Source organism: Flavobacterium hiemivividum (assembly GCF_004349145.1).
Taxonomy (GTDB): domain Bacteria; phylum Bacteroidota; class Bacteroidia; order Flavobacteriales; family Flavobacteriaceae; genus Flavobacterium; species Flavobacterium hiemivividum.
Window position 1 is genome coordinate 230,686 of sequence record NZ_SMFO01000003.1, and the last position, 57,671, is coordinate 288,356.

At 34.7% G+C, this 57,671-nt stretch carries 38 protein-coding genes (2 of these 38 only partly in view); 16 read left to right on the top strand and 22 right to left on the bottom strand.

Annotated features, from left to right (window positions below; genetic code table 11):
* From E0F98_RS07000 to E0F98_RS07040, 9 genes are all read right to left on the bottom strand, one after another.
* A protein-coding gene (locus E0F98_RS07000) for an aminotransferase class III-fold pyridoxal phosphate-dependent enzyme (RefSeq protein WP_132109889.1) crosses the window boundary here: on the bottom strand, nt 1–1,234 show its 5' portion. It extends 1,064 nt beyond the left edge of the window; only the first 1,234 of its 2,298 coding nucleotides appear in the window; the start codon lies at nt 1,232–1,234; the stop codon falls past the left edge of the window.
* A gap of 26 nt (nt 1,235–1,260) precedes the next feature.
* Nucleotides 1,261–3,396 (bottom strand): beta-galactosidase, encoded by a 2,136-nt coding sequence (locus E0F98_RS07005; protein WP_132109891.1) that lies wholly within the window; start codon nt 3,394–3,396, stop codon nt 1,261–1,263.
* A gap of 17 nt (nt 3,397–3,413) precedes the next feature.
* Nucleotides 3,414–5,417: an MGH1-like glycoside hydrolase domain-containing protein gene (locus E0F98_RS07010; protein WP_132109893.1), complete on the bottom strand. Its 2,004-nt coding sequence runs from the start codon at nt 5,415–5,417 to the stop codon at nt 3,414–3,416.
* 204 nt (nt 5,418–5,621) lie between these two features.
* Nucleotides 5,622–7,124, bottom strand: a complete 1,503-nt coding sequence (locus E0F98_RS07015; protein WP_132109895.1) for a RagB/SusD family nutrient uptake outer membrane protein — start codon at nt 7,122–7,124, stop codon at nt 5,622–5,624.
* Between the two features lie 21 nt (nt 7,125–7,145).
* Nucleotides 7,146–10,283, bottom strand: a complete 3,138-nt coding sequence (locus E0F98_RS07020) for a SusC/RagA family TonB-linked outer membrane protein (RefSeq protein ID WP_132109897.1) — start codon at nt 10,281–10,283, stop codon at nt 7,146–7,148.
* 57 nt (nt 10,284–10,340) lie between these two features.
* Nucleotides 10,341–11,897, bottom strand: a complete 1,557-nt coding sequence (gene amaB, locus E0F98_RS07025) for an L-piperidine-6-carboxylate dehydrogenase (protein WP_132109899.1) — start codon at nt 11,895–11,897, stop codon at nt 10,341–10,343.
* Nucleotides 11,898–12,063: 166 nt separating this feature from the next.
* Nucleotides 12,064–12,876, bottom strand: a complete 813-nt coding sequence (locus E0F98_RS07030) for a DUF1338 domain-containing protein (protein WP_132109901.1) — start codon at nt 12,874–12,876, stop codon at nt 12,064–12,066.
* A gap of 698 nt (nt 12,877–13,574) precedes the next feature.
* Complete coding sequence (locus E0F98_RS07035) at nt 13,575–15,269, bottom strand: tetratricopeptide repeat protein (protein WP_132109903.1); 1,695 nt, start codon at nt 15,267–15,269, stop codon at nt 13,575–13,577.
* Nucleotides 15,270–15,856: 587 nt separating this feature from the next.
* On the bottom strand, nt 15,857–16,672 hold the full coding sequence (locus tag E0F98_RS07040) for a DUF1338 domain-containing protein (RefSeq protein ID WP_132109905.1): 816 nt from the start codon (nt 16,670–16,672) through the stop codon (nt 15,857–15,859).
* 186 nt (nt 16,673–16,858) lie between these two features.
* Between E0F98_RS07040 and E0F98_RS07045 the strand changes: the two genes are divergently transcribed.
* Entirely contained in the window at nt 16,859–17,332 is a 474-nt protein-coding gene (locus tag E0F98_RS07045; RefSeq protein ID WP_132109907.1) for an Lrp/AsnC family transcriptional regulator, read from the top strand.
* A gap of 54 nt (nt 17,333–17,386) precedes the next feature.
* Here the strand turns inward: E0F98_RS07045 and nagA are convergent, their stop codons facing one another.
* The 10 genes from nagA to E0F98_RS07095 all read right to left on the bottom strand — a co-directional run bounded on the left by nagA (nt 17,387) and on the right by E0F98_RS07095 (nt 34,596).
* Nucleotides 17,387–18,514, bottom strand: a complete 1,128-nt coding sequence (gene nagA, locus E0F98_RS07050) for an N-acetylglucosamine-6-phosphate deacetylase (protein WP_132109909.1) — start codon at nt 18,512–18,514, stop codon at nt 17,387–17,389.
* A gap of 165 nt (nt 18,515–18,679) precedes the next feature.
* Entirely contained in the window at nt 18,680–21,283 is a 2,604-nt protein-coding gene (locus E0F98_RS07055; RefSeq protein WP_207917087.1) for a family 20 glycosylhydrolase, read from the bottom strand.
* Nucleotides 21,284–21,547: 264 nt separating this feature from the next.
* The gene (locus E0F98_RS07060) at nt 21,548–22,684 is read right to left on the bottom strand and encodes a sialidase family protein (RefSeq protein WP_132109911.1); all 1,137 of its coding nucleotides are present in this window, start codon (nt 22,682–22,684) and stop codon (nt 21,548–21,550) included.
* 109 nt (nt 22,685–22,793) lie between these two features.
* Nucleotides 22,794–23,984, bottom strand: coding sequence for an AGE family epimerase/isomerase (locus E0F98_RS07065; protein ID WP_132109913.1), 1,191 nt, complete (start codon nt 23,982–23,984; stop codon nt 22,794–22,796).
* Between the two features lie 312 nt (nt 23,985–24,296).
* The gene (locus E0F98_RS07070; protein WP_132109915.1) at nt 24,297–25,541 is read right to left on the bottom strand and encodes an MFS transporter; all 1,245 of its coding nucleotides are present in this window, start codon (nt 25,539–25,541) and stop codon (nt 24,297–24,299) included.
* A gap of 70 nt (nt 25,542–25,611) precedes the next feature.
* Nucleotides 25,612–26,745 carry a galactose oxidase gene (locus tag E0F98_RS07075; RefSeq protein WP_243699206.1) on the bottom strand — a complete coding sequence of 378 codons (1,134 nt, stop codon included), beginning with the start codon at nt 26,743–26,745 and terminating at the stop codon, nt 25,612–25,614.
* A 75-nt stretch (nt 26,746–26,820) separates the two neighbouring features.
* A complete protein-coding gene (locus E0F98_RS07080; RefSeq protein ID WP_132109919.1) occupies nt 26,821–27,741 on the bottom strand; it encodes a dihydrodipicolinate synthase family protein in 921 nt (306 codons plus the stop codon).
* A 392-nt stretch (nt 27,742–28,133) separates the two neighbouring features.
* Complete coding sequence (locus tag E0F98_RS07085; RefSeq protein ID WP_132109921.1) at nt 28,134–29,366, bottom strand: ROK family protein; 1,233 nt, start codon at nt 29,364–29,366, stop codon at nt 28,134–28,136.
* Between the two features lie 216 nt (nt 29,367–29,582).
* Nucleotides 29,583–31,157 carry a RagB/SusD family nutrient uptake outer membrane protein gene (locus E0F98_RS07090; protein ID WP_132109923.1) on the bottom strand — a complete coding sequence of 525 codons (1,575 nt, stop codon included), beginning with the start codon at nt 31,155–31,157 and terminating at the stop codon, nt 29,583–29,585.
* A 4-nt stretch (nt 31,158–31,161) separates the two neighbouring features.
* Nucleotides 31,162–34,596, bottom strand: coding sequence for a SusC/RagA family TonB-linked outer membrane protein (locus E0F98_RS07095; RefSeq protein ID WP_132109925.1), 3,435 nt, complete (start codon nt 34,594–34,596; stop codon nt 31,162–31,164).
* 752 nt (nt 34,597–35,348) lie between these two features.
* On the opposite strand from E0F98_RS07095, the gene E0F98_RS07100 reads away from it, so the two are divergent.
* Nucleotides 35,349–36,080: a porin family protein gene (locus E0F98_RS07100; protein ID WP_132109927.1), complete on the top strand. Its 732-nt coding sequence runs from the start codon at nt 35,349–35,351 to the stop codon at nt 36,078–36,080.
* Here the strand turns inward: E0F98_RS07100 and E0F98_RS07105 are convergent.
* Nucleotides 36,075–36,680, bottom strand: coding sequence for a hypothetical protein (locus E0F98_RS07105; protein WP_132109929.1), 606 nt, complete (start codon nt 36,678–36,680; stop codon nt 36,075–36,077). The two genes, E0F98_RS07100 and E0F98_RS07105, sit on opposite strands and share 6 nt — an antisense overlap.
* Nucleotides 36,681–36,936: 256 nt before the next feature.
* On the opposite strand from E0F98_RS07105, the gene E0F98_RS07110 reads away from it, so the two are divergent.
* The 11 genes from E0F98_RS07110 (at nt 36,937) to E0F98_RS07160 (ending at nt 52,101) form a co-directional block, all read left to right on the top strand.
* Complete coding sequence (locus E0F98_RS07110) at nt 36,937–39,381, top strand: bifunctional UDP-N-acetylmuramoyl-tripeptide:D-alanyl-D-alanine ligase/alanine racemase (protein WP_132109931.1); 2,445 nt, start codon at nt 36,937–36,939, stop codon at nt 39,379–39,381.
* A gap of 74 nt (nt 39,382–39,455) precedes the next feature.
* Nucleotides 39,456–39,875 carry a large conductance mechanosensitive channel protein MscL gene (gene mscL, locus E0F98_RS07115; protein ID WP_132109933.1) on the top strand — a complete coding sequence of 140 codons (420 nt, stop codon included), beginning with the start codon at nt 39,456–39,458 and terminating at the stop codon, nt 39,873–39,875.
* A 167-nt stretch (nt 39,876–40,042) separates the two neighbouring features.
* On the top strand, nt 40,043–41,032 hold the full coding sequence (locus tag E0F98_RS07120; RefSeq protein WP_132109935.1) for an aspartate-semialdehyde dehydrogenase: 990 nt from the start codon (nt 40,043–40,045) through the stop codon (nt 41,030–41,032).
* A gap of 159 nt (nt 41,033–41,191) precedes the next feature.
* Nucleotides 41,192–41,542 (top strand): hypothetical protein, encoded by a 351-nt coding sequence (locus E0F98_RS07125; RefSeq protein ID WP_132109937.1) that lies wholly within the window; start codon nt 41,192–41,194, stop codon nt 41,540–41,542.
* 223 nt (nt 41,543–41,765) lie between these two features.
* Nucleotides 41,766–44,021: a TonB-dependent receptor gene (locus E0F98_RS07130; protein ID WP_132109939.1), complete on the top strand. Its 2,256-nt coding sequence runs from the start codon at nt 41,766–41,768 to the stop codon at nt 44,019–44,021.
* 392 nt (nt 44,022–44,413) lie between these two features.
* Nucleotides 44,414–45,967: a cryptochrome/deoxyribodipyrimidine photo-lyase family protein gene (locus E0F98_RS07135; protein WP_243699207.1), complete on the top strand. Its 1,554-nt coding sequence runs from the start codon at nt 44,414–44,416 to the stop codon at nt 45,965–45,967.
* Nucleotides 45,967–46,701 (top strand): YqjF family protein, encoded by a 735-nt coding sequence (locus E0F98_RS07140; RefSeq protein WP_132109941.1) that lies wholly within the window; start codon nt 45,967–45,969, stop codon nt 46,699–46,701. Before E0F98_RS07135 ends, E0F98_RS07140 begins: the two co-directional genes overlap by 1 nt.
* Complete coding sequence (locus E0F98_RS07145) at nt 46,688–46,825, top strand: DUF2256 domain-containing protein (RefSeq protein ID WP_132109943.1); 138 nt, start codon at nt 46,688–46,690, stop codon at nt 46,823–46,825. The genes E0F98_RS07140 and E0F98_RS07145 overlap by 14 nt, the downstream gene beginning before the upstream one ends.
* A 1-nt stretch (nt 46,826) precedes the next feature.
* Entirely contained in the window at nt 46,827–48,362 is a 1,536-nt protein-coding gene (locus E0F98_RS07150) for a cryptochrome/photolyase family protein (protein WP_165929291.1), read from the top strand.
* The gene (locus tag E0F98_RS07155; RefSeq protein WP_165929292.1) at nt 48,359–49,648 is read left to right on the top strand and encodes a DASH family cryptochrome; all 1,290 of its coding nucleotides are present in this window, start codon (nt 48,359–48,361) and stop codon (nt 49,646–49,648) included. Before E0F98_RS07150 ends, E0F98_RS07155 begins: the two co-directional genes overlap by 4 nt.
* Before the next feature lie 362 nt (nt 49,649–50,010).
* A complete protein-coding gene (locus E0F98_RS07160) occupies nt 50,011–52,101 on the top strand; it encodes a prolyl oligopeptidase family serine peptidase (protein ID WP_243699208.1) in 2,091 nt (696 codons plus the stop codon).
* Between the two features lie 282 nt (nt 52,102–52,383).
* On the opposite strand, the gene E0F98_RS07165 is transcribed toward E0F98_RS07160, so the two are convergent.
* Together E0F98_RS07165 and E0F98_RS07170 are read right to left on the bottom strand one after the other, a co-directional pair.
* Nucleotides 52,384–53,952: a L,D-transpeptidase family protein gene (locus tag E0F98_RS07165; protein ID WP_132109951.1), complete on the bottom strand. Its 1,569-nt coding sequence runs from the start codon at nt 53,950–53,952 to the stop codon at nt 52,384–52,386.
* A 350-nt stretch (nt 53,953–54,302) separates the two neighbouring features.
* The gene (locus E0F98_RS07170) at nt 54,303–55,907 is read right to left on the bottom strand and encodes a L,D-transpeptidase family protein (RefSeq protein ID WP_132109953.1); all 1,605 of its coding nucleotides are present in this window, start codon (nt 55,905–55,907) and stop codon (nt 54,303–54,305) included.
* Between the two features lie 162 nt (nt 55,908–56,069).
* Here E0F98_RS07170 and E0F98_RS07175 point away from each other — a divergent pair, with 162 nt between their 5' ends.
* The 3 genes from E0F98_RS07175 to E0F98_RS07185 all read left to right on the top strand — a co-directional run.
* On the top strand, nt 56,070–56,579 hold the full coding sequence (locus E0F98_RS07175; RefSeq protein WP_132109955.1) for a nuclear transport factor 2 family protein: 510 nt from the start codon (nt 56,070–56,072) through the stop codon (nt 56,577–56,579).
* A gap of 122 nt (nt 56,580–56,701) precedes the next feature.
* On the top strand, nt 56,702–57,379 hold the full coding sequence (trmB, locus tag E0F98_RS07180) for a tRNA (guanosine(46)-N7)-methyltransferase TrmB (RefSeq protein ID WP_132109957.1): 678 nt from the start codon (nt 56,702–56,704) through the stop codon (nt 57,377–57,379).
* Between the two features lie 53 nt (nt 57,380–57,432).
* Nucleotides 57,433–57,671 carry the start of a LysE family transporter gene (locus tag E0F98_RS07185; protein ID WP_132109959.1) on the top strand. Its footprint extends 397 nt past the window's final position, so only the first 239 of its 636 coding nucleotides appear in the window; the start codon lies at nt 57,433–57,435; its stop codon lies off the right edge, out of view.

A 57,671-nucleotide genomic window follows, 5' to 3' on the forward strand; every position in this document is an offset into this window, starting at 1 on the left:
TATTGGTGTTTAAATTAGCAATTTGTTTTTGCATTCTTCGAACAACAACAGGATGACAATGACCTACATGTGATGGGTTGTTGACACAATCTACAAAAGTTCGTCCTTTATCATCATAAAGATATTGTAGTGCGCCTTTGGTGATTTTTAATTTGTCTTTGTAGCCAATACTTAAATTTCGACCAATGTTTTTCTGACGAGATTCTAATATATCAGCATAGTTTTCATCAGTGATTAATGCTGTGAAACCGCAGGCTTTTCTAAAAGTATCTTGCGCTTTTATTGGATTAATTCGAATAAGTTGGTTCAGCAATTCCCAAGCTGGTTTTTCAGTAAGAAAATGATGCTCGTTGTTACTGTCTAATGATGCGTTGTAAGCAGACTGCGTCACGCTAATACAAAGTCTCGCAGCAATTAGATAATACAATAAATCAACTTCTTGCTCTGTAAGGGCATACGATTTATGGTAACCTTTAACAATTGATGCGGCAGCTGATAATGGGTCTTTTTGATGAAGCATCGCATAAGTACACGCAATCGCTAGATTGTTGATAAGTGCTGTGTAAACCATATCTCCAAAATCAATTAAACCACTAATTTGATTTTCTTGAACTAAGATGTTATAATCGTTTGCATCGTTATGTATGTAGGCATGGCGCAAAGTATGAATTACAGGAAGTACTTCGCTGTCAAATTGCAACAAGAAATAGCCTGCGATTCGTCTTTTTTCATGATCAAGAATGTATTTCAAATTCTCATTTGCCTCGCTAGCACAACTTACATCCCAGGTATAACGACGGTGCATGGCAAGATGAGAAAAGTTGCGAAGTTCGTAATCCATATTTCCTAAAAAGGATCCTAGATTGTGAAACAACTCCTTTGATTTATTTTCTTTTTCTACCCAAAAAGTACCTTCTAGGAAATTAAGGATTCTTACATAATATATTTTAGAATCTGCCTCAATTCTTGTCAAAGCATCACCTTGTTTATTGATGCAAAAATGCTGAAATACATTAGCAAGGCTACTATTTGATAAATGCTGAATGATTTTAACCTGCGCGTCTAAAAACGGTAGAGGATGATCTTCATTAGATATTTTTAGTATATACTTTTCGTTTGTATCAGTAGATAAAAGAAAATTTAACTCGTCATAACCATTTAATGATTTTGCGGTTGTTGTTAGCCCGTAATGTTCTTTCGCTAATTGCTCAATAGTTTCTTCTGAAAAATTCATCAGTAAATTTTTAGTATTCGTTAATTTTATTTCCAAATTATAGCTTGTGCAGGCTGCAAAGGATTTTGTCCAACCAATATTTTACTTCCTTTTGGAATCTCAAGTTCGACAGCATCGTTTGAATAATTAACTCCTACATAGAAGCCGTCTCTCCATTCGACAAAAACACCGCTTGGTAAATTATCAATTGCCACATTTGCTCTTTCATATACGCTGCGTACAATTTGTCTCTCTAAGTTTCCATCAGTACTTTCTACGCCAATGTAAGTTACCGTTCCTTTTCCTAATTTTCTAGTAACTGCGGCAGCTTTACCTTTATAAAATTGATCTTCATAAGTGGCTAAAACTTCAGTTCCTTTTCTAGGAGATAATACATCTGCCCAAGTATTCCATTGAAAGTTATTATTAGCTGCTTTTATATTTCCTTTCATATCTGTAACTAATACATCAAAAAAGTCAACATCAGCTCCAATTAAAGGCACGATTGGTGCGCTCCAGTTGGCTTCAAAAAAATGTCCATTTTTGTCTTTTTGTCCAGTTCTACAACTTAAAATCAAGTTACCACCTTTTTCAACATACTTAGTCCATTTATCCACTAATTTTTGATCAATTAGTTGATATGCTGATGCGACAATAAATGGGTAGTCATCAAAATTATCTTCCTCTTTAAGGAAATCCACTGGCGCTCCAGTAGATTTAATAGCTGAGGAATAAGTATTTCTATGTTTCCAAGTATTCCAATTTTTGGTTTGTTTGTGATTTTCTAAGTCCCAAAGGTTTTCATGACTCCATAAAAAGCCTGTTTTTCTATTCGCAATTTCCTGTGGAAGAACTGCTTTAGGGTTGTACTCTTTACGCAATAGTTTCATGTCTTGAATAGACTGTACAAATTCTTTTCCACCAGTAGAAAGTGTCACTCCATCGTTACCCACAATACCTTCGTGATACATTTCGCTACTTCCTAGTGGGTGTCTGTATCTATAAGTACAAGTAAAAGCGCAACCACCTCCAAAGGCTTGTGAAAGCCACATGTGAACCGTTCCCGGTTGCAATTGAGGATTGATTCCTGCCCAGTTTACTTGTCCAGGTTGTAATTCCATAATCCCTGTAACACCACTGATTGAACGGTAATAATCGTTTGCCTCATGGATTTTACTAGGATGTCCCATTCTAAAATTATCTCCGCCTAAATTATTTTGACCACTTACTGGGTACATTGTATAGGTGATGAAGTCCATTTTATCAGCTCTTCTTGGATCTGAGTCATAAGTTACATTAGTAAAGTTAGTCGTAATCCACTGTTTTGGATCCGTATATTTTCTCAATATTTCGGCTTGGTCGTTTAAGAAACTAGCTTGAGCATCGGCAGTGAATCGCTTGAAATCTAAAATCGTATGTGGACTTAACTTATCTTCAAAATAAACTTCGGTGTTAGGTAATACGATTTGTTCAAAGTTAGAATATCGTGTACTCCAGAAACTACCAACCCATTCCGTATTTAATTTTTCAATGGTTCCGTATTTGGCTTTTAGCCAAGTTTGAAATGCTGTTCTAGCAGAAGGACTAAAATCCTCTGTAGACAAGGGCTCGTTGTCAATTTGCCAACCTATAACATTCTTGTTTTTACCGTATCTTTTTCCTAATTCAGTTACTATTTTCGCTGTGAATTCACGGTATTTTTCATTTGTTACTGAAATATTTGCTCTATTTCCGTGTTGTCTTCGGTTGCCTTTAGAATCAACTAGGTATATTTCAGGATATTTATCACCCATCCAAGCTGGTGGAGTAGGCGTAGGTGTACAAAGAATTACTTTTAAACCTTCTTTTTCGGCTATTGCCATGGCTTCATCCAGCCATTTAAAATCATATTTGCCTTCTTCAGGCTCCATATATGTCCAAGCAAATTCAGCGAAATGTGTGAATTCGAAACCTAACTTTTTTATGTTTTTTAAGTCGCGATCCCATTGTTCTCTTGGCCATTGCTCAGGATAATAATACACCCCAATTTGCATTAAATCAGCTTTGTCAAAAAATCGTTTCGGGTCTTTTTTTTCTGTTGCAGCTGCTTTTTTATTTTGAGCAACTATTGGCGTCGAATGGCAAGTAAATACTACCAAAGCTAGTAATGTGAGCTTAGTTAATAAGGAATTATAAGTTATCATTTCTTAATCGTTTGTTTTTAGTTATTTAATAGTAAAAGTAGAAAATGAGCAGCTGACCAGCTAAAATTTTCAGCTTCTAATCCTTTTCCAGTTGTGGGATGGTAATTCTCTCTAATAGATTTTCCTTTTTCTAAAGCACCTTCGGTGTTATGAATCAGTTTTTTTGTTAGAAGATTGGCTTCTGTTTTGTAACCGTATTTTTCTAGTCCATTAATACCAAAGTAAACTTGATCCAACCATATTGGTCCTCTCCAATATCCATTGGCTGGATTGAATTTCGGATTGTTTTTAGCCAATGTTGGTAAAGGCACAAAAGTATTGAAGGTATCTGGATTAAGTAAATTATTTTTTATCGCCTTAGCTTGTTTTCTAGATGCTACTTCTGCCCAAAGAGGTAAGAAACCTTCGCAACCCATATCTTTTACAAATGTTTTTCCATCCAATGAAGTGTCATAAAACCATCCTGTACTTGGGTCCCAAAACTGTGTCTGAATTTGCTTTTTTAGGGTTTTGCTTTCCCTTTTCCATTTTTTTTCATCTTTAGCTAGTTTTAGAATGCCAGCCATTTGACTCAAATAGTTTTTCTCAGCATAAAGGAAAGAGTTCAAATCCACACTTTCTTGGTCCAGCGAATACGCATTTTCGGCGTTTTTTAGCACTTTGCTGTTGTCAAATCGTACTGCATTATCCATTCCGCTTTCCCATTTTCCAGCCACTAAAGTGCCATCTGTGGAGCCAAATTCACAAATCCCGTCTTGGTCGTGGTCGCGCTCTTTGTACCACCAAGCATGATATTTCTTTAATTTAGGATACATTTCCTTAATGAAATCTACATTTTTGTTTTGTTTGTAAATTTCCCAAACTGCCCAAGCAGCAAGTGGTGATTTAGTATTTCGATAATTATTAGGTTCAATCGAGGTATCTCTATAGATGCAATCCGGTATAAAACCATTAGGCTCTTGAAAGTCGAACATAGCTCGTACTTGGTTTTCGGCTAAAGCAGGGTCCACTTCTGCAATTGCTGTGGCATGCTTCCAGCTGTCCCAAGCCCAGAAACCATGGAACCATTCGTAATGATAGCTAGGGAATATACCTGCGTGTTTTAAACCTTCGGCGGCGATTCGAGTGTTGTTTTGCAAGGTAAGTACTAATTTCGCAAGGAAAACAGAGTACTCAGAACCTCTGTATGTTGGTTTCTTTTTTGCAATTAGTTGTGATAATTGGCTTTCTTTTTCTTGTTGTATTTGTTCTAAAACGGAATCAAATTTCAAACTAGAGATGCTTTCTTTTTCTTTTCTCCAGTCGTATTGAGGGAAAATAAAGGTTTGAGAAACTATAATTTCTTTAGTTTCATTTGGTTTTAATACAAGTTGAGAAGTCTTTGCTGTAAAGCCACTTTTTGCAACTTCTATTTTGCTGTCCTCATTAATAAATTGCACATAACCAATAGCATTACTTTTTGATGAAACTATTTTTAAAGACTTTTCTACAACTAATAGCTCCAAGTTATCTAGATAGATATCTGATTTGAAAGTAGGCGTAAGTGTTATGTTTTTTGAAGAAGTATTTGTTATACTAGTTTTTTGAATCGCAGTATGTCCAGATGAAAAAACCAGTTCTTGTTTGATCCTTAATTTTTCATTTGAAAACTCCTGTTCTAAATGACTATTGTAACTGTTCTGACTTTTTAAAGCCGTTTTCCAATTGATCATTTCTTGTTGCTTGTCATCGATTAGATGCAAAGAAAGAAAGGAAGAACTCAACCAAACTCCATTTTGTTCTGTCATTAAAAAAGGACCAGAAAATCCACCTTGAATACTTGAAGGCTCTAGCAATCCAAAAGCAAACCAAGCGCCCTTGTCAGAAAAAGCCAATGATTTTCTATCCTTCGCATTTTCAGGGCTTCCTTTATAGTTTAGGTTGTTTTTACTTAATTCTAAGTTGCTAAATTTACTTTGGGCAAAACTAGCTTGTAATTGTAAAAAGAATAGAAGTATATAAAATGTTTCTTTTTTGTACATGATTATTTAATTTGTTAATATAGAAAAGTACAACTCAGTTGTCATTATAATATGCATTTGGTGCGAGCACACAATATTTGCTAATATAGATTCTCTCATAATAACTCTATTGTGTAACTTAAAAAATGTATTTTTTTTAAAATAAGAAGAATAGCCCAAATATTATTCGAACTATTCTTTTTATTTGAATTTATTTTATTGTTTTTAATTATTTTGTATTTCAGTTAAAGGCACTGGATAGAAATTATTTTTTGCAGCGTCAAATCCAGTACGACCCACTGCGTCAAGAGCCGCTTTAGTTTTTCCCCAACGACGTAGATCATAGAAACGGAAGTTCTCTAAAGGGAATTCAATGATTCTTTCATGCTCGATTTGCGCTTTTACTGCATTATAAGTTATGCCTATCATCGCCGGCATATCAGCACGAGCTCTTACAAGATTGATATGAGGGATTGCTTCAGCTGAACGTTGTAATTCGTTTAAAGCTTCTGCCTTCATCAAAAGCACATTTGAATATCGCATTAAAGGTACATTAAGTCCTAAAAATTCGGTGTCCATTTGCTCTTGAGTAGGAGGTAAGTACTTACGGAAAACAGGTTTGTTAGCAGTTCCAAATTTCTCGTCATAAGTAGCTCCAAAAATTCTAGGATTTGAGGCGTCATTAAAATAAGGATCTTTAAAGAAAATGTTACCATAAAGACGGCTGTCATAATTTCCTGTAGTGGCTATTTTACCTTCTTTTTTGAACTCATTCATCAACATATCTGTTGGTAGAATTTCGTCCCAACCGCCTAATTCACTCGCAGCCATCCAGAAATGAAGTGCAGTACGATAGAATGCTCCGTTAGATGTGTTTTCACTAAATTGAAGTTCAAAAATAGATTCTTTTGAGTTTTTGTTTGTTCCATTAAATAAACTCACATAGTCCTTTACTAGTTCGTATCCTTGAACTTTATCAAGAGCTTTAACTGATTCAGTAAGATGCGTTTGTTTGTCTGCAGTTTCCTCATACGCTCTAGTTAAATACGCAAAACCAAGGTAACTATTAGCAGCTCCACTTGTTGCACGGCCGGCTTTATCAGCAGTCTGAGCTGCAGGAAGCACTTCAGCAACTGCTTTTAATTCACTAACAATAAAGTTCCAAGTTTCTGCACGTTCAGCAAGAGGAAGGCTTATTTCATTCTGATTTGTAATATATTTAGTTCTTAATTTAATTTTTTCCCAATTAAGAATTAATTTCAAATGATAGTAAGCTCTTAAAAATCGTGCTTCTGCAATAATTTGGTTTTTATCAGCATCACTAATAGCAGTTGCAGGCATTTCTCCCACTTTAGTAATAACTTGGTTAGCATTACTAATACCACGATAATTTAATTTCCAGTAGGCTGTTAATTGGCTATTACCATTTGTGTACGTAAAATCGGCAAGTTCCACCCAGTTTTGGTAATTTAAGGCATCGCTACCCAGTTTGCAAATGTCTTCGCGATAGGCTTCAACGGGCCATTTTACTTCGGCAAAGGCATATTCTTCAACTGATCCTTCTAAGTAAGCGTAGGTTGAGGATAATCCAGCCTCGGCATCAGCCTTATTTCTCCAAAAAGTAGAAGAATTAAGTTGGTCTGGAGACTGCTGTTCAAGGAAATCATTACTACATCCTACTAGTGTAAAGATGCATAATACGGTAATAAAATTATATATGTTTTTCATAATTGTTTCTTTATAAATTTCTTAAAATACGTATTGTACACCTACAATAAATGATCTTGTAAATGGATATACAAAACGGTCAACACCAGTATCTAGCAAATTAGTTCTTGAGAATTCTGGATCTGTTCCTGAGTATTTAGTGATGGTGAATACATTTTCAGCACTTACATAAAATCTAAGTTTGTCGATGTTTGCTGCTTCTAATAATGAGCTAGGTAATGAGTACCCTATTTGCAATTGTCTCATTCTTACAAAATTTCCATTTTCAAGGAAACGATCTGACTCTCTACTATTTCCATTAGGATCACCAAGTACAGCACGTGGAATGTTGCTGTTGTTATCTGGAGTCCAAGAATTAAGGGTTGAAGCCAACATATTAGTCCCTGAGCTCATAGACTCATAGAAATAACGGTTACCATTGTATAGTTTGTTTCCAAAACCACTACCAATTAATGTAGTAAAGTCAAATCCTTTGTAGCTAGCTCCTAAAGTTATATTAGCTTCTACTTTTGGTAAACCTGTACCTGCATATTCTTTATCATTTTCATCAATAACACCATCATTATTTAAATCTTTGAATCTAATGTCACCAGGTTTTGCATTTGGCTGTAGTAAATTTCCGTTTGTAGCATGGCTGTCAACTTCGGCTGTAGTTTGAAATATACCATTGGTACGATAAAGATAGAAAGAGCTTATTGGCGTTCCTACTCTTGCTTGAGTTGGGAAATGTTCTGTGTCAAATTTAAGTCCTTGTCCGTTAATAGCTTGGTCTGCATTTGCAAGACTTTCTACCTTGTTTCGAAGAGAACTGATATTAAATCCTACATTATATTTAAAGTCATTACTTTGTTCGCTATAATTAACTTCAAACTCAAGTCCGCTATTGCTTACTTTTCCAACGTTAAGAATTGGGTTGTCGATACCAGCTGAAGGTGCTAATTTCTTGGTAATAAGCAAATCGGCTGTAACATTGCGATAGTAATTTATCGAACCACTAACTTTACCATTTCGAAGAGTATAATCAATACCTATGTTTTTAGAATCCGTAGTTTCCCATTTTAGGTTACGGTTTTCTAATGCAGTTGCAATACTACCAGGCCATGGATTACTTCCTGTTCCTTGTACGTAACCAGAATTTAAGTAATTCCCTGAGTAAATCAAAGAGCTAGAAGTGTAATATCCTAAAGCAGCTTCGTTACCTAAACGTCCCCAGCTCGCACGTAGCTTAGCAGTAGAAACAATGAAATCCTCTGGATAAAAATCTTCTTTATCCATTTTCCAACCTAAAGCCACAGATGGAAATGCTCCCCAACGACTGTCTTTACCAAATTTTGATGATCCATCATAGCGTAAAGTAGCTTGTGCTAAGTAACGATCTTTGTAAGAGTAGTTGATACGACTAAAGTAAGAAAGTCTATTGTATTGGTATTTAGAACCATCAGCTGAGTAAGTTCCTCCTTTTCCTGCTCCAATGGTTTCAAAACCAGAGTCTAAAAATCCTGCAGGACGCTCAGTTGAAACAAGTTGACCGTCTACTACAGATTGGTCAGTCGTTTTACCTTCAACTGTGATGTCATTCCAGTTAGACGATGATGGATTGATGGTACTACCTAATAAAAAGTCAATAGAATGTTCACCAAATTTTTTATCCATCATTATGGTATTTTCGAAAATTTGCTCACTCCAATACGTTCTAACTTCTCTGTGTACCGTATATTTTTCTGGCGCTTGTATGTTTGCGATAAAAGGCGCGTTATGTGCTGTGCGTTGTGAATTTAACTCATGGTGAGAATAGGCAGTTTTAAATTTCAACCAAGGTGCGATATTAGCAGTGATCGAAATATTCGCTGTTAAATCTTGACCTCTTAATTCGCCACTTCTAAAGCGCTCATCAGCTACTGGGTTTGTGTTAAATGGTAATCCATCTTTGTTTGTTAATCCATATCCGTAAGTTTCATTTGAATCCAATACAGGGACTAAAGGAGCTATTGCATACACTTCTTTTAATTGAAAGTTAGGTTGCTCACTTTTAGTCGATAGGTATGAAAGTTTAGTATCTACGTCAAAAATTGATTTCTTAAAACTTACTCTTGCACTTGCATTTTTTTGTCCAAAGTTATTATCGATGATAATTCCTTTTTCTTTAGCATAGTTACCGTATAAAGCAAATTTGATAACACCTTCTCTACCTTGAATACCTAAACCATAGTTTTGTGCTAATCCCGAACGAAAAACTTGGTCTTGCCAGTTCGTGTTCGCTGTTGTCGGAGCGCTTATATATGCTGGCAATGCAACTGGTGTATTCGCATACTTATTGTATTCGTCATACATTCTTTTATGAACGGTTTTGTAGCCTTCAGCATCTAATAATTCTATTCTTTTTGCTGATGAAGTGCTATTTACAAAAGAAGTGAAATCAACTTTTATGCCTTCTTTAAGACCAGATTTAGTGGTAACGATAATTACTCCGTTAGCAGCAACAGATCCGTAAATAGCAGCAGCAGCTCCATCTTTCAGCACTTCTATTGACTCAATATTTGTTGGATTTACAGAGCTTAAAGATCCTTGAAATCCATCAATGATACATAAAGGTTCTGTGTTTCCAAAAGTATTAATTCCTCTAATTTTAATTTTTACAGCAGCACCTGCAGCACCACCACTTTTTTGAACATTTACACCAGCTACTAAACCTTGAATAGCCTCTGAAGCATTGTTTGTAGCTCTGGTTTCAATACTTTCTTTCTTTATCGAAGAAATTGCTCCAGTAACATTTCCTTTTTTTATGGAACCGTATCCAATTACAACTACTTCGTCTAGTTTATTGTTTTCTTCCTGAAGTGTAACGTTTAACTCTTTATTGTTGTTTACATTTATGGTTACTTCATTAAACCCAATATAAGTAAAAGTTAAGCTTGGGTTTTTTAAATCAGCAGGGATTCTTAATGTGTATTTTCCATTTTCATCACTATTTGTACTGATGCTAGTTGTTGCTAATATAATATTTACTCCGGGGAGTGTATTTCCATTAGCGTCAGTTATTTTTCCTGAAACACTTTTTTGCGGTTGATTTTCTTGTGCAAAACTAAAGTGTGGTTGGCACAGAAACATCATAAAGAGAATGAAATTTATCCTCTTAAATAATAGAATTCGTCTTTTCATTTGTAATAAATTTGGTTAATTAAAGTTTTGTATTTGTCTAGTTTTTTGTTACTTGTTTTATTGTAAATCGAATTTTATCCCTTGTGCAAGTGGTAAGCTTGTGGTGTAATTAATCGTATTTGTTTGGCGTCTCATATATATTTTCCATGCATCAGATCCAGATTCTCTTCCACCACCAGTGTCTTTTTCGCCACCAAAAGCGCCACCGATTTCAGCTCCAGAAGTTCCAATGTTCACATTTGCTATTCCACAGTCAGAACCTACAACTGATAAAAATCTTTCAGCTTCACGTAAATTATTAGTCATAATAGCAGATGATAATCCTTGCCCAACTCCGTTTTGATATTCAAGCGCGTTATCAACATCTCCGCTGTATTTTATTAAATATAAAACAGGGGCAAATGTCTCGTGTTGCACAATTTCAAATGAATTTTGAGCTAAAGCAATTGCTGGCTTTACGTAACATCCACTTTCATAACCTTCTCCAGAAAGCACTCCGCCTTCAACTAAAATAGTTCCGCCTTCTTCAACTACTTTATCTAAGGCAGCGGTGTACATTTTGACAGCATCTGTGTCGATAAGTGGACCCACATGATTGTTTTCGTCTAATGGATTTCCTATTTTGAGTTGTTTGTATGCAGAGACAATAGCGTCTTTTACTTTTTCGAATATACTTTCATGAATAATCAAGCGGCGCGTTGAGGTACAACGTTGTCCTGCAGTTCCTACAGCCCCAAAAACTGCCCCAATAACAGTCATTTTTATATCTGCATCAGGAGTTACAATTATGGCATTGTTTCCTCCAAGTTCTAAAAGAGATTTACCTAAACGAGCGGCAACAGCTTGCGCCACTATTTTTCCCATTCTGGTTGATCCTGTAGCCGAAATTAATGGGATTCGAGTATCTGAAGTCATCAATTCACCCAATTTATAATCACCATTAATCAAGCATGAAATTCCTTCGGGTAAATTATTTTCTTTTATAACTTCAGCTATAATATTTTGACAAGCGATTCCACAAAGTGGCGTCTTTTCTGAAGGTTTCCAAATACAAACATCTCCACAAATCCATGCAAGAGCGGTGTTCCAAGCCCAAACGGCAACAGGAAAGTTAAATGCCGAAATAATTCCAACAACTCCCATAGGATGATATTGTTCATACATACGGTGTCCAGGTCTTTCAGAATGCATGGTTAGACCGTGCAATTGACGGGATAAGCCTACGGCGAAATCACAAATGTCAATCATCTCTTGTACTTCTCCGTATCCTTCTTGTAGAGATTTCCCCATTTCATAAGAAACTAATTTGCCTAAAGCTTCTTTGTTTTGGCGTAATTTTTCTCCAAATTGACGAACAATTTCGCCGCGTTGTGGAGCTGGCATTAAACGAAAGGTTTTAAAAGCCTCCGTAGCCGATTGTATTACCTGTTGGTAATCTTGTGATGTAGACATTTTTACAGAACCAATCAATTTTCCATCGACTGGGGAATAACTTTCAAGGATTTCGCCATTTGCAAAATGATGCAATCCTGTAGAGGTACCTTCATTAATATCCTTTACTCCCAGTTGGGTTAAAGCTTCTTTTATTCCAAATTGTGACGTGGTTGTAGTCATGTGTTTTATTTACAATTAAGCATAGTTCCAGCGCTAAAAAACTTGATTTTATCTAGTTTTTAAGGATAGCATTGGATACGCTATAGGGTTTTTAGGTTGTTTTGTAGTCAAGTCAAAATTAGAAGTATTCAAATATTTAGCATTTTGAGTACCGCTTATTAATTATTTAATGATTTTGTAATTTAACGTTCGTACTTTCAAAAATTTTATCTGCTGATGAAGCGATAAAACCTTGATATAATTCTCCATTTGGCATTGGGTAGCGAAGTGCGAATTCGTAATAACAAGATGGAATTTGCATGGTACCTTCATCAAAATTTACGCTATGTAAATCAGCAAGTGTGCTTGATTGTTCTAATAATTGTGCTGGAGTACCTTTGATTTTTCCTCCAGAGGAATTTAATTTCCACCCACTATTTTCTAAAAAAGTATTCAACTCCTCTAAACTATTAAAACCTTTTAAAGCATTTGCGTTGATCGTGAAGTGGTTTGCACGAAATCCATACACATACATCCAAGCAGCGTATTCTGACTCTTCCAAAAGCAAATTGTAAACCGCTAGGGATTTGGTTTTCCATACAGCTCCACTTAATACTAATTCTGGATTATTGAATGTTTCTGCTTCACAATTATCCAAAATCTCCTTGACAGTTGCTTGTAATTTTGGAGAACATTTTTCTAATTCTAATTCTGAGATAAAAATTCTTGGAGCATTTTTATCACTTGAATGTTCATAATGCTTTGCAAATAACTTTTTTGAATCAAAAATATACTCTCCTTTTTGTTCATATCCAACTTCCAGAAAAAGCTTTTCTATCACTTTAATATTAACGCGTTGATCATTAAACGTGCGAATTGCGATATGATCATTTTTTATTTGCTCCCCTTTTTTTTCTAATAAGTCATGAATTTTTGTGGCAGATGGAGTAATTGCAGCATATTGCTCCCACAATTTTGAAAGTAATTGATTTGTTGTCATTTTTAACGTATTTAGTATGATGTAAAAAGTAATTTTCGTTACAATTTTATTTCAATATTATTTTTAATAATTCGACATTTTGAGGTTGCTATGGATGTAACATTTCATGGTTAGTTTTTTGATCTTCTTAATAATTTATTTGCTACTAAAATTATATTTCAATTTTAAGTTTAGGCTCACAAATATTAAATTATTTCGAGATAAAACATCAAAAAGAAACTTTACTTGACCTTTACATGCTTTAATAAAACCATCATTTACAGCGGTCTTACCAGAGAATTGTCAGTGTAACTAGTATATTTTTAATAGGATGGAGATTTTTAAAAAAAAAGGGGGTTTTTTTCATTGTAATATTTTTATCAATATGTAAATTCCATTGTAGAAAGAATAAATGATAGTTTAAACTATGAATATAATGTCGATTACTTTGGTATAACAATACCAAATATGAAGTTATAGGAGAAAAATGCAGTCATAATTCACAATAAAAGAATACCACATGACGCTAATGATTCCTTAACATCTAACGAAATGGAGGAACAGCGTAAAATTAAAATATGCACTTGTAAAGCAAAAAAAAACAGTTGCAAAATTGATTTTGCAACTGTTTAATAATTTCGCATTTTTTGTTTTATAAACTGTATTAATTACGAAGAACGAAGTGTAATATTTAAATACGTCCAAAAAAGATTAAAAGCTTATATGTTTTCCAGAAAAACAATTAGGTTGTCTTTGTTTTCTAATCCTAATTTTTTTCTTAATCTATGCCTTCCAATTTCTACTGAATTAGCAGAGATATTATTAATATTTGCTATTTCTTTAGAACTAAGTTTAAGTTTAACTTGTACCGCTAACTGAATATCTTTATCAGTTAAATTAGGATATTTCTCTTTAAGTCTAAACAAAAAATCACTTTGCAGGGTTTCTACGTTGGCGTGAAATTGCTGAATATCTTCATTTAAGTCAAATTTAAAAGTGTACTCTTTTATAAGTGTATTGATGTCTTGTTTAAGTAAGTTTAAATCGGTAAATTTTAAATTTTTTAATGAATTTGCTAGATCCTTATAAATGTTAGTTCTTTGAGAAATGAATAAAGCTAGATTTGTAAGTTCCTTCGTTCGAAAATCCAATTTGCGTTCTAAATTCTCCTGTAAGAGAAATTGTGATTTTAGTTTTTCCTTCGAAAGTTTATGATTTTGTAGATAAATAGCTTTTTTCTTTTTTATATTATTCCACAACGAAGCTATTACTAGAATTGCTATGATTGCCAATAATATAGAACCAATCAACAAGGATTTTCTTTTCTGTGATTCCAATTGACGCTGTTGCTCTAATAACTTGATTTCAGATTCGCGTCGTTCTGCCTCATATAGAATTCGCATTTCAGCCAACTTTTCACTTTTATTGCTTGAGAAAACTTCAGAGTTTCCATTAGTATATTTCATATAAAAATTGAAAGCCTCCTTATAGTTATTTAATGCTAAATAATAATCGGACATAATTTTATCATTCTCTAAAAGCAGTTCCTTTTTATTACCCAATGCTTTAATAATAGTCTTAGATTCTTCTAACAATGAGTAGCATTGTTCATAAATTTTAAGCTTTAAATACACTACTGCAAGTTCATGAAGAATATAAACCTTTTTGTAGTCATATTTAATTTCACTCTCAAGATCCAGAGCAGACTCTAAGAATTTTTTGGCCAAATTGAGTTCATTTATTTTGCGATAGCAAATGCCCATATTTTTCATGGTTTCTGCGATTCTGTCCTTATTTTTAGAATCTTTTATTAGTTTTAAAGATTTTTTAAAAAAAAACAATGCCAAATTATAATCGCCTTTGCCATCATGAATTATTCCGATACTGTTATAACTGTATGCAATTCGCTGCTTGTCGCCTATTTTTTCATGTATGACTAAAGCTTGGGTATGATATTCTAATGCTTTTTCAAAATACCCAATGTCATAATATAACCAGCCAAGTGTACGTAGAGTAAAGGCGAGATCATAATCGTTTCCAATTACTTTTCGTATTTCTAAGGATCGTAGCCCGTATTGTAAAGCTTTATCATAGATATTATTAAACAAATAACTCTGACACAAATTTATTAGTGCTAACCCTTCTTGGTCTTTATTTTTCAACTCACTTGATAAACGTAAAGCTTCCGAGCCATATTTCATTGTTTTATTAGGATCAATGACCCAATATATTTCGGCAATTCTATTTAATAATGACAGTTTTTTTTCTCCTACAGATTTCGGCAATATTGTTAACAAACTGTCTAATTCAACCTGTGAATCACTTGGGTTTTCATCCCATATATTTTTCTGAGATCTGGCTGTGAAACAGACAAATATAAAACTAATAAGTAGGAGATGAGGGAGTTTTTTCATTGCAAGAAAGTTTTAAAAATAGAGTTATACTCTTTATTATATTGCTTGTAAGGCTTCAAATATCATCATTATTTATGTGTTTAAGTTCAATTGTGTGGACTTAAGATAAGGTGAAAACCCAATGTTTACTATTATGTTCATTGATACTATTGTAGTTATACTTTATAAGTAGTTCATTTCCTGATGTTTTGTCGAGTAATAATGCGGATAAATTTTGTAGAATTTGGTAAAGCGAACTATTGATTTTAAATCTTTTACGATTATAAAAACAAAACAGTAGGATATATCTGCTACATTGATTTGAATACGAGCAGCATTTTTTGTTGTTCCTCAAAAGGTATTGACTTTTTTACTTAGTTAAATGTCTAATTTTATTAAATTAACTTATGGTATTTTTACGATTTTGAGCATGCTTTTAGCAATTAAAAACAAGAATTTATCTAATTTTTAATTGCTGAAAAGGCTATACTTCAAGGGTTAAACTCTATTTTGTAGTCGTGTTAGAATTATTATTTGCTAATTATATTACTAGTTTAATATTATTAGGCGATATTTCTTTTTGACCGTTTTTTTCGAGTTAGACTTATTTATAAATTGTTTTGCAATTTTACATCTGTGCTTTCAAAAATTTTATCTGCTGATGAAGCGATAAAACCTTGATATAATTCTCCATTTGGCATAGGGTAGCGAAGTGCGAATTCGTAATAACAAGATGGAATTTGCATGGTGCCTTCATCAAAATTTACGCTATGTAAATCAGCAAGTGTGCTTGATTGTTCTAATAATTGTGCTGGAGTACCTTTGATTTTTCCTCCAGAAGAATTTAATTTCCACCCACTATTTTCTAAAAAAGTATTCAACTCCTCTAAACTATTAAAACCTTTTAAAGCATTTGCGTTGATCGTGAAGTGGTTTGCACGAAATCCATACACATACATCCAAGCAGCATATTCTGACTCTTCCAAAAGCAAATTGTAAACAACTTGGGATTTGGTTTTCCATATAGCTCCACTTAATACTAATTCTGGATTATTGAATGTTTCTGCATCACAACTATCTAAAATGTCTTTGACAGTTGACTGTAATTTTGGAGAACATTTCTCTAATTCTAATTCTGAGATAAAAATTCTTGGAGCATTTTTATCAGTTGAATGCTCATAATGCTTTGCAAATAATTTTTTTGATTCAAAAATATACTCTCCTTTTTGTTCATATCCAACTTCCAGAAAAAGTCTTTCTAATACATCGATATTAACTCGCTTATCGTTAAATGTGCGAATAGCGACATGGTCATTTTTTATTTCTTCTCCTTTTTTCTCTAATAAATCATGAATTTTTTTAGCGGATGGTGTAATTTCAGCGTATTGCTCCCACAATTTTGAAAGTAGTTGACTCTTGTTCATTTTTAACAGAATTAATATGTTATATCGACACAAATGTAGTGTGATTTGTGTCACAATGGCAACGATACAATATCATTATTAATAATTAGACATTTTGTGTCTTTTTTTATGTAGATTTGACATTAAAAAAAATAAATACCGCTGAGTAGTTGTCAAAATAACAACTTGGGGAAAAATAATTGTAAGATGACAAATACAAAACACAGTGATAGCACGGATTATTTAGATCAAGAGATTGTTAAAAAGCTCGATGAAAATGGTAGAATTCCCTTTTCTGAGATTGCAAAAGAATTAAATATTTCAAATTCCCTAGTTCATTTACGTGTTCGTAAAATGCAAGAATCTGGAATAATCGCTGGTTTTTCTGTTAAATTAAATGCGAAGCAAAGTGGTTTCGAAACCATCACTTACACAGGAATCACCGCCAAAGAAGCGCACTTCTCGTATTCAATTGCTGAACAGTTAAAATTAATTCCAGAGGTTGTAGAATGCCATTGGGTTTCGGGTAAATATGCGCTCTTTATAAAAATTGTAGCAACAAATAATGATGAGCTTCGAAAAATTTTATACGAAAGAATTCATCAAATTGAAGGCGTGGGCGGAACAGACTCTTTCTTTTCATTCGGATCCGCCTTTGAAAAAAATCTGCCTTTAAAATAAGAGGGTTTGTTTTCGAATGAAGGTGTCATTTTGGTATTAAAGCGAGCTATCTATTTAGTTAAAGCTGTTGCAATTCAAAGTTTCGACAATGGATAAATCATCATTAAACTGAACAAAACTCGCTGGAAAACCTAGTTTTATTTTTCCAATTTCATTTTCCATATTTATGGCTGCAGCAACTCGAGAAGTCGCCATTTTTATGGCTTCATCTGCAGAGACATTTAAATGGTTATAAGCATTTTGCACCGCTTCTTGCATCGAAATGCTGGCTCCGGCTAGATTGCCTTCTTCATTTCGATAAAAACCATTTTCTAGATGCGCATCAAAATTCTCCCATTTGAAATTTGAAACTTTCCGACCTAAAAAGGCGGCGTCACTAATCAAGAAAAATTTGTCTTTCTTTAACTTGTACGCCAGTCTTGCTGCTGCGTAATCGCAATGTGCTCCATCTAAAATAACTGGAGCATATACAGCATCATTTGCAAAAGTAGCACCTACTAATCCGGGTTCGCGATGGCCAAATTGAGTCATGGCGTTGAATAGATGCGTAACAAGTTTGATCCCTTTCGAAAAATAATATTGCGCTTGATCGTAAGTCATAGTAGAATGTCCCGCCGAAATCACAATTCCGCTTTCTAAAAGCATGTCTAATTGGTCTTCAGTAAAACATTCTGGGGCAATCGTTATAACTTTTATGACGTCTTTCCCATAACGGATGATTTCTTCTAGTTCAGAATTCGTTGGAGTTCGAACTTGATTCAAGCTATGCGCACCACGTTTTAAAGGGTTTAAAAAAGGTCCTTCTAAATGCATTCCTAATATTCCGTTTTTATGTTTTTCCTTATAATTGCGGATCGCTTCAATTCCTTGAAGTATGGTTTCATTCGAAGAAGAAATTAAACAAGGCAGAGTATGAGTCGTTCCATATTTCAAACTGGAATCATGAATGTCTTGAATCGTGTGCTCATTAGGGAATTGACTAAAATAATACTGCTCGCCACCATTAATTTGAATGTCGATAAAACCAGCAGCAATATGCTTTCCTTTTAAGTCAATTTCTGGAATATCATTTGGAATTTCTTTTTGAATACTGAGAATAATGTCATTTTCGATAATAATAACACCGTTGTCGATTATATCATCTCCAGTATGAATAACTGCATTTATAATTGCTTGTTTCATTTTATAATTCTTTTTTTACGAATTGAATAGATTTTCCTGACTGAAATATAAAAGATTCATTTTGTTTTTTTGAACCATATAAGACATTTAAATTTTACATTCTATGAAGTTATAAATTTATGTATGGCTCTGAAAATTGCTTAATTTATAGTATTGTTTTTATAGTTATTCATTTACAGGTACAAAAGTAAACATGTATTTAACCGGATTTTGCCAATTCATTCCTTTAAATGAGCCAACCGGTAATTTTACATTAACTGTATTCCATCCTTTTTTTAGAGGAATCAATGTTGGTTCCCTAAATTCATAGCCTTCATCAATTAGCGGTATTTCTAAATTTCCTTTTTGCGCAGGGCGTTTCCACAGTGGCGGATTGACCAAATGATTATTTACCCAAACTGTGCTATTTAAATTATTCCAAGTACCAGCTGCAGGCGAATCCGTGTTCATCGAGCGGGATAGATTATTAAAACCGACCCAAAATTCTTGCTCTTTATCTTCATCGCTCCAAATTTTTGTTTGAGCATACCAAGTCGTATTTTCCTTTGGCTCCTTTATAATTCCCGAAATTAGTGGTGCCCACCAATGTCTCATTACTACAGTTCCGCCAATAGCTTTGTACGTTGGTTTTTCTTTGGATGTATTGAATTTTACATTTTCAGGTAAAAAAGTTTTAGTTAAATTACCTTTGTTATCAAAAGGGCCATAAATGTTCCACGCTAAATCAGCTTGCTTTTGATACGTGAAATCTAATTCTTTAAAATATTGTTTTTTGTGATCCAACAAACGATTTTCGAACTCAGAAAAAGCAGTAGCTCTTTCAGTTTCTGGTTCGCCAATAGTTGCTGTCCAACCTTCAGAACCCCCACCTCGCCAGCTGCGTTCTGCAAAAGCCAACATGCCTGGATAAACTGGATTCATTTTCATAACATCATCACCATTTTCTAGCGCTCTATCATTCCACACACATACAATTCCGCCTAAAGCATTTTCATTACCTTCAGTTAAATTACATATTTGACGATTGAAAATAGTCACTACACTTTCTAAGGGATCCATGTGGTTTAAATACAAATGCCTTGAATCTAGATATTTTATATTTTTGTTTCTACTTACATTCGTAGCGCCTTCCATCCATAGTTGGCGAATTACACTATCAGTAAAATTTCCGCCAGGTTCCCAGCCAATCACCTTTTTACCTAGACTTTCTGTTAGGGCAATAACTTCGGGTAGAAAATTCTGATTGGTGATTTTTACTTCATCGGCACCCAAATGCAAATACGGAACATCGTAAGTCGCGCAAAATTCTTTGATTATATTTTTTACAATTTCTAAGCCTTTATCACTTTGCATATCTACGCCCATTGCTCTCTTGAATGCAGCACTGTGACCCGGCATATCAATTTCAGGAATTAAGGTGATGTAACGTTCTTTGCAATATGCTATCAATTCTTTTAAGTCATTTTCTGTGTAATATTCGCCTTTATCGCGAAGCATGAATTCTGGATTTGTTAGCTCCGGATACAACTTACTTTGCAAGCGCCAAGCAATATCTTCGGTAGGATGAAAATGAAAAATATTCATTTTATAAGCTGCCATGACATCAATCTGTTCTTTTAGCAGTTTCATAGATTGGTAATTTCTACCTACATCGACCATAAAGCCACGCCATGCAAATGCAGGCCAGTCTGTGATTTCAGCCGCTTCTACAGCAACATTATCACGCATCAACTGCAGTAAAGTTTGAACTCCGCTATAAATACCGTTAGACGTATTTGCAGTTAGTATAATTTTATCGGAAGTAGTTTTTAGATTATAGGCTTCTGCAGCATTTAAAGCAGCATTTACATTTCCTAATCGAAGGGTAATATAGTTTTCTTTGTTAGGCTTTTTGCTTGTTATTTCGGCGCTTAAACCTTTTTGCTTCATTGCTTTTTGCAATACCAATGCTTCTTTTTGTAAAGTTGCATTTTCGACAAAAATGGTATTGGTAGCCGTTAAAGGGTAATAGCCATTATTCCAAGTTAGTTGTTGTGGTTTGGGCAGTAAAGCCGCTTTGGTTTCTAAATGATATACATAAGGATAAACAAGACGTTTCCATAACAAATAACCTTCGCCATTAAGATGTAATCCGTCATTCGTTAGTTGTTTTGCCATTTTTCCATTCCCATCAGAGAACGCTGTGTATAGGTCAATAAAAGTATAATTGTAATCTTTGGCATTCTGCTTAAGACTAGCATTTAGTGATTTTATTTGTTCTCCTTTACCAGTGTGACCATCAAATTTTTTATAGACATCATTTACAGGCAAAATACTTTGGATGTATATTTTTGTCGAAGGGCTTTCTTGTTTCAGGAATCTAGCAATTTGAATAATGTTTTTAAAAATACTGTCGGTAGCAGTATTTCTTGCCAAATCATTCACTCCAATTAATAAAAAGACCTTCTTTGGTTTACGATTAGTTATTTCGTCTAAACGGTTGAGCACTCCGGCTGTAAAATCACCGCTAATTCCGCGATTTTTTATTTGGTTATCCGCAAATAACTCACTCCATTCTGCACCATCTGATATGCTATTTCCTAAAAAAACAATATCATTTTTCGTCTTAGGCAAAGTCTTAAAATGACTTACCCTTTGATGATAATAAGTCGAAAATAGACTTTCAGGAAAGTTGCTCTTTTTGATTTGAGCTTCGATATTAGCTGTAATGAAAAACAGCACTGTAATAATGACAGAATAAGTCCAATTGTATTTTTTAAAATTGTGCATGATAGACAGTATTAATAGTAGCTGATTACACGTTAAAAGCTAGTGAATTTGTAATTTCGGTTGTTTTCCTGCAAGGTTTTCAAAACCTTGTAGGTATAAATTTCTTCGAACCATACAATAGGGGCTGTTTTTTTTTAATCAAAACTAGTAACAGACAATAGTTACAATTCTTCAAATATAATACCTAAAGGATCAAAAACGACCTTGCAGAATATTTAGAAAAAACCCTCCAAAAATTAAGAATTCTTGGAGGGTTAAAATTAATTATTTCATTTTCTTTTTAGATGCTTTTTTAAACTTATCCTTTCCATCTGTTAACCATTTTAAAGAAAAGCTAACGAATTCATTTTTAGTATGTTCATCTTTTTCGAAAAATACCGCTAGGTCGCCATTTTTTAATACGGTAAGCGACGAATAGGCCGAGCTTCCAGCATAAATGGTTTTTCCTTCTGACCATGTTTTTCCTTCGTCATAACTGATACGAACATTTAAATTCATGCGCCCTTTTTCCATTTTTGCATTCGAGAAAATGATTCTGTCTTTATTATATCCATCCGCTTTTGCAGTGTATCTGATAATACTTCCGTTACAACTTGGATCAATTAATGCTGGCTCTGGTTTACTTGTCCATGATTTTCCTTCATCTGTTGAAGTGTGAACATAACGCATTTTTCCGCCATTAACTCTTGCGTTCACCATCCAAGATCCATCAGCTAATTCGATGATTTTTGATTCATCAGCTGGTTTTATTGGCGTATCAATAAAGTACCAAGTTTTACCGTGGTCATCACTTCCAAAGATGAATAAACCTTTACTTAGATTAACTAAAGTATGTAAAAGTTTTCCATCTCTAGTTTGAATTCCGCGACCTGAGGTGATAAATTTAAAATCTTTATGCCATTCAGGTTTTGCAATCTGCTTTGTAATATCTTCTGGTTTACTCCAAGTTTTTCCGTTGTCCTTACTTTTTACTACGTGTAAATAATAAATATCTCTTTCTTTTTCAAAATCCATGAAATTATAGAAAAGGATAATTTCTTTAGTATCTCTATCTACAATCATCGAAGGATCGGAAGCGGATAGTCCCAATGGAAAATTAACTACAGTTTCAATTCCAGACCATGTTTTGCCATTGTCAGCACTTCGTCTTACAACAATATTAATGTCACCGCTTCGGTTTAGATCACCGCAGTTAGGAACACGCTCATCGATAGCAGCGATAAGATCGCCGTTTGGGGCTGTAACAATTGCTGGAATTCGGAAGCAGTTAACGCCTTCAACCATTGAAGTATTAAATAAGTCCTGATGTGAGATTACACCATCTGCGATTTGGTACTTTTCATTTTGGGCCGAAAGACCTATTACGGTAATCAATAAAAGCGATGTGAAAATTTTTCTCATAATAAAAATTGTTTAATGTTAGTGTGTGTTGTTTGTCTAGTAGGAATATTAAACTAATCTCCAATCTTGTAATTTTCCATCCGACTATCTCCAGAATAGACAGCTGTATTTATAGTTGTTTATCCAAATGTTCTTTCAATATTTCTAAGCAATACCACTCTTGTCTTGGTAAATGGAACGGCCCTTTGAACATGTTTCCTTTGGCAGTTTGAGCGATAGTTCCGTCTTTGTGAAGGTATCCAAACCACTCTCCATTTTCCTTATCGTGAAATTTATTGTACGCATAATCATGAACTAACTTATGCCATTCAGCATATTTTGCGTCGCCAGTCATAGTATATGCAAGAAGCGTTGCAATAATCACTTCGTTATGTGGCCACCAAAATTTCATGTCTTGCCAATATTCTTGCACCGGTTTGTTGTACACATCACGGAAATACAAAATTCCGCCATGCTCTTTGTCCCAACCACGTTCCCACATGTAATCTAGCATTTTGCAACCTAACGCAATTAATCTAGGATCATTATTTCTGTATTTAGCTTCATGTAAAATAAACCAAGCACCTTCAATCGCATGTCCTGGATTTAAAGTACGTCCGTCAATGTGATCAATAATCGATCCATCAGGCGCTACTTGTTCCATCACACATTTTATATCGTCTTTTACAAAATAGGTTTCAATTTCGTTTATCCATGTATCAATCCATTCGTCGCAACGCGGATCCCCAATAGTTTCTCGTAGTTGCTGAGCTGTATTCATCATAATCATGGGTACTCCAATTCCTTTTGAAGGACGAGTCGAGGTGAATTTAGGCGCTAACAATCCAGGAGTTGTGGAGTATTCGATGCATTTCCCAAATAAATAACGCGCTTTTTCGGCAGCCGCTTCGTCACCACTTGCTTTTGCATAAGACGCCATAGCGATAACCGCAAATGTTTCTGAGAAATAATAACGGCGTTTGCGTATCGGTTGTCCTTCGCGGGTTACGTGAAAGAACATTTGACCATCAGTGTCAAAACAATGATTGTTTAAAAAATCAATTCCTGACTTAGCACCATCTAGCCATTCTTGTTTAGGTTCAACCGTATTGTATAGCGTAGATAAAAGCCAAGCAGCACGACCTTGAATCCATACCGCTTTATCATCATCAATTAGACTTCCGTCTTGATCTCGCATTAATAAATAACCGCCAAATTCGGTATCTATCGAGCGTGGAAACCAAAATGGAACCGTGTCATTTAATAATTGATTTTGGTAAAAATCTTTTAAACCCTGTAGATCTGTCGTTGAATAATTCATCTCTTAAAAGTATTTTTAGTTGGATTTGCGTAAATCCATCTGCTTATTTTAATTATTTGAAGCAGCTTTTTAGGCGCTCCATATGTTTTATATTTTATTAAGATATATTTCAAAAGTGCCAAATAGATTTGCTAATTCGACTTATAAAAAAAACCTTTTTAAACCTTGTTAAATCTAATTTTTCGGTTTAAATAGTCTATCGAAAAGTCGAAATATGACATTTCGCCTTAACAGATAGAACTAACCAAAACAAAACTCAGAATATTTTAAATTATATGATGTGTGTCTTTTAACAATTATTCGAATGAAATATTATTCGTCTACAAAGTCATTTACCTTGGGACGTAAGAAACTTATTTGGACGATTAACGCAATCAAAACAACTCCTGCCATAAAAGCGAATCCATTGCCTAATGTTCCACTATCAGAATATTTTCCTAATAGCGAAGTTACTAATGCACCGCATCCAACTCCAGTCATGTTTAGAACGCCATAGGCTGTTGCTCTGTATTTTGAAGAAACAAACTGACAAAGAATAGGCATATTATTAGCGTCAAACATACCGTAACCAATACCGAAACAAAGTGCAGCACCGACAACACTAATTAATGAGCCTCCAAAACCAATAAATAATAATGCAGGGATAGTTAATCCCAGACCTATGGCACTGGTGTAAACTCTTCCTTTAATATTTTTTTCAACCCATTTATCAGATAAAATCCCTCCAAAAATAACACCTATAAATGCAGATACTGATATGGTAATGGTTGCTAAAGGACCAGCTTGTTCCATCGGTATATTTAAGTTTTGAGAGAATAGGGTAGGGAGCCAGTTTTTAGTTGCCCAACCGGGTAAGCTTGGAATAGCAAAATAGAACAGGATAATCCAAAAGGACATATTTGTGAATAAAATACTCAAGCCTTTTAAGACTGACGCTTTTTCTTTTGCAGGTGAATCAGCAGTGGCTTTCGGGGTAGATTCAGGATGTTTAAATTCTACTAATAAAAAGACTAAAACAACTGAATATACGATTCCGATTAAACCAAAATAATGAAAAGTGGTATGCCAAGAAAAAGAAGCTGCGATTGTTGCTCCGAATCCACCAATTGCAGAACCCATATATAGTCCCGTCATGTGAATTCCAATGGCCAGTGATCTTGTTTTTTGTTGGTGGTAATCAGCGATCAAAGACAAACCAGCAGGAATGTATAAGGCTTCACTAACTCCCATTAAGGCTCTTAGCCAATATAATTGATTGTAAGTCGTTGCCAAGCCCATTGCATAAGTTACGGCTGACCAAACAAAAAGGCTGCCTACAATTAACCATTTTCTATTCATCTTGTCGGCGATGATTCCTGATACAGGACTCATTAAAGCATAAATCCACAGGAATATGGCCATTAGTCGGCCAAAATTCTCACCCGAAACTAATTCTGGGATATCGGTTTCCATTGAAGGTCGCATGGTTGCCAGCATTTGTCTGTCCATGTAGTTCAGCAAAGCGACAATCCATAGTAAGGCCACGACAACCCAAGGATAATATTTTGATTGTTTCATATTTAGGTTTTCTTTTTTTGGTTTTTTGGTTGCTGCTTCCGCAAAGAAATAGCTAGGGTAACAAATATTTTTATTTCTTGATTGCACCTAACATCACATTAGGGGTGCGAATTCCAGGTTTAATTTCCCCGTTAGACAGGATTATTTTTTTATCCCATAAAACAGCTGGTGTCGTAACATGTGGTAAAAATGGCAATTCGCCTATTTTAGACCATTGATCCGTAAGGGTATTGTACAATAAGATTCCGTTATAAAATCCTGGGTGATTTGTCACTAAATTATTTTTCTTAGCAATGAGGTCGGCTTTCAACTCAGGGGATTCTGCTTTCGCAATTTGAGATAGATAGGTTTCGATTTGGTGAAAAATCTCACCATTGTCTCCACCAACAATTAATACAGAATTAGTTCCTACGGCAACTCCGGCTCCCGCTGAAAAGTTAGTACTGCTTTTTCCATCAGAAATTGTTGCTGCAGCTTCCCAGCTTTGTTTTTTTAGATCGAAAACAAAAGTAGTATTGTGTAAATCACTTATTCCCGAAGCTGTTTTTGTTCTTCCACCTACAACATAGATGTTAGTGCCGTTTTTTCCTTTTTGAGCAACGGCAACTGAATTGGCTAAAGCCATAGGAAGTTTTGGCAAGGTTTTCCACTGTGAATTTTCCTCATTCAAATCTAGACTTGCAAAGATATCAGATGATTGTGTTGCCTGATCTCCTCCAACTGCATAGACAACATTACCAATGTTAGTAAGCGCTATGTTTGTGATTGCCAAAGGGAAATCCGCTAGTGATTTTGTTTCCACTTCTTTTTTGGTTGCATTCCATTTTAATAAAAACGATTTATTAGAAAGTCCATTTTCATTTTCTCCACCCACATATACCACGCCTAAATCAGTAGAAGTGGTTCCACAGTAAGCGATTGGTTCTGCTAGCTCACCTTTTACTGCTGCAATCCAAGTAAATTTGTCTTTGCATTTTTCAAGTACATGAATCGTTTTCGAATAACTTTTCTTTCCTCCTTCCCAAGGCATTTTATCAGGAAAATTAGCACCACCAGTGACAATTAAAACATCATTGCTAACGCCGTTAATTGCACCTGCGAAGCCTATTGAAAGACTGCCATCTGTATTGTGCAATTGTGCAGCTGTTGTCCAATCCAGCTGTTTTACGGCTGTTTTTTGAGAAAATGCGTCAGTTGTTGACATAAGTAGGGAGATAAAAATTAGAGAAAAAATGGATTTATTCATCGTTATTATTTTAAAATAAAACGTGCGATTAGATTATTTTGATTTGAATTCGTCAAAATTTAAACTAGCTACATCTTTTTTGAACAATTCAAATTGTTCAGCGCTCATGTTTTTAACCGGCAATCTGAATTCACCTAAATCAAATCCTACTGTTTTCATGTAAGCTTTCCCTACTGAGATTCCGCCGTATTTTCCTAACAAGCGAATCATGTCAATTGATTTTTGTTGTAAAACACGTGCTTTAACTAAATCATTAGCATTGAAAGCATCGATCAAATCGTAATACAGTGGAGCGGCATAATTAAATGTGCTTCCTACAGCACCTTTGGCGCCTAACACTAATGCAGAAAGCATGTTTTCATCACGTCCCCATAGCATATCGTATTTACCATTTTCATAGCTCATACAACTTTGGTAATCCATGAAATCTTCATGTGTGTATTTTACTCCAGCGAAGTTGTCTAATTTTCCATCTAGTGCTCTCACTAAATCGAACATTGGTAAGTTTACTCCAGTCAGTACTGGAATATGGTAGTAATAGAAAGGCATGTTAGGTACTTCTTTTCCTACTTCGATACATACTTGTGCTAGCATGTCAATGTTTGCCGGTTTAAAATAAAACGGTCCAGTCAAAGAAACTGCGTATAAACCTATTTCGTATGCATGTTTGGCTAATTCGATACAATCAGCAAGACAAGTACCTGCTAAAAATGCCATTACTTTAAAGTCGGGATCCTGATTACTACAATCAGCCCAAGCTTGAGCAACTGCTTTCTTTTCGGCCATAGTTGTAGAGACTCCTTCTCCTGTAGAACCATTTATAAATGCGCCCGTCACTCCGTTTTGTTTTAGAAAAGAATAATAACCGGGAATTAAACTAACATCTAATTTTCCGTTACTGTCAAATGGTGTAAATGGAGCTGAGATAAGACCTTGTAAGTGTTGAATTTTCATAATATGTTTTTTTATTTTCTTTAGTATTAGGTGCAGTCCAAAAAAGTACAATTTTAGACTGTAGAATATAAATATGTAGATAAAAGAATACCGAGATATTTTTATTATCGCAACAATATGTATTGGCTATAACTGATTTATAATCTAACCACTGTTAATTTTTAGTGTTGAATTATAAATCTATTTCTTAGATAGTGTTTTTTAGAAACCCAATTGTATTTAATCGAACTCTTTTCTGCCTAAACTGATGCAGATGATTTTTTTGTAACGAAAAAGGTGCTCTAATGCTTTATAAATGATGTGTTTACTATTAAAAAGTAAACTTACAAAATATTTTAATAAAAGAAGCGTATTTATTAAAATATTTTAATAACAAAAAGAAGAAAATAAGTTTAATTGTTAATTAATGTGGAAAGCATTCTTTCTTTCACCACACAACAGGCACCAATTACGCCTGCTCGATGTCCTAAATTTGATTTCTTTAGCTTGACATCTCTGTTCACTAATCCTAAAGAATATTTCTTTAAGGCTGATTGAATAGGTAGTAAGACATATCCTCCTAATAGTGAAAAATCTCCACCGACAACTAATAATTCTGGATTGAAAATATTGAGAATCATGGACAAATAACGGCCCATTTTTTCACTTTGTTTAGAAATTAAATCGACACATAAGCTGTCTTCTAGGTTCAATGCGCCCATAATTATAGCATGATGTTGTAAATCATTTGAATCCTCATCAAGCACTACTTGAGAATGCCTTCCTGCTGCAATAGCCTCTTTAAATTGATTTACTAAAGCCCAGCCCGATATTTCAGTTTCGAGACAGCCTATTTTTCCGCACTGGCACAAAAGACCATTGTCAAAAATGTTACTGTGACCAAATTCTCCTGAGTATCCTGATTTTCCATAGTAGAGTTGGCCGTTAGTTATAATTCCTATTGCCACACCCCAACCGTAGTTTACATAAATTACGTCTTGTTCTTCATCAACAATGCCTTCGCGGTATTCACCAAAAGCCATTGCTCTAGTATCATTTTCTAAGCGAACAGGTATTCCTAGCTGCTCTGAAATGATTTCGCTTAAAGGCTGGTTTTCACTAAAAAAGAAGTTGTAGCTGAATCCTTCCATCGAATTAATTCGACCAGATAAGTTGATACAAGCTCCAACAATCATTTTTTTATTTACTGAGCTGTCTTCTATAAAGGAGTTGATCAGGCTGCATAACTCTAAAAGGGATTCTTGTGTGTTTTCGAGAACAAAGGAAGTTCCTAATTCGATACTAACAAATTCATTTTTTATATTTTGCAATCCAATAGACATGTTGCTTCGGCCCACTTCTATTCCTAGAAAGTAAGCGCAAGTTGGATTGATACTATATAGAGAGGGGCGTCTGCCGCCACTATTGGTAATTTTCCCCATATCTACGACATAGCCTTCAAGCAGTAACTCATTGACTGCCTTAGTAACCGTAGGGACACTTGATTGCAGTTCAGACCCTAACTCGGCAATGGTTGCATTTCCGTAAGATAGTAGACGCTTTACTATTGATTGTCTCAACATGTGCCACTTTTGTCCCGAAAGACTGTTGTCAGTACTCACGTCTAAAATATCCTTTAAGCTCATTTTTAATCGTTTTTAAAATAATTTGAGGTGCTTGATCACAAACTTACTATATTTTTTTAAAACTGATATAGAATTTGTACAACTATTCTTATTTGTAGTTAATCCACTTTTCTTTATAATTAGAATCAGTTTTCGCAGAGAAGAAATACAGAAAAGCAAACTAAAAAAAAAATCCGGCAAATTAATATTATTTGCCGGATTTGAAATTAATTTAATCTAAGTTCCACTGTAACCAGGATTTTGTTGCCCTTTTAAGGTTTCGTCACTGTTTAATGTGCTTAGGTCTATTGGCCATAGTATTTTATGGTTTTGACCAGCAATATTATCAAGTACACCCACTAGGTTAAGGTCTTTTCTAAATACTAAAGGTGTTCCAGAAGCGTCTTGCATACGGCGTAAATCGTGCCATATTTTTGCTTCAGCAACAAACTCTTTTTGTCTTTCAGCAAAAATAGCCAATTCGTTTTGTTCGAATGTGCCATTCACATAAACTGGGGCAACACTTCCTGCATAAGCTCTAGTTCTTATGATGTTGATCTCAGCAGATGGATCTTGGTTTTGTTTGTTTTTAATTTCGGCTAACATTAAATAAGCGTCAGCTACTCTAAATATTGGGAAATCATCTGAGAAAGAACGTGCTCCGTCAACGATTGTCCCAATAAACTTACGAAGGTTTGTAGCATGAATCGCTCCTTTGTTAAAGTTTAAGAATGTTACATTTGCTCTGGTATCTGCAGACTCGTATTGTGTGTACAAGTCGTATTTGTACTCGTAACGAATAATAGTTCCACCGCCATTTACTTTTAATGGATCAGAAGCTGGAATTGCTACTCCTTTATCATCAACATAGCCTGCTAGAGGATCTGTAATGGCATAAATAAATTGGCTAAAGCTGTTTGTAGCTTCTCCTTGACCATAACGCAATGCAAAAATAATTTCACTGTTTCCTTTTAAAGATGCCGATGCAGCTGAGTTGAATACATTTGCAAAATTAGATTGCAAGCTGTATTTTGGTATAACTGCTTCGATTGCCGTTCTAGCCATAATTAAATCTGCTGTTGTCGTTGCTGGAGCTGCTCCATCAATTTTAACTTTCGCTGACCATAAATATACTTCGCCTTTTAACATTTGTGACGCTGCTAAGGACCACTGTGCTTTTTGCATTTTAGTAGTGTAGTTGTCTGCAAAACTAGCAACTGACTTATTAACGTCTTCTTTGATGAAATCTAAAGTTTCTTTCTCAGTTGCAGTACGTGGTAAATAAGCATCTTGAGCTGTAGTTGGCGTACTGATAACTACTTTAGGTTCTTTTGCTAATGGCACGCGACCGTAAGTACGGTATAATTGGAAATAATAAAAAGCTCTTAAACCATAAGCTTGACCTAAGTAATAGCTTTTGTCTGTAGCAACTAAATAGTCTGCTTTTTCCACTTGGTAAATAAAATTATTCACTTGAAAAATTGCAGCATAGATGCCCGCCCAATTTGAAATTCCAGGAGAGGATTCTCTAATGTCTTGGCGAACAATAGAACCTGCGTTTAATGAGGCTGTTCCTGTAAAACTGGTTCCATCTCTTAATGTTCCTCCTCTAAGTTCTCCTAAATTAAACATGGTGAACTGATAATTTCTTAACTGATTGTGCAAGCCAACCATCGCTCCATCAACTTGTGAAGGAGTTTTCCAAAAGCTTCCACTGGCGTAATAATCCTCAGGAGCTAAATCTAAATTATCGCAAGCATTAAACGTCATTGATAACGTCAATAATGCAATTCCTAATAGTATCTTTTTCATAATTTTATAATATAAATTGAACACCAAATATTACTGTTCGTGGTAATGGATAACCCCCAGCAACAGATGTTCCGTTGTTTGTTGTTTCTGGCGAGAATAATGTTGATTTACTTAAATAACCTAGATTTTGACCAGTTAAAGTAAATCTAATTCCTTCCATCTTTATTTTATTCAAAAGTTCAGAAGGGATTGCATAAGACAAACTCACATCACGGAAAGCTAAATAATCGGCTTTGTTGTAAAACATACTTGAAGTACGGAAGGTGTTGTTCTTGTACAATTGGTCAGCCCAGTAATAAGTTGGGTATTTTGCATTTGGATTCTCTGGAGTCCAAGTGTTTTTTACATCTTGTGTGGTATTGAAAGTTCCTTGTGCATTACTTAAGAACCAAGTTTTAGGACCGTCGTATTGAACAAAACCTAAAGCATAGTCAAAACGGCTGCTCAATGTGAATGCTTTGTATTTTACATTAAAACCAAAACCACCAGTCACTCTTGGTACGGTGCGTCCCATATACTCTCTGTCAAAACTATTGATCGTACCATCACCGTTCACATCCTTCCATTTCACATCTCCTAGTGCAATAGGAAAATGCAATGCTTTTTGAGCTGGGGTCATCCCATTAAAAACGGTTGGGTGAACCAAAACTCGGGCACCAATTAAATCTCTTAGTGTTAATGCATAATCATCTAACTCTGCTTGAGTTCTGATAATTCCTTCTGCAACATAAGCATAAGCTTGATTTGGATCTTGACCTTCTTGGAATCCACCAACCCACACAAGGTTTCCGTTTTTATCATAAACTTGACTTCCGCCAATTCTATTGTTTTCTAAACCATTGCTAGGTAATTTTAATATTTTGTTAGCATTGGTAGCGAAGTTAGCATTAATGTCTAATGTCCAATCGTCAGTTTTTACTGCACGATAGTTCAAGTCTAACTCAACTCCTTTATTTTGCAAACTACCTAAGTTTGTTGTAATGGTTGTAAAGCCAGAAGTAGCGGGAAGGTTAAAAGTTGATATTTTATCATTAGTCTCTCTGTTATAATAGGCAACAGATAGATCTAATTTGCTAAACAAACGAGTTTCCATACCAAATTCATAAGTAGCAGAACGTTCCCATTTTAAGTCTGGAAATGGAAGTCCAGATGCTTGATATCCTACAATTCCATCGTATTTACCACCTCCATAAGATCCTTGTAATTGGTAAGCTCCAATACCACTAACGTTACCATTTTGACCGTAACTAGCTCTCAATTTCATGGTGTTTACTACATCTGAAATTCCACTAAAGAATTCTTCCTTATGTAAATTCCATCCCACAGAGATTCCAGGGAAATTTCCCCAACGGTTGTCTAATAATCTAGAATAACCATCACGTCTTACCGTTAATGTCATCAAGTATTTATCGTCATAATCATAATTAACACGTGAGAAGAAGGATAAAATTCGTTGACGTTGGTGATACGTATCGATATTTCTTTTGTCTTTATCAGAACTAGTATATTGCAAGTCCATAAAGTCATCAGATGGAGCGCCTGAACCAGAAGCAGATAAGCCATTTTGATAGATGTCATAATACTCGGTTCCTACCATAGCGCTTAGATTGTGCTTGCTTAAGAAGGTAGTGTTGTAGTTTAAAGCTCCATTGTAGGTTTGGCTAAAGTCCCTTGAGTAAATGGCGCTTGAAGATCTTGTCTTATTGATGTTACCTGGACTTGATAAGAAATCTTTATTGAAGGATTCGTTATAAGCCATGTCATAAAACCAGTTTGCACTAGTTCTAAAACTTAGATTTTTTAAAATATCAAATTTGAAAGCTTGTGACAATGTAAATTTATCTGAATTATTTTTACGTATAAATTTGTCATCATTCACTAATGGGTTTCCGTCGGTGTAATCTCTACCTACTAATAACTCTCCATTTGCATTTGTACCCCTCATTGTTGGAGGGGCTCCTAGTGAGCGAGTTAGATAATTCCCTTCACCATTTGTTTGGGTATCTCTCCATTTAGCATCAGCAAAGTTCAAGCTCGAAGTAGAGGTTAACCAAGGTTTGATTTTGTACTCCCCGTTAAAAACAAAAGTAATTCTTTTGTAAAAAGTGTTTACTGGCAAACCTTCTTCGTCAAAGGAACCTATACTGGCATAGTAATTTCCTTTGTCGTTACCTCCCGTCATATTAATGCTATAATCTTTAGTTAAGCCTTGAGGTCTAAGAGCGTAGTCTTTATAATTGAAATCCTTGAAGATAATTTCTTTATTGGTTCCGTTAATATCATATGCTCCAGCTGCATTTGTTTTTAAAGGATCCGTCATGGACTGCCATCCTTGAGATAGTAGCTCCTCGTTGATAGAGTTTCTAAACATTGGGCTCCATACCGCAGATGAGGTTTTGTTTCCGTCCAAAATGTTTCCGTTACTATCTTTATAGAGGTTTCCAGTTCCAAAAGGCCCCGTTGAGTTTAATTGACTCAATCTTCCAGCATCATATTTTCCTGAAGTTTCTATAGCTTTTCTAGAGTAATATAAATAGTCTCTGGCATCCAAAAAGTCAAAAGGAACGTTTAAAGTATTGATCCCTATTTTTGAATTAATTGTAATGTTAGAAGATCCGCTTTTTCCTTTTTTAGTAGTAATCAAAATTACCCCATTATTTGCTCTAGCACCATAAATAGCTGTGGCAGAAGCATCTTTTAGAACTTCTATAGAAGCGATGTCATCTTGACTGATGTCACTAAATCCATCTCTTACAAATCCATCAACCATAACTAGTGGTGATCCTGAACCGTCATAATTTGTTCCTCCACGTAAAACAATGGCAGGCACTGCTCCTGGTCTACCAGAAGACTGCTGTACTCTTAAACCTGGAATCGTTCCTGCTAATGCCGAAGCAGGATTAGAACGTGTACCTGTTTCTAGAATTTTACTATCTAATTTAGATACAGAACCAGTTATTTTTGATTTCTTTTGAGTTCCATAACCTACAACAACTACTTCATCTAAGTTTTCTCCAGTTGCTTTTAATATAATGGTAAGTGGTGATTTTCCAATGCTTACTTCTTGTTGTTCCATTCCAAGGTAGGAAATGATAAGTTTAGTAACATTGTCCGGAACTTCAATGCTGAAATTACCGTCAAAATCAGTTTGTGTCGAAGCTGTACTTCCTTTAGCGATAATATTTGCCCCAGGAATTGGCATTCCATCAGAATCTGTCACTTTTCCAGTAATTTTCTTCTGAATTACATTTAGGATAAGTACTTCTGTTCCTTTATTAACTGTGGTGTTACTTTCGAAAAAAACTACTTTGTCTGAAGTAGCTGCCGTCGAAAGCTGAACCGTCAAGGCAGTCAGCAAAACTGTGGCTAGTTTTGTTGTCCCTCTGGCTGGGGAATCATGCCATAAATTTCTTGGCTTGTTTTTGGAAAAGATTTTCATGATTTTTTTTGGTTTGTTAATAATAATTTGTTTTTGCAGTGTCATTTATTTGACTTCCAGTGCTTATTCTTTTTTTTATGGAATTAAGGTGCTTACAATTGGTATTTTTAAGGATGGCAAATAAATATTTTATATTAATGAGATGAACTCTTTTTGTATTATCAATTTAGATCTTGAATGATTTAATCTATAGTCGACGTTGTGAATATTTTCAGTTACTAGATCTTCGGTGTTCTGAGTCTAGTCTTTTACTTTGTATCTTTTTTGAATACTTGAAATAATTCGGAGCCGATTATTCTTTATTTAAGTTGCTTTTTTATGCTTTTATTAGCAATTAATTAATATAAAAATTATATAACTGTAACAAATATATAAAACATTTTAATATAGTGGTTATTATTATTAAAATATTTTACTAACTAAAAGTGAAATTTTTTCAAAGATTGGAGTTTTTTGGCTTTATCAGTGGGATTGCGTGAAGAAATGGACATTGGATGAACTAAAACGATTTTGTAATTATAAATAAAAACCTACATGAAGAATTTAACATGTCTAGTAATCATGATTATAGAAAGGAAATGCAGAACTTTGACGCGGTTATAATGGAGTGTTTTGAGAATGCTCACTTTTCTTTATTAGAATCATGCTTTCAAATTGTTTTTTAAAACCAAAGCGCAGTAACAAACTATCAAAATCCTATATTTGTATAAAAATACAAAATTATCCATTCCGAGAACTGTCTAAAGATTACTATGAAACAATCATTAAACCAAAATTATACTATGCGAATCATTTTTAGTCTGTTTCTAGTACTGTCTGTTTCTACTATTTTTTCGCAAGAAATAGAGTCGGTTCAGGATAGTGCGATAGTAAAAGTCGATTCCTTATATAGAGAAGATCAGTTTTATTTGGGCTTAACTTACAATACGTTACAAAATAAACCGCAAGGGGTATCTCAAAATAAGTTTTCAGTAGGATTGTCCGCTGGTTTATTGAGAGATATGCCAATAAATAAAGACAGAACACACGCAATTGCAACAGGCTTAGGTTTCACTTTTAATAATTATGTGCAAAACCTGGCGATAACCGGGACTGGAGAAGTGCCCGTTTATACTGTTCTAGACGACAAAACAGTATTTAATAAAAATAAATTCACACAATTATTAGTCGATTTGCCTATTGAGTTTAGATGGCGAACATCGACTTATGAGAGTTACAAGTTTTGGCGAATATATGGAGGAGTGAAATTCAGTTATGTTTTATACAATAGATCGTTATATACTGACGATCAAAGTAAAGTAGTAATTACTAATAACACTGATTTTAATAAATTACTCTATGGTATTTATCTATCGGCAGGTTACAATACGGTAAATGTGTATGCTTATTATGGATTGAATCCTATTTTTAAATCTGCTGAAGTTGGTGGCGAGAACATAAAAATGAAGGCATTCAATGTTGGGATTATCTTTTATATCCTATAACCACAAGTACAAGAATAGTATTTGCGGAACAATACCAATCAAAAGTCCGATATTTAATTCCGTAGCAGTATGTGCCTTCATCACTAAGCGAGAGGAAGCTACAAAGCCATTCATAACAGTAAGAAATGCAATGGCAAAAAGATTTTGGGTTTGAAAATGCATGCTTAATCCTAAAACAAAGATCGTCAATGCGCTAATTCCCATCATATGTAAACTTGCTTTTGTCTTAACAAACAATAATAACAGCGCCATTAAAGTGCTGAATAATGCTCCCAATAGAAAAAAGTGTAGCTCTGGGTAACGTTCTATTGTAATGCTTTTTCGAACCAAAAGAATGATCAAAAAAGTTTGAATAACAAGCGGGATTTTACGTTCAGATAGCAAGGGCGCCATTATAGAGCCAATTTTCCCCGTTGCTCTTAATAGAAAGAAAAATAGCAGCGGAATAAGCAAAGTGATAATGCTTACATGAAGTAGCACCAAATATTTTTCTGAATTTAAAAAATACGAATGATTCGAAAACAAGAAAAATAGCGTAGCATAAACCGGAATAAATATCGGATGGAAAATATAAGAAAATAAGGGAAGTATTTTTTTCAAGTGGACTGCGATTAATTATCCAAACAAATATAATAAATAAACTAAAAAATTTCCCCAAAAAGAATCCTGATTTACACAAAACATAAAACGGCTTCTCCCTTTTTAATGCTATTATGTTGCCGTATTTTTGTTAAGAAGTATTATTTTTGAGAAAGTTCCAAATGGGAATCATGTTTCAGTGTAGTTATTTCAGTAAGAGTACGCTGGTTGTAACGCATAGGAACAATTAAATAGTCGTTAATCGCATTACATAAAAATGAGCATACTTGTACAAAACATAATTCCTATTCTTAAGGCAAAGGCCATTGGCAATACAGCAACAGCGGTGATTGACACCGTTTCTATAGATAGTAGATCGTTGCAAAACAGTGCAAACACTTTGTTTTTTGCTTTAGTTGGTCCTAATAATGATGCGCATGTCTATATTGAAGATTTGATCGCAACGGGAGTGCAAAACTTTGTAGTTTTACATATTCCAGAAGCTTGCGCTGATAAAGCAAATTTCCTAATTGTCGAAAATACATTAGATGCTCTACAGCAATTTGCCGCCTATTATCGCAGTCGTTTCAATTTTCCAGTTATAGGTTTAACAGGAAGCAATGGCAAAACGATCGTAAAGGAATGGCTCAATTTTCTTCTCAGTCCCGACTTTAACGTTATTCGCAGTCCGAAGAGTTATAATTCTCAGGTGGGAGTTCCGTTATCCATTTTTGCCATTAATGAAAAGCACAATCTAGGGATTTTTGAGGCTGGGATTTCTACCGTTGCCGAAATGGAGAAACTAGAAAAAGTCATAAAACCAACTATTGGAATTCTTACTAATATAGGTTCTTCCCATGATGAAGGTTTTCTGGATTTAGAAGAAAAAGTAAAAGAAAAATTAGTCCTTTTTAAAGAGGTCGAAATTCTAATTTATCAAAAAAGTGATATTGTAGACAAATTTATACTTCCTCATACAAAAACATTTAGTTGGAGTTTTAGTAAAGAGGAAGCCGATGTTTTTATTTATAAAAAGGAGTTCGAGGATCAAAATACGCTAATACATTACAAATACAAAGGAGACTCCTTTAAGTTGAAGATCCCGTTTCACGATCAGGCATCAATAGAAAATGCAATTTCCTGTTTAATGCTTTTGTTGCATTTTGACTATGATATCGCAACGATTCAGTCTAGAATGGTATTACTATTTCCCGTAGAAATGCGATTAAAAGTAAAAACTGGAATCAATAATTGCAGTCTTATCGATGATAGTTACAGTTCTGATTTTCAGTCTTTAAAAATAGCCTTGGATTTTCTCGAAAGTCAAAATCAATTTCAAAAGAAGACAGTAATACTTTCTGATATTTTTCAGAGTGGCTTGGCCAATGAAGAGTTGTATTCACGAGTTTCACAATTGATTGTTTCTAATAATATCAATCGGGTGATAGGCATCGGAGAAACCATCGCGGCCTTCAAAGACAAGTTTGTGAACTGCATCACCTTTAAAAATACAGCCGAATTTATCGCTAATTTTGATGAATTGGATTTCGAAAATGAAACCATTTTGATAAAAGGTGCTCGTTCTTTTCAATTTGAAGAAATCGTCTATTTGCTCGAAGAAAAAACCCATGAAACCGTTCTGGAAATTAACCTTAATGCTATTAGCTACAACCTGAATTTCTTTAAATCTAAACTAAAGCCAAAGGTAAAAATCATGGTGATGGTAAAAGCATTCGGTTATGGAAATGGAGGTTTGGAGATTGCTAAATTATTAGAACACCACAAAGTGGATTATCTAGGTGTGGCTTTCGCCGATGAAGGAATTTCGCTGAAAAGCGGAGGAATCCAATTGCCGATTATGGTTCTTAATCCTGAGAACACGAGTTTTGCAGCTATTATTCAGAATCAGTTAGAACCCGAAATTTATTGTCTCAAAGGACTTTATGCCTTTTTAAAAATCGCAAAGGAAAAGAACCTGCATCAATTTCCTATTCATATAAAACTAGATACAGGAATGCACCGTTTAGGTTTTGAGGAAGACTCAATTGAGGAGCTAATTGCTACTTTAAAAGGAAATGAAACGGTCAAAGTGCAAAGTATACTGTCGCATTTGGCTACAAGTGACGATTTAAAACACCGCGATTTTACACTTTCTCAGATTAATTTATTTGATGCGATGTCAACTAAAATCATAACAGAGTTGGGAATAAACCCAATACGACATATATTGAATACATCGGGAATAAGTAATTATCCAGACTCACAATTTAACATGGTGCGACTGGGAATTGGACTTTACGGTGTTTCGAATGATCCCGCGGAGCAAAAGTACTTGGAAAATGTGGGGACTTTGAAATCTGTTATTTCTCAAATTAGAACGATTAAAGCGGGAGAAAGTGTGGGTTACGGTAGAAAATTCATGGCCGAGAAACCTACAAAAATTGCAACAATTCCCATTGGTTATGCTGATGGAATTTCTAGAGGCTGGGGAAACGGAGTTGGATTTGTAAATATAAAAGACAAAAAAGCGAAGATTTTAGGGAGCATCTGTATGGATATGATTATGGTGGATGTTAGCGAAATTAATTGCACTGAAGGAGATTCGGTTATTATTTTTGGCGAAAGCCCTACCGTTTCTTATATCGCAAAAAAACTAAATACAATCCCGTATGAGGTGTTAACAAGTATCTCTCAACGGGTGAAACGTGTTTTTTATCGATAAAATCCTATTAACACAATTAGGAATGTTAAAATTTTCGTAATTTCGATTATTCGAATAATTTAAAACTGAAACTTATGGGATTTTTTAGCGATTTTAAAGCCTCTTTGATGAAAGGCGATGTATTGAGTCTAGCCACTGCGGTAGTTATTGGTGCTGCATTTGGTAAAATTGTAAGCTCTGCTGTAGATGATGTCATTATGCCGATTGTTGGTTTAATTACTGGTGGAATAGATTTTACACAAAAATTTATTACGCTTGACGGAAACAGCTACGCTGATTTAGCCGCGGCTCAGACTGCAGGCGCTGCCGTAATTACTTATGGTAATTTAGTGCAAGCGACTATCAATTTTGTTATCATTGCTTTCTTTGTATTTGTAATATTAAGAGCAGCTGAAAAAGCAAGAAAGAAAGAAGAAGTAGCTATTGTAGCAGCTCCATCAGGACCTACACAAGAGGAATTGCTAATTCAAATTAGAGATTTGTTGAAAAAATAAGAATACCGCTATACTATATGTTCAACTAAACCATCCGCTAATGCGGGTGGTTTTTCTTTATTGTTATAATTGTAACATTTTGTTATTTATTGTGAAGCGCCTTGTTATGATTTGATTATTACCTACTTTTGCATTTCAAATTAAGAATTCTATAATAATTATATACTATGAGAATAGCAGTTGTTGGTGCTACCGGAATGGTTGGCGAAGTAATGTTAAAAGTGTTAGCAGAAAGAAATTTTCCTGTCACTGAATTAATTCCTGTTGCATCTGAAAGATCAGTGGGAAAAATAATTGAATTCAAAGGAAAGAGTTATCCTGTTGTAGGAATGCAAACCGCAGTAGACATGAAGGCAGATATAGCTTTGTTTTCTGCAGGTGGAGAAACCTCTTTAGAGTGGGCTCCAAAATTTGCCGCTGCTGGAACAACCGTTATTGATAACTCATCAGCATGGAGAATGGATCCTTCAAAAAAATTGATCGTTCCTGAAATCAATGCTTCTTCCTTAACTAAGGAGGATAAAATTATCGCAAACCCAAACTGTTCGACCATCCAGATGGTTTTAGTTTTAGCGCCTTTGCATAAAAAATACAACATTAAGCGTGTTATTGTTTCTACTTATCAATCTATTACTGGAACTGGTGTAAAAGCAGTAGAGCAATTAGAAAATGAATATGCAGGAGTGCAAGGTGAAATGGCGTACAAATACCCAATTCATAGAAATGCGATTCCACAATGTGATTCATTCGAAGAAAACGGATACACTAAAGAGGAAATGAAACTGGTTCGCGAGACTCAAAAAATATTAGACGATAAAACAATTGCTGTTACAGCTACTGCAGTTCGTGTGCCTATCGTAGGTGGACACAGTGAAGCGGTAAATGTGGAGTTTTCGAATGACTTTGTAGTTTCAGAAATTCAAAATTTATTGCATCATACAGACGGTGTTGTTGTACAAGACAATAACGATACTTTCACTTACCCGATGCCAATGTATGCCCAAGGAAAAGATGATGTTTTTGTAGGTAGAATTCGTCGTGACGAAAGCCAAGCAAATACATTGAACATGTGGATTGTTGCTGACAATTTAAGAAAAGGAGCAGCCACAAATACAATTCAAATCGCGGAATACCTAGTAGCTTCTAAGCTAGTCTAAGCATTTTGTCACAAAGTCGCTAGTCTTAAAGTCAAAAGGCTAGCGGATGTTCATTTTAGCATAGGCTAATTAAAAAATTTAAACCATCTGTTAAAACAATCCATTAGTTTTGTTAAAACAGCTGGTTTTCTTTTTTATGTTTTGTTACATTTGCAATCAATGAAAAAGAAGCAGCTTATAATTAGTCTCTCTTTGGCCGTTACGGTATTGTTTTCAATACTGTTTCAGTCGTTTCATAGCTATGAGCATTTTGTAAAGCAATTTGCCGAAAAAGAATGCCATCACAAGTACAGCAACGGTACGCCCGAAATTACACATCAACATCATAATTTAGAGGATTGTAAAGTGTGTCAATTTACTTTTGGGAATTACGTAACTCCCGAAGTTTTTGCTTGTAAACTCAGTTCAAATTACAAACAACTCCCTTATTTTTATAAAACTGTTAAAGGAATTCTGTCTTTTTCAGGAAGTTTGTATTCACATAGAGGTCCCCCTTTTTTAACGGCTTAAAATCACTCTTTTTTTTTAAGAAGAATAAAATTAAACGCACTGTTTTGATTTTAAACAATTACAAATTAAACATTCTCTTATAGTTTAATACTATACTTTGTGTCCAAAAAATTAATTCAAGCTACAACACAATAGTGGCTTTGATGGTTTTTTTAGGATAACATTGTTCGTATAAAATTGTTTTTGAGGGGATGAATCTCTAAATATCCATACAATCATTTTAATGAAAAAATATATAATTGCCCTAATTTTAGGGTTTTCGGCAATGCTTCAAGCGCAAAATACAGTATCGGGAACAGTAACAGATATGAATAAACAGCCGGTAAGCGGGGTGTCTGTCTATGTCCCAGAATTACATAAAGGAACCATAACTGATGGAAACGGAAAATACAGTTTGGCCAACCTTCCTGATGGAAAAGTAAAATTGAGTTTTAGTTACATAGGTTTTATAACTGAAAATAGAAAAATTGAAGGAATTCAAAAGGAAAACACATTAGACGTAGTTATTGAAGAAACTGTTTTCCATATGAATGAAGTAATTGTTTCTACTGCTTTCAACAAAATACAATCACAAAATGTGATGAAAGTGGAGCATGAAACGATTAAGGAGTTACAACAAAAGGGGACTGCGACCTTAGTAGAGGGACTAGCAACTATTCCAGGTGTTTCTCAAGTTTCTACAGGAACATCAATTGGGAAACCAGTTATTCGTGGTTTAAGCGGCAATCGTGTTTTAGTCTATTCACAAGGTGTTAGAATAGAAAATCAGCAGTTTGGAAGCGAGCATGGTTTGGGTTTAAATGACTCAGGAATTGAAAGCGTTGAGGTAATAAAAGGACCGGCTTCTTTGTTGTATGGTTCGGATGCTTTGGGTGGTGTTTTGTATTTTAATCCGGAGAAATTTGCTGATGCGAATACTTTTCAAGCAAATGTTAGTCAGAAATTTTTCAGTAATACTCAAGGTAGCAATACTTCACTGGGATTAAAAACCTCCTCTGACAATTGGAAATTCCTTGCGCGTGGTAGTTATAATACACATGCTGATTATAAAATTAAAGATGGTGATAGAGTAACTAATACGCGTTACAATGAGACAGATTTTAAAACCGGAATTGGATACAGCAATTCTAAATTTTCATCTGTGCTGCGCTACAATTACAATGCGCTCGATTTAGGAATTCCCGAAGAAGGAATTGGGGAACAATCAACAAACAAAAATCCTGATTTTCCAAAGCAAGGTGTTTTCAATCACCTACTGAGTTTAAATAATATCGTTTATTTTGCAAAATCTAAATTAGATGTTGATTTAGGGTATATTTCTAATAATCGAAAGGAGTTTGAAGAAAGCAATGATCCTTCTTTAGATATGGATTTAAACACGTTCAACTACAATGCAAAATACTATTTGCCGCAATTTGGAAGGTTTGAAACTATTTTGGGAGTGCAAGGAATGCATCAAACCAATACGAATTCAGGTGAAGAATATTTAATTCCTGATGCTACTACAAATGATTTTGGTGTTTTTGGAATGGTTAATTACCAATGGAAATCTAATGTAATTCAGGCTGGTTTGCGTTTTGATAGTCGTAATATCAATTCGTTAGCTCACGAGGCAGATGATCATGATGATCATGCTGATCATGATGGACACGAGCATCACGGTGGAGAATTTGACGCGCTAAACAGATCATTCAATAGTTTTAATGCCTCATTAGGTTATAAAACAAATCTAGCTGAACCGTTGACTATGCGTGTGAACGTTGCTACTGGTTTTAGAGCTCCAAATTTAGCAGAGTTAACTTCTAATGGTGTGCACCATGGAACCAATCGATTTGAGGTAGGGAATGCTAATTTAAAAACAGAACAAAACATTCAAACCGATTTAAATCTAGAATATAGCAACAGTCATTTTGAGTTTTTTGTGAATGGTTTTTACAACCACATTAACGATTACATTTATACTTCACCTACAGGAACACAAATCGATGCTAACGACGTTTTTGAATACATTCAAGATGATGCCAGATTATATGGTGGTGAGATAGGATTGCATTTTCACCCACATCCTTTGGACTGGCTGCATTATGAAACTAGTTTTGAATCGGTTACCGGTAAGAAGCAGTCGCGAAGCGGTGGAAGTGACTATTTGCCTTTAATTCCAGCAAACAACTGGAATAACACCATTAGAACTGAGTTTGATATTAAGAACTGGCTCGCAGAAGGTTTTGCTTCAATAAGCGTAAACACGACCTTGAATCAAAATAAGGTGAGTGGTTTTGAAACAAGTTCAAGCGGATATACCTTGGTGAATCTTGGTTTCGGTGGGACAGTAAAACTGGGAGAAACAGTTTTTGATGTCAGCTTAAACGGAAATAACTTGTTTGACAAAAGCTATATAGCGCATCTTTCGAGACTAAAAACAGACGGAATTCCTAATATAGGACGAAATATAGTTCTGGGTGTCAATTTCGATTTATAGAAAAAGCCTAAATAATGAAGCGCTATCCAAAAGGGTAGCGTTTTTTTTGTCGTGTAATTCTATAATCGATACTTTTCCATTTGAGTATAAAAATTTTGACGCTTAAGTTTTAAACCATTAAGAGAATTAAACAATACTTAATAGCCCTTACTGTCTAAATGGTTTTTAATTTCTTTGCGACTCTCTGCCATAACCTCTGTGCATCTTTGAGGGACAAATTTGATTCATAATCCAATCAAAAACTAATAAGCTTTCTTTCGACGCTCTGCGAAATAACTTTACATCGGGTGCATATGTTTATAATAACATTCTCTATTTAAACTAAGTTTTGTATATTTGTTTAACATTAACATTAAAAAAGTTAAACAAAATATTTAAAGAGTAAAACGAAAGTGAGTAAAGTCCCAGTAAATATCGTTTGGTTTAAAAGAGATTTGCGTTTCGTAGATAACGAAGCTTTGTTTGCTGCGCAAAATTTGAGACTACCTTTACTATTTGTTTATTGTTTTGAACCCACTGTTATGAATTACGATGATGCCGATGTGCGTCATTGGCGGTTTATATATGAGTCGATTCAGGATTTGCAAACCAAACTTAATCCTATAAATGGAACCTTCTATTATTTTCATAACGAAGTTCAGGCTGTTTTTTCGGAATTAGTAAAAAACTACGATATAAAAACGGTGTTTTCGCATCAGGAAATTGGTAACAAAATCACTTTTGATCGGGATATCGCTATGCAGGCTTTTTTCGAAATAAATAATATTGCTTGGAAAGAATCGCAGTTGCATGGTGTAATCAGGAAATTAAAATCAAGGCAACATTGGGATAAACGTTGGGAAGAGGTAATGCGCGCCGAACCTAAAATGAGTGCGGTTCAAGATTTTAATCTAGTTAAGTTAGAGGATGTTTTTTATAATTCCCTAAAAGGAAATTCGCTTTCTGAAGAAATTACAAATCCGAATAAAAATTTCCAAAAAGGCGGCGAAAATCTCGCTTGGCGCTATTTAGACAGTTTTGTAAAAGAGCGCTATGTCAATTACAGCAAGCATATTTCTAAACCGGCTTTAAGTAGAAAAGGCTGTAGCCGCTTGTCACCTTATCTGGCTTACGGCAATATTAGTATGCGAATGATTTATCAATATACGAATCAGCATTATCAGAATTCTAAAAACAAACGAGCGATTCTTAATTTTGTTTCAAGACTGCATTGGCATTGTCACTTTATGCAAAAATTTGAAGATGAATGCCGCATGGAATTTGAAAATGTAAATAGAGCCTATAACACTTTGGTCAAGCCAAAAAATGAAGTCTATATCAAAGCTTGGCAAGAAGGAAAAACGGGAGTGCCTCTTGTTGATGCCTGCATGCGATGTCTGGTTGCAACGGGCTATGTCAATTTCAGGATGCGGGCTATGTTGGTTTCTTTCTTCACTTTTAATCTTTGGCAAGATTGGCGGGAATTGCATTTTTTGGCAAGACAATTTCTGGATTACGAACCCGGAATTCATTACCCACAAATCCAAATGCAATCAGGAACAACTGGAATTAATACTATTCGGATTTATAGTCCCATAAAAAACTCTGAAGATCATGATCCTGACGGTATTTTTATCAAACAATGGTTGCCTGAGTTAGCGGAAATTCCAGTGAGCTTAATCCATGAACCTTGGAAATTAAATCCTATAGAACAACAATTTTATAATTGCGAAATAGGGAAGGATTATCCTGAACCTATTGTGAACATTGAAGAAACTAGAAAGTATGCCAGTGATATTGTTTGGAGTTTCCGTAAAAGAGACGAAGTGAAAGAGGAAGGTAAACGGATTCTAAAAAAACACGTGAGTAGAAAGCCAATTTTGCAAAGCAAAAATGTGCGAATCACGCATTCCGAACTTGCTTCGGAATCTGATCTAAACCCAAGAACTAAAAAAACAAAATCATAATGACACTTTTTTTAAAAGCAAATTGGGAAAATATTATAATGGCAAATTATGAAATTGACCCCGCAATACTAATTCCGTTCTTGCCCAAAGGTGTTGATCTCGATTTGTATGAAGGTAAAGCGTATGTAAGTTTAGTTGGATTTATGTTCAAGAAAACCAAGCTTTTCAATGTTCCGATTCCTTATTTTGGGACTTTTGAAGAAATTAATTTGCGCTTTTATGTTATTCGAAAAGAAGAAAACACCGTAAAACGAGGAGTAGTTTTTGTCAATGAAACCATTCCGTATCCTATTGTGGCTTGGATGGCGAATAAATTATATAATGAGCATTATACCGTAGTTCCTACGAAACACGAAATCACAACAGCAAGCAAAAGTAAAAAAGTGCAGTTTGAATGGCTTTTAAACAAAAAATGGAATAGTATTTATGTAGAAGCAACCACCGATTCGAAGCCGATGAAACATGAAAGTTTAGAAAAATTTATATTCGAACATTATTACGGCTACACTAAAATTGACCAAAATAACACCGAAGAATACAAATTACAACATCCAAGTTGGCGAGTAAATCAAGTGTTAGATTATAAAATGGATTGTGATTTTGCAGCGATGTATGGTGATGCGTTTTCGATTTTAAATACTACAAAACCCGAAGCCGTTTTTATAGCCGAAGGTTCTTCAGTAGGAATAGAATGGAAAAGAAACCGACTAAATTTTGACAATGAAAAGGGTTAAAAAACAAGATTTGCCTTCAAAGGTTTGTATCGTTTGTCAAAGACCTTTTTCTTGGCGCAAAAAATGGGAAAAGGTTTGGGATGAGGTAAAATATTGTAGTGATAAATGCAGAAGCAATAAATAAAATGAGTAAAACAGTACGACTTATTCTCGGCGATCAACTAAACAGCAATCATTCCTGGTTTAAAACTACTGATGATTCGGTGACTTATGTCATGATGGAAATTCGTTCTGAAACCGATTATGCTAAGCATCACATCCAAAAAGTTGTCGGTTTTTTTGCGGCGATGCAGGCGTTTTATTTCGATTTAAAAGCAAAAAAGCATCAGCTGATTTATATGTATTTGAATGATGAAGACAATTTGCAATCCTTTGATAGAAATATTAAAAGCTTAATTTCTAAACACAAATTCACCCATTTTGAATACCAGTTGCCAGATGAGTTTCGTGTTGACGAAGTTTTAAAAGAACTTTGTAAATCAAGCGAGATCTCAAGTTCAGTAATTGATTCGGAACATTTTTTTACTTCCCGAAACGAATTGGAACATTTTTTTGAAGGTAAGAAAACCTTTGTGATGGAAAACTTCTATCGCATGCTTAGAAAAAAGCACGATGTTTTAATGGAAGGCGATCAGCCATTAACTGGCAAGTGGAATTATGACAGTGAAAATCGAAAAAAGTTACCCAAAAATCACAAACCTACACCGCCCTTAGTTTTTAGTAATGATGTTTCTAAAGTTCTTGAACAAATCAATACAACAGACATTAAAACTATCGGAAATATTGATGCTGTAAATTTTGTTTGGCCAATTAATCGAGCACAATCATTGCAATTATTAGATTTTTTTCTTGCAGAATGCTTGCACTTATTTGGTAGTTTTCAAGATGCTATGACGCCAAATGAGTGGTCTTTATATCATTCACGACTTTCTTTTTCAATGAATTTAAAGATGATTTCGCCGCAAGAAGTTATTGATAAAGCCATGAAAGAGTGGGAAAGTAGGCCTAATGAAATCGAATACAATCAATTAGAAGGATTTGTACGGCAAATAATAGGTTGGCGCGAATACATGCGAGGAATTTACTGGCTGAAGATGCCCGAATATTCCAGTATGAATTTTTTTAATAATCAGGAAAAGTTGCCAGATTGGTTTTGGACAGGCAACACTAAAATGAATTGTTTAAAAGACGCTATAAATCAGTCGTTGAATTTTGCCTACGCACATCATATTCAGCGATTGATGATAACTGGGAATTTTGCGCTTTTGGCAGGAATAGATCCTGACGAAATTGATGCTTGGTATCTTGGTATCTATATTGACGCCATTGAATGGGTTGAAATTACAAACACTCGTGGTATGAGTCAATTTGCAGATGGCGGCATTGTAGGCACCAAACCGTATGTGAGTTCGGCTGCTTATATTGACAAAATGAGTCATTATTGTGGCAGTTGTTTTTATAAAAAAGAACTTAAAACAGGGGGTAAATCATGTCCTTTTAATAGCCTGTATTGGAATTTCTATGATAAAAATGAGGGTAAATTAGCTAAAAACCCAAGAATTGGAATGATGTATAATGTTTGGAGAAAAATGAAGCCAGAGGCGAAGGTTGCCTTATTAGAACAAGCGGATTATTATCTAAAAAAAATCAATGAATTATGAAAACGGCGATAGTTTGGTTTAAGACAGATTTACGATTATATGATAATGAAGCGCTAATAAAAGCAATTGCTCAAAGCGAAGAAATTATACCTGTGTATTGTTTTGATGATGCCCATTTTGAAACGACGCAATATGGTTTTAAAAAAACAGGAAATTATCGGGCTAAATTTTTATTGGAATCATTACAAGATTTAGATAATAGTTTGCGTAAAATGGGTTCTGGCCTTGTTATTTTAAAAGGAAAGCCAGAAGTTGAGATTCCTAAAATTGTCAAAGAATATAGAGCTCTAAAAGTTTTTGCCAAACGTGAAGTGGCTTTTGAAGAAAAACAAACAGAAAACTTAGTGCAAACAGCACTTTTTAAATTGCGTTGTGAACTCGAAACTTTTAGCACCAGTACCTTGTATCATGCCGAAGATTTACCGTTTGCAATAAAAGATATCCCTGATGTTTTTACGACCTTTAGAAAAAAAACGGAACTAGATGCGGGCGTTAGACCTGTTTTAAAAAGGCCAATTACAATAACATCTCCAAATATTCCTAAATTGATTTTACCTACTTTAAAAGAGCTAGGCTTACGGTTCTCTGCAATAGATTCTCGTGCAGCGATTCAATTTAAGGGAGGTGAAACAGCGGGAATGAAACGGCTAAATCATTATTTTTTTGAAACAAAAAGCCTATCTGTATATAAGGAAACTAGAAACGGAATGGTAGGGGAAGATTATTCTTCAAAATTTTCGGCTTGGTTAGCAATGGGCTGTATTTCACCCAGAGCGATTTATCATGAGATAAAAAAATACGAAAATGAAAATCAGGCCAACGATTCTACGTATTGGCTGGTTTTTGAGTTGCTATGGCGTGATTTTTTTAGGTTCATGTTTAAAAAATACCAAACTAAATTTTTCTTATACTCAGGTATAAAAAGCGATAATGTAAATTCAAAAGCGCTGAATAAAAAACTGGTTTCGCATTGGATAAATGGTACAACTTCTTCTGATTTTATTAATGCTAATATGCTGGAATTGAAACAAACTGGTTTTATGAGCAATAGAGGCCGACAAAATGTGGCTAGTTATTTTTGTAACGAACTCAATATGGATTGGCGCATTGGCGCAGCTTATTTTGAGTCGCAGTTAATTGATTATGATGTTTGTAGTAATTGGGGAAATTGGGCGTATCTGGCAGGAGTAGGAAACGACCCCAGAAAACACCGTTATTTCAACATTGAAAAACAAGCTAATGATTATGATAAAGATAGGGCATTTAGAGATTTGTGGTTGCAATAGTTTTTTTGTTTCGCAAAGAGCCACAAAGTTGAAGCAAAGATTCACTAAGTTTTTTACGACCTAAGACATATAAGTTTAGGAACTATTAGAGATTAGTTTTCAAACCTATTGGTATTTATTAAGTGTTGGCTTAATTTTCTTCGTGACTGTCTGTGAAACCTCTGCGCATCTTGGTGCAATAAATTTCATCCGCAATAAATTAAAAGAACTGATGTGATTTATATGTTTAAAAATCCGTAACAATAAACGACTTTTAACGACCAATCGTATTAACACTTTTCTTACTACAAGAAAGCCAGAGATTTTCTTTATTTTTGTAGTAACCTTTAAAATTATCTTTAATGAAAAAATTAATTCTTGCTATGGCAATTACTTCAACAGTAAGTTCGTTTGGGCAAAATCCAATTTCCTATCCTCAAACTAAGAAAGGAGACGCAGTGGATATGTATTTTGATACAAAAGTGAATGATCCATACCGTTGGTTAGAGGACGATAGATCTGCTGAAACAGCGATATGGGTAAAAGCTGAAAACGAAGTGACTTACGGTTATTTAAACCAAATTCCTTATCGAAATGCGATAAAAAACCGCATGGAGAAATTATGGAATTATGAAAAAATAGGTGCTCCATCTGTCGAAGGAAAATATACGTATTACTCTAAAAATAATGGACTACAAAACCAATCTGTGGTGTATCGAAAAGATGCGGCTGGTAAAGAAGAAGTTTTTTTAGATCCAAATACTTTTTCTAAAGACGGAACGACTTCTTTAGGTGGATTAGATTTTTCTAAAGATGGTTCTAAAGTTGCTTATGCCATTTCAGAAGGGGGAAGCGACTGGAGAAAAGTAATCATTATGGATGCTCTATCTAAAAAAATAATAGAAGACACTTTAATTGATGTAAAGTTCAGCGGATTGTCTTGGAGAGGAAACGAAGGTTTCTATTATTCCAGCTATGAGAAGCCAAAAGGAAGTGAATTATCTGCAAAAACGGACCAGCATAAATTGTATTTCCACAAACTAGGAACTTCCCAAAAAGCAGACAAAGTGATCTTTGGCGCAGACCAAAAAAGAAGATATGTGGGTGGTTACGTAACTGAAGATGATAACTATTTAGTGATTACTGCGGCTACTTCAACCTACGGAAATGAGTTGTACATCAAAGATCTAAAAAAGCCTAATAGCGCAATTGTTACGATCGTGGATAATTTCAATAGCGACAATAATATTATTGACAGTGAAGGAACGAAGTTGTTTATACAAACGGACTTAAATGCGCCTAACAAACGTGTTGTTACGGTAGATTTGAGTAATCCAAAGCCAGCGAACTGGAAAGATTTTATCGCTGAAACAGAAAATGTATTGTCTCCATCAACAGGTGGTGGTTATATTTTTGCAAATTACATGAAAGATGCGGTTTCAGTAGTGAAACAGTACGATTATAATGGAAAAATGCTTCGTGAAATTAAGTTACCAGGACTGGGAACAGCTGGTGGTTTTGGAGGAAAGAAAAAAGATAAGACCTTGTATTATTCTTTTACCAATTATATTACGCCAGGGACTATTTATTCATTCGAACCAAAAGCAGGAAAGTCTACGGTTTACCAACAACCAAAAGTAGATTTCAAAAGTGCTGAATATGAATCAAAGCAAGTGTTTTATACGTCTAAAGATGGAACCAAAGTGCCGATGATGATTACTCACAAAAAAGGAGTGAAGTTAGACGGGAAAAACCCAACGATTCTTTACGCTTACGGAGGTTTTAATGTGAGTTTGACACCGAGCTTTAGTATCGCTAATGCGGTTTGGATGGAAAACGGAGGTGTGTATGCCGTTCCTAACTTGCGTGGTGGTGGTGAATACGGTAAAAAATGGCATGATGCAGGAACTAAAATGCAAAAGCAAAATGTATTTGATGATTTCATCGCCGCAGCTGAATATTTGATTGCTCAAAAATATACTTCTTCTGATTTTCTTGCCATTCGCGGTGGGTCAAACGGAGGTTTGTTAGTAGGTGCTACCATGACTCAGCGTCCAGAGCTGATGAAAGTGGCTTTGCCAGCCGTGGGCGTGATGGATATGTTGCGTTACCATACCTTTACTGCAGGAGCAGGATGGGCTTATGATTATGGAACGGCTCAGGACAACAAAGAAATGTTCGAATATTTAAAAGGATATTCTCCAGTGCACAATGTTAAAAAAGGAACGAAATATCCAGCAACAATGGTAACTACTGGTGATCATGACGATAGAGTAGTGCCAGCGCACAGTTTTAAATTTGCAGCTGAATTGCAGGAAAAACAAGCGGGTACTAATCCTGTTTTAATTCGTATCGACGTAAAAGCAGGTCACGGTGCAGGAAAATCTGTAGCGGCGACTATTCAGGAAAACGTGGATATTCAAGCTTTTACTTTGTATAATATGGGTGTAAAAAGTTTACCAGAAGTGAAGTAATTTAGATTTAATAAAAAACGACTTCTTTATTTTAACCAAAACGCCAATCGGGAGATTGGCGTTTTGTATTTGCAATAGTGGAGAGAACTACTTTAGAAATGTTTTTATCAATTATTATTTTAAGATAAATCTTCTTTATAGGTTTCAAAATCGAAGTGACGATAGTCGAAAAAACTTTGAACGCTTCGTAATTAATGGTATAAAACTTTATTTTTTTTCGAAAAACTATTTATTGCTAACGATTAATAATTAGAAAGTTTGCTGGTTATGAAGAGTTGAAAATTATTTTACAAATAATAAAGAAGCTAATTGATCGTCTCTTTTATAAACGTCTTCATAAAAATGTATTTCTCCTTGATCATCGACCCAAGCGGTAAAGTAACCAATGTAAACCGGGATTTTATTTTTGAGTGTGTACCATTTTTCTTCTCCTTTGTTCATAGCTTCCCTAACCCTTTCTTCGTCCCAATTTCTGTCATTCTTCATTATTAGAGTTGCCAATTCTACTGGTTTTTCTACTCGAATGCAACCGTGACTAAAGGCTCTGTCTTCTCTATTGAATAGACTTTTTGCTGGAGTGTCGTGTAAATAAATCGCATTTGAATTTGGGAATAAAAACTTGATCAAACCCAATGAATTTGTGGGACCTGGTCTTTGTCGCACATAATCATCGTGCCATTCCATGTCGTGTTCTTCTAAATAATTTGCATTTTTTGCTATACTGGGAAGGATTTCGTTTTCCAAGATACTCTTCGGGATATTCCAGTAGGGGCTAAACACAATGTATTTCATTGGTGCGCTGAAAATCACGGTTTTATTCATGACTTTTCCCACTACCACATTCGACCTAAGTTCTGGTTTTCCGTCTCTGAAAAACGTTAATTGATAAGCGGGAATGTTAATAGCAATTAGTTCTTTTGCTTTGGTAATATCATTGGAAACCCATCGGCAGCGTTCCATATTGACAATAAGAGTTTTTATGCGTTCCCCAACAGTGACGTTCATGTCTGAGATATGTTTTGGTAGAATGTCGGTACTAGGATTTGTGCCACTTCTTTTTTGGTATTTTAAAACGCCTTTCGCCAGATCCTTATCATAGATTGCACTTTTAGAATCCTTAGACAAATCGCCCGAGATGAATAAGCGTTCTCTAATTTGGGCAATTGTAGCCGAGCTGTCACCAAGTTTGTAGGCCTTAACTTTAGGATCAATATTGATCGTTTTCCAGCCTCCTTTTTTTTCTATTTGACGGTATTCTTTTAGTACTTTTTTTAGTAAAAAATATTGGCTAAGTACCCCTGTTTCTCGTTTATTTATTAAGGATGGGTTGACTAAAAGCGAATCGAGATAATTAACATACGATTGCTTATTTCGCGGAAGATACCATTCCATTTCGGTCGATTTTTTTGGGTCTAAACCATGATATACCTTGTCTGCGTAAAAAAAATAAAGTGCTGAATGTAGCAATTCGGTTTCAATTTTTGGTCTCTGATTTAGGTCAAGATATTCATAAAGGCGATCTAGTTTTTCTTTGTAGGGAACAGTATCTTGAATGCCTTCTTCGGCAAGGTTGTTCAGTTTGTTATGCAGTACATTACCAAACTCGTTGACTCTGTGATTTTCATACCATATGTAGTGAAATTTACGTTGGCGGTACAGTTGCTCCACTTCCGATTGGTATTTTGCTAGCTTTGGATGTTCAGCGAAAAAAGTTTGTACTAGCGTACTATCAAAAGTCGTATTGATTATATCTGGAATGACTTCTGGCGCAATGTCTTTCTTCTTGCACGATACATTTATAAGCAAAAACAGAAAACAAAAAAATGCAATCGATTTGGACAACTTTTTCATAGTAGTAGGATTGTGCTTTTAATTGATTACTAATGCTAAAATACATTAAATAATAAGCCGTTGGGTGTAATTCAATTTATTTAATATTCAGCACACTTCGGCAAACTCAGTGTAAGCTCGAAATATAGATTTTCTAAATTTAGAAAGGTATTTCTATTTATTGAAGTTAAACATAGCTATGTGAGCCTAAGAATTGGTGTATATACTTCTTTTTTACTATGTTTCTAGGTGTCAACTTTGTCTTTTTATTAATTGCACCCAACGGATTAAATATTAATATTATAAAATTCATTACGATTCTTAATTGATAATCAAGGGGAAGAAAAAAATTTTGGTCTTTTCTATATTTTTCATTTCAAATCATCAGAAAATAATAGCTCCGCTAAGCGATCATCTCTTTGGTATAAATCATTATAAAAATTAATCGCACCCTCATCATCAACCCAGGCAGTGAAATAGCCAATATATACAGGAATCTTGTTTTTCAGCATGTGGATGGTTTGTTTCTCTCCTTTCATGGCGGCATTGATATTGGCGACAGTCCAATTTGGATCATCCTCTAAAATTAATATTGCAAGTTCTTTCGCCTTTTCCATATTGATACAGCCATGGCTGAAAGCGCGATAGTCAAATTCAAACAAGCTTTTAAAAGGGGTGTCGTGTAAATAAATATCATTCGAATTTGGGAACATGAATTTAACCAGCCCCATTGGGTTTTTTAGGCCAGGCATTTGTATAACATTTCCATTGTTCCATTCCATGTCATGAGATTCAAGATAATTTGGATCTAGAAAAATAGCCTGCTTAATTTCATCATCGATGATGCTACGTGGAACGTTCCAGTATGGGCTAAAAACAATGGAACTGATTTCGCCACTAAAAACCACAGTTTCGGTCATGTTTTTCCCCACTAAAAGATTCGACTCAAGTTCGGTATTGCCGTTCCTACTATAGTAGAGTTTAAAGGCGGGTATGTTAATAAATAGATATTCAGGGACTGCAGGGAGCTTCGGGTCAATCCATCGACAGCGTTCCATATTTACCATAATGGTATTTATGTGTTTTTCTATTGGCGTGTTCATTCTTTCCAACTGCCATTTAGAAAGTATTGTATTGGCTTTGTAACCATTTCTTTTTTTGAATTTCATGATGCCCGCCATTAATTCCTGGTCATAAATATTGCTTTTAGAATCTTGTTTTAAATCGCCCATTACTGCAAGGCGATGTCTTATTTGTGCAATGGTTTTTGAGCTGTCGTTGTGGTTGTAGTATTCTCTTGTAGGGTCAATTTCGATAATTCCCCAATCACCAATTTGCTCTATGGCTCTATATTTCTTTAAGGCTTCTCGAAGTTTGTAATATTGATCAAATAGTTGTTTTTCGTTCTTTTGTATTAAGTGCGGTTCTGTTATAAGAGAATCTAAAAGTTTTTCATAAGAAATACTTTTTCTAGGTAAAAACCATCCTATTTCATTGGTTTTAGCAACGTCTATTCCGTAGAATACCTTTTTGGCATAAAAAACATATAGTGTGCTCAGTAGGATGTCTGTGTCAGTTTTAGAAAGTGTATTCTTTCTTTCGAATATTCCATCGATTATGGGAGCATATGGAATGTTGTAGTTCAAGCCTTCTTCCTCTAAGGCGTTTGCTTTAGAATACAGTAGTTCTGCAAATCCAATAAGCCCTTTTTCATTATGCCAAATTGAATTGTAGTCTTTGTATTTATATAATGCCATAACCTCAGATTGGTAGTTTTTTAAAGCGGGATATTTCGAGAAAAAAGCATTAATAGCTGCTATGTCAATGGGAATTATTGATTTTCCGCCAGGAGTTTTTTGAAAAATTCGGGTAGTAGAAAATACCTTTGCAGTAATAGTATCATTTCCGTAATTATTGTAAGCGAAAATGGAACAACTCCATAAAACAACGACAAGGGATAAAAAAGAGTTTTTCACGGCACAATCATTTCTATAAAGATAAAAAATTTCGTTCTTTTTAGAAAATTATTGGAGATGTAGTAGTGTGTATTGGTTTGTTTTTGAGTTGTTCAATTCGCTTTTTCAGTTTTTTCTTCGAAAGAGCAAAAGATTTTATATTTTTATCGAAAAAGGAATCTTATGAAAAAATTACTCCTTGTCCTCATTCTAGCTGTCGTTTCCTGTAAATCGACTAAAGAAACGATTGCTTCAGATGAAACCAAGATTAATACGCTAATGGATTCTTGGCATAAAGCCGCAGCGGAAGCGCAGTTTAATGCTTATTTTAACATGATGACGGACGATGCCATTTTCATTGGTACTGATGCAACTGAAAATTGGAAAAAACCCGCTTTTCAGGCTTATGCTAAACCTCATTTTGATAAAGGGAAAGCATGGAGTTTTACAGCATTAGAACGTCATGTATATTTCGATAAAACTAAAAAAACCGCATGGTTTGATGAACTTCTTAATACACAAATGAAGGTTTGTAGAGGTTCTGGAGTATTAGTAAAGATAGATGGCGAATGGAAAATTAAGCACTATGTTTTATCAATGACGATCCCTAATGATAATGTAAAAGCAGTAATCGAAATCAAGGCTCCCATAGAAGACCAGTTGATTTTAGGTTATAAGAAGTCAAATGAATAGCCAAATTTTTTAGGCAAAAGAACGGTTTTATCAAGGGTACACTTGGTTTAGGATTAATTTTTCTTTGGATGCGTCTTCGGTCTTATATATTTCCTTAATTTTGCAAAAATATTTCAAAAATCGTGGGAAGCAAAAATAAATTAAAGAGGTTCAGGGAAAACGAAACATTTACCAATGTTTTTCAACCAACAAGAGAAGAAGTAGTGGGTGATTTATTTCCTTTAAAAGGGAAATGGAACACAGATTTCTTTAAGAATGACAATCCAGTAGTCTTGGAGTTAGGTTGTGGTAAAGGGGAATATTCTGTTGGACTTGCTGAAAGATATCCTAATAAAAATTTCATCGGAATTGACATTAAAGGAGCTCGTTTTTGGCGAGGTGCTAAAACTGCCGTGGAATCAGGATTGCACAATGTTGCCTTTATTCGAACTCAAATCGAATTAATCAATCATATTTTTGCCGAAAATGAAGTGGATGAAATCTGGATTACTTTTCCAGATCCTCAAATAAAATACAAGCGTACAAAGCACAGAATGACAAATTCTGAGTTTTTACAATTGTATAAAAAAATCCTAAAAAAAGACGGTGTTGTTAATTTGAAAACCGACAGTGAGTTCATGCATGGGTACACACTAGGTTTGCTTCACGGTGAAGGCCATGAAGTTTTATATGCAAACCACAATGTATATGTTAACGAAGGAAGTCCAGAGGAAGTGACTGCTTTTCAGACGTTCTACGAGAAGCAATATTTGGAAGTTAACAAAGCAATTACGTATATTAGATTCAAAATTAAAGAATAATTATTTTTTTAAGTTTGAATTGATTGTCTTTTGTGAATGCTGACGCACTGATTATGAATCTAATTATTTCTTTACTTTCCGGTTTTATAACTGCTTTAATAGGGATTACTCCGCCAGGATTACTCAACATGACAGCAGCCAAAGTGAACTTAAAAGAAGGGAGGAGAAATGCTTTCTGGTTTGTTTTTGGTGCAATAATAATTATTTTTTGCCAAGTCTATTTGGCGATACTTTTTGCTCGAGTAATCGATATCAGGCCAGATATAGTCGTTTTGTTGCGGGAAATAGGCTT

Excerpts from the sequence above, each read along its gene's own strand:
- E0F98_RS07110 (WP_132109931.1), top strand. The coding sequence starts at position 36,937 with ATGAGCATACTTGTACAAAACATAATTCCTATTCTTAAGGCAAAGGCC.
- E0F98_RS07120 (WP_132109935.1), top strand. The coding sequence starts at position 40,043 with ATGAGAATAGCAGTTGTTGGTGCTACCGGAATGGTTGGCGAAGTAATG.
- E0F98_RS07140 (WP_132109941.1), top strand. The coding sequence starts at position 45,967 with ATGACACTTTTTTTAAAAGCAAATTGGGAAAATATTATAATGGCAAAT.
- amaB (WP_132109899.1), bottom strand. The coding sequence starts at position 11,897 with ATGACTACAACCACGTCACAATTTGGAATAAAAGAAGCTTTAACCCAA.
- E0F98_RS07055 (WP_207917087.1), bottom strand. The coding sequence starts at position 21,283 with ATGCACAATTTTAAAAAATACAATTGGACTTATTCTGTCATTATTACA.
- E0F98_RS07015 (WP_132109895.1), bottom strand. The coding sequence starts at position 7,124 with ATGAAAAACATATATAATTTTATTACCGTATTATGCATCTTTACACTA.
- E0F98_RS07045 (WP_132109907.1), top strand. The coding sequence starts at position 16,859 with ATGACAAATACAAAACACAGTGATAGCACGGATTATTTAGATCAAGAG.
- E0F98_RS07085 (WP_132109921.1), bottom strand. The coding sequence starts at position 29,366 with ATGAGCTTAAAGGATATTTTAGACGTGAGTACTGACAACAGTCTTTCG.
- E0F98_RS07010 (WP_132109893.1), bottom strand. The coding sequence starts at position 5,417 with ATGTACAAAAAAGAAACATTTTATATACTTCTATTCTTTTTACAATTA.
- E0F98_RS07090 (WP_132109923.1), bottom strand. The coding sequence starts at position 31,157 with ATGAAAAAGATACTATTAGGAATTGCATTATTGACGTTATCAATGACG.
- mscL (WP_132109933.1), top strand. The coding sequence starts at position 39,456 with ATGGGATTTTTTAGCGATTTTAAAGCCTCTTTGATGAAAGGCGATGTA.
- E0F98_RS07160 (WP_243699208.1), top strand. The coding sequence starts at position 50,011 with ATGGCAATTACTTCAACAGTAAGTTCGTTTGGGCAAAATCCAATTTCC.
- E0F98_RS07060 (WP_132109911.1), bottom strand. The coding sequence starts at position 22,684 with ATGAGAAAAATTTTCACATCGCTTTTATTGATTACCGTAATAGGTCTT.
- E0F98_RS07100 (WP_132109927.1), top strand. The coding sequence starts at position 35,349 with ATGAAACAATCATTAAACCAAAATTATACTATGCGAATCATTTTTAGT.
- E0F98_RS07040 (WP_132109905.1), bottom strand. The coding sequence starts at position 16,672 with ATGAACAAGAGTCAACTACTTTCAAAATTGTGGGAGCAATACGCTGAA.
- E0F98_RS07155 (WP_165929292.1), top strand. The coding sequence starts at position 48,359 with ATGAAAACGGCGATAGTTTGGTTTAAGACAGATTTACGATTATATGAT.
- E0F98_RS07095 (WP_132109925.1), bottom strand. The coding sequence starts at position 34,596 with ATGAAAATCTTTTCCAAAAACAAGCCAAGAAATTTATGGCATGATTCC.
- E0F98_RS07035 (WP_132109903.1), bottom strand. The coding sequence starts at position 15,269 with ATGAAAAAACTCCCTCATCTCCTACTTATTAGTTTTATATTTGTCTGT.
- E0F98_RS07145 (WP_132109943.1), top strand. The coding sequence starts at position 46,688 with ATGAAAAGGGTTAAAAAACAAGATTTGCCTTCAAAGGTTTGTATCGTT.
- nagA (WP_132109909.1), bottom strand. The coding sequence starts at position 18,514 with ATGAAACAAGCAATTATAAATGCAGTTATTCATACTGGAGATGATATA.
- E0F98_RS07175 (WP_132109955.1), top strand. The coding sequence starts at position 56,070 with ATGAAAAAATTACTCCTTGTCCTCATTCTAGCTGTCGTTTCCTGTAAA.
- E0F98_RS07080 (WP_132109919.1), bottom strand. The coding sequence starts at position 27,741 with ATGAAAATTCAACACTTACAAGGTCTTATCTCAGCTCCATTTACACCA.
- E0F98_RS07130 (WP_132109939.1), top strand. The coding sequence starts at position 41,766 with ATGAAAAAATATATAATTGCCCTAATTTTAGGGTTTTCGGCAATGCTT.
- E0F98_RS07070 (WP_132109915.1), bottom strand. The coding sequence starts at position 25,541 with ATGAAACAATCAAAATATTATCCTTGGGTTGTCGTGGCCTTACTATGG.
- E0F98_RS07020 (WP_132109897.1), bottom strand. The coding sequence starts at position 10,283 with ATGAAAAGACGAATTCTATTATTTAAGAGGATAAATTTCATTCTCTTT.
- E0F98_RS07165 (WP_132109951.1), bottom strand. The coding sequence starts at position 53,952 with ATGAAAAAGTTGTCCAAATCGATTGCATTTTTTTGTTTTCTGTTTTTG.
- E0F98_RS07075 (WP_243699206.1), bottom strand. The coding sequence starts at position 26,745 with ATGTCAACAACTGACGCATTTTCTCAAAAAACAGCCGTAAAACAGCTG.
- E0F98_RS07065 (WP_132109913.1), bottom strand. The coding sequence starts at position 23,984 with ATGAATTATTCAACGACAGATCTACAGGGTTTAAAAGATTTTTACCAA.
- E0F98_RS07005 (WP_132109891.1), bottom strand. The coding sequence starts at position 3,396 with ATGATAACTTATAATTCCTTATTAACTAAGCTCACATTACTAGCTTTG.
- E0F98_RS07150 (WP_165929291.1), top strand. The coding sequence starts at position 46,827 with ATGAGTAAAACAGTACGACTTATTCTCGGCGATCAACTAAACAGCAAT.
- E0F98_RS07125 (WP_132109937.1), top strand. The coding sequence starts at position 41,192 with ATGAAAAAGAAGCAGCTTATAATTAGTCTCTCTTTGGCCGTTACGGTA.
- E0F98_RS07030 (WP_132109901.1), bottom strand. The coding sequence starts at position 12,876 with ATGACAACAAATCAATTACTTTCAAAATTGTGGGAGCAATATGCTGCA.